This is a genomic window from Saccharicrinis sp. 156 (assembly GCF_050589685.1).
Classification (GTDB): domain Bacteria; phylum Bacteroidota; class Bacteroidia; order Bacteroidales; family Marinilabiliaceae; genus Saccharicrinis.
The window spans coordinates 34162-91832 of sequence record NZ_JBNGOS010000025.1; the positions used below are offsets into that span (position 1 = coordinate 34162).

39 protein-coding genes and 1 pseudogene (1 of these 40 running past the window's edge) are annotated in these 57671 nt (G+C 40.9%); 23 read left to right on the plus strand and 17 right to left on the minus strand.

The window, feature by feature from the left end:
* The first annotated feature begins 632 nt into the window (after positions 1-632).
* The 5 genes and pseudogenes from ACRD64_RS15785 to ACRD64_RS15805 all read left to right on the plus strand — a co-directional run bounded on the left by ACRD64_RS15785 (position 633) and on the right by ACRD64_RS15805 (position 5609).
* The gene (locus ACRD64_RS15785) at positions 633-779 is read left to right on the plus strand and encodes a hypothetical protein (RefSeq protein ID WP_430934418.1); all 147 of its coding nucleotides are present in this window, start codon (positions 633-635) and stop codon (positions 777-779) included.
* A gap of 229 nt (positions 780-1008) precedes the next feature.
* Positions 1009-2121 carry a C1 family peptidase gene (locus ACRD64_RS15790; protein WP_430934419.1) on the plus strand — a complete coding sequence of 371 codons (1113 nt, stop codon included), beginning with the start codon at positions 1009-1011 and terminating at the stop codon, positions 2119-2121.
* A 15-nt stretch (positions 2122-2136) separates the two neighbouring features.
* Entirely contained in the window at positions 2137-2811 is a 675-nt protein-coding gene (locus ACRD64_RS15795; protein ID WP_430934420.1) for an HD domain-containing protein, read from the plus strand.
* A gap of 251 nt (positions 2812-3062) precedes the next feature.
* A pseudogene (locus ACRD64_RS15800) lies at positions 3063-3143 on the plus strand (HepT-like ribonuclease domain-containing protein); the annotation flags it as partial.
* Between the two features lie 75 nt (positions 3144-3218).
* A complete protein-coding gene (locus ACRD64_RS15805) occupies positions 3219-5609 on the plus strand; it encodes a penicillin-binding protein 1A (RefSeq protein ID WP_430934421.1) in 2391 nt (796 codons plus the stop codon).
* A gap of 34 nt (positions 5610-5643) precedes the next feature.
* Here the strand turns inward: ACRD64_RS15805 and ACRD64_RS15810 are convergent, their stop codons facing one another.
* On the minus strand, positions 5644-7038 hold the full coding sequence (locus tag ACRD64_RS15810; RefSeq protein ID WP_430934422.1) for an aminopeptidase P family protein: 1395 nt from the start codon (positions 7036-7038) through the stop codon (positions 5644-5646).
* A gap of 136 nt (positions 7039-7174) precedes the next feature.
* Complete coding sequence (locus tag ACRD64_RS15815; RefSeq protein WP_430934423.1) at positions 7175-8026, minus strand: hypothetical protein; 852 nt, start codon at positions 8024-8026, stop codon at positions 7175-7177.
* A gap of 595 nt (positions 8027-8621) precedes the next feature.
* Here ACRD64_RS15815 and ACRD64_RS15820 point away from each other — a divergent pair.
* The 9 genes from ACRD64_RS15820 (at position 8622) to ACRD64_RS15860 (ending at position 25882) form a co-directional block, all read left to right on the plus strand.
* Positions 8622-11657: a SusC/RagA family TonB-linked outer membrane protein gene (locus ACRD64_RS15820; RefSeq protein WP_430934424.1), complete on the plus strand. Its 3036-nt coding sequence runs from the start codon at positions 8622-8624 to the stop codon at positions 11655-11657.
* Between the two features lie 13 nt (positions 11658-11670).
* The gene (locus tag ACRD64_RS15825) at positions 11671-13200 is read left to right on the plus strand and encodes a RagB/SusD family nutrient uptake outer membrane protein (RefSeq protein WP_430934425.1); all 1530 of its coding nucleotides are present in this window, start codon (positions 11671-11673) and stop codon (positions 13198-13200) included.
* A gap of 105 nt (positions 13201-13305) precedes the next feature.
* The gene (locus tag ACRD64_RS15830) at positions 13306-15024 is read left to right on the plus strand and encodes a LamG domain-containing protein (RefSeq protein ID WP_430934426.1); all 1719 of its coding nucleotides are present in this window, start codon (positions 13306-13308) and stop codon (positions 15022-15024) included.
* A 328-nt stretch (positions 15025-15352) separates the two neighbouring features.
* Positions 15353-17329, plus strand: a complete 1977-nt coding sequence (locus tag ACRD64_RS15835; RefSeq protein WP_430934427.1) for a glucoamylase family protein — start codon at positions 15353-15355, stop codon at positions 17327-17329.
* Between the two features lie 137 nt (positions 17330-17466).
* Complete coding sequence (locus ACRD64_RS15840) at positions 17467-18831, plus strand: glucoamylase family protein (RefSeq protein ID WP_430934428.1); 1365 nt, start codon at positions 17467-17469, stop codon at positions 18829-18831.
* A 79-nt stretch (positions 18832-18910) separates the two neighbouring features.
* A complete protein-coding gene (locus ACRD64_RS15845; RefSeq protein ID WP_430934429.1) occupies positions 18911-20716 on the plus strand; it encodes a family 43 glycosylhydrolase in 1806 nt (601 codons plus the stop codon).
* A gap of 79 nt (positions 20717-20795) precedes the next feature.
* Positions 20796-21581 (plus strand): alpha/beta hydrolase-fold protein, encoded by a 786-nt coding sequence (locus ACRD64_RS15850; protein ID WP_430934430.1) that lies wholly within the window; start codon positions 20796-20798, stop codon positions 21579-21581.
* 69 nt (positions 21582-21650) lie between these two features.
* Positions 21651-24008, plus strand: coding sequence for a beta-glucosidase BglX (gene bglX, locus ACRD64_RS15855; protein WP_430934431.1), 2358 nt, complete (start codon positions 21651-21653; stop codon positions 24006-24008).
* 278 nt (positions 24009-24286) lie between these two features.
* A complete protein-coding gene (locus ACRD64_RS15860) occupies positions 24287-25882 on the plus strand; it encodes a sulfatase family protein (protein ID WP_430934432.1) in 1596 nt (531 codons plus the stop codon).
* A gap of 60 nt (positions 25883-25942) precedes the next feature.
* Here the strand turns inward: ACRD64_RS15860 and ACRD64_RS15865 are convergent, their stop codons facing one another.
* Entirely contained in the window at positions 25943-28801 is a 2859-nt protein-coding gene (locus ACRD64_RS15865) for a triple tyrosine motif-containing protein (RefSeq protein ID WP_430934433.1), read from the minus strand.
* A gap of 419 nt (positions 28802-29220) precedes the next feature.
* Between ACRD64_RS15865 and ACRD64_RS15870 the strand changes: the two genes are divergently transcribed.
* The 3 genes from ACRD64_RS15870 (at position 29221) to ACRD64_RS15880 (ending at position 32588) form a co-directional block, all read left to right on the plus strand.
* Positions 29221-29802, plus strand: coding sequence for a GNAT family N-acetyltransferase (locus ACRD64_RS15870; RefSeq protein ID WP_430934434.1), 582 nt, complete (start codon positions 29221-29223; stop codon positions 29800-29802).
* Positions 29803-29920: 118 nt separating this feature from the next.
* Positions 29921-31405: a dihydrolipoyl dehydrogenase family protein gene (locus ACRD64_RS15875; RefSeq protein WP_430934435.1), complete on the plus strand. Its 1485-nt coding sequence runs from the start codon at positions 29921-29923 to the stop codon at positions 31403-31405.
* A 28-nt stretch (positions 31406-31433) separates the two neighbouring features.
* Positions 31434-32588: a serine hydrolase domain-containing protein gene (locus ACRD64_RS15880; protein ID WP_430934436.1), complete on the plus strand. Its 1155-nt coding sequence runs from the start codon at positions 31434-31436 to the stop codon at positions 32586-32588.
* Between the two features lie 210 nt (positions 32589-32798).
* Here ACRD64_RS15880 and ACRD64_RS15885 read toward each other — a convergent pair whose 3' ends face one another.
* The 4 genes from ACRD64_RS15885 to ACRD64_RS15900 form a co-directional block, all read right to left on the minus strand.
* A complete protein-coding gene (locus ACRD64_RS15885) occupies positions 32799-34700 on the minus strand; it encodes an amidophosphoribosyltransferase (protein WP_430934437.1) in 1902 nt (633 codons plus the stop codon).
* 182 nt (positions 34701-34882) lie between these two features.
* Positions 34883-35338 (minus strand): SPOR domain-containing protein, encoded by a 456-nt coding sequence (locus tag ACRD64_RS15890; RefSeq protein WP_430934438.1) that lies wholly within the window; start codon positions 35336-35338, stop codon positions 34883-34885.
* Between the two features lie 8 nt (positions 35339-35346).
* Complete coding sequence (locus tag ACRD64_RS15895) at positions 35347-36207, minus strand: universal stress protein (RefSeq protein ID WP_430934439.1); 861 nt, start codon at positions 36205-36207, stop codon at positions 35347-35349.
* A gap of 852 nt (positions 36208-37059) precedes the next feature.
* Complete coding sequence (locus ACRD64_RS15900; protein ID WP_430934440.1) at positions 37060-37404, minus strand: STAS domain-containing protein; 345 nt, start codon at positions 37402-37404, stop codon at positions 37060-37062.
* A 409-nt stretch (positions 37405-37813) separates the two neighbouring features.
* On the opposite strand from ACRD64_RS15900, the gene ACRD64_RS15905 reads away from it, so the two are divergent.
* Positions 37814-38947, plus strand: a complete 1134-nt coding sequence (locus ACRD64_RS15905; protein ID WP_430934441.1) for a 1-acyl-sn-glycerol-3-phosphate acyltransferase — start codon at positions 37814-37816, stop codon at positions 38945-38947.
* Between the two features lie 408 nt (positions 38948-39355).
* Here ACRD64_RS15905 and aspS read toward each other — a convergent pair whose 3' ends face one another.
* Positions 39356-41113 carry an aspartate--tRNA ligase gene (aspS, locus tag ACRD64_RS15910; RefSeq protein WP_430934442.1) on the minus strand — a complete coding sequence of 586 codons (1758 nt, stop codon included), beginning with the start codon at positions 41111-41113 and terminating at the stop codon, positions 39356-39358.
* A gap of 193 nt (positions 41114-41306) precedes the next feature.
* Here aspS and ACRD64_RS15915 point away from each other — a divergent pair, with 193 nt between their 5' ends.
* The 4 genes from ACRD64_RS15915 (at position 41307) to ACRD64_RS15930 (ending at position 47194) form a co-directional block, all read left to right on the plus strand.
* Positions 41307-41753 carry a nucleoside deaminase gene (locus ACRD64_RS15915; protein ID WP_430934443.1) on the plus strand — a complete coding sequence of 149 codons (447 nt, stop codon included), beginning with the start codon at positions 41307-41309 and terminating at the stop codon, positions 41751-41753.
* 38 nt (positions 41754-41791) lie between these two features.
* Positions 41792-42478 (plus strand): DNA alkylation repair protein, encoded by a 687-nt coding sequence (locus tag ACRD64_RS15920; RefSeq protein ID WP_430934444.1) that lies wholly within the window; start codon positions 41792-41794, stop codon positions 42476-42478.
* 327 nt (positions 42479-42805) lie between these two features.
* Entirely contained in the window at positions 42806-44137 is a 1332-nt protein-coding gene (locus ACRD64_RS15925; RefSeq protein WP_430934445.1) for a DEAD/DEAH box helicase, read from the plus strand.
* Positions 44138-44506: 369 nt separating this feature from the next.
* Positions 44507-47194, plus strand: a complete 2688-nt coding sequence (locus ACRD64_RS15930) for an MGH1-like glycoside hydrolase domain-containing protein (protein WP_430934446.1) — start codon at positions 44507-44509, stop codon at positions 47192-47194.
* 97 nt (positions 47195-47291) lie between these two features.
* On the opposite strand, the gene ACRD64_RS15935 is transcribed toward ACRD64_RS15930, so the two are convergent.
* From ACRD64_RS15935 to ACRD64_RS15945, 3 genes are all read right to left on the minus strand, one after another.
* The gene (locus ACRD64_RS15935; protein ID WP_430934447.1) at positions 47292-48845 is read right to left on the minus strand and encodes a M81 family metallopeptidase; all 1554 of its coding nucleotides are present in this window, start codon (positions 48843-48845) and stop codon (positions 47292-47294) included.
* A gap of 120 nt (positions 48846-48965) precedes the next feature.
* Positions 48966-49226: a hypothetical protein gene (locus ACRD64_RS15940; RefSeq protein WP_430934448.1), complete on the minus strand. Its 261-nt coding sequence runs from the start codon at positions 49224-49226 to the stop codon at positions 48966-48968.
* 37 nt (positions 49227-49263) lie between these two features.
* On the minus strand, positions 49264-49818 hold the full coding sequence (locus ACRD64_RS15945) for a sigma-70 family RNA polymerase sigma factor (protein WP_430934449.1): 555 nt from the start codon (positions 49816-49818) through the stop codon (positions 49264-49266).
* A 332-nt stretch (positions 49819-50150) separates the two neighbouring features.
* On the opposite strand from ACRD64_RS15945, the gene fabD reads away from it, so the two are divergent.
* Positions 50151-51035, plus strand: coding sequence for an ACP S-malonyltransferase (gene fabD / locus ACRD64_RS15950; protein WP_430934450.1), 885 nt, complete (start codon positions 50151-50153; stop codon positions 51033-51035).
* A gap of 217 nt (positions 51036-51252) precedes the next feature.
* Here the strand turns inward: fabD and ACRD64_RS15955 are convergent, their stop codons facing one another.
* The 6 genes from ACRD64_RS15955 to ACRD64_RS15980 form a co-directional block, all read right to left on the minus strand.
* Complete coding sequence (locus tag ACRD64_RS15955) at positions 51253-53898, minus strand: hypothetical protein (RefSeq protein WP_430934451.1); 2646 nt, start codon at positions 53896-53898, stop codon at positions 51253-51255.
* A gap of 423 nt (positions 53899-54321) precedes the next feature.
* The gene (locus ACRD64_RS15960) at positions 54322-55182 is read right to left on the minus strand and encodes a protoheme IX farnesyltransferase (RefSeq protein WP_430934452.1); all 861 of its coding nucleotides are present in this window, start codon (positions 55180-55182) and stop codon (positions 54322-54324) included.
* A gap of 117 nt (positions 55183-55299) precedes the next feature.
* The gene (gene coxB / locus ACRD64_RS15965; protein WP_430934453.1) at positions 55300-56253 is read right to left on the minus strand and encodes a cytochrome c oxidase subunit II; all 954 of its coding nucleotides are present in this window, start codon (positions 56251-56253) and stop codon (positions 55300-55302) included.
* Positions 56254-56255: 2 nt separating this feature from the next.
* A complete protein-coding gene (locus ACRD64_RS15970; RefSeq protein WP_430934454.1) occupies positions 56256-56543 on the minus strand; it encodes a cytochrome C oxidase subunit IV family protein in 288 nt (95 codons plus the stop codon).
* 11 nt (positions 56544-56554) lie between these two features.
* Positions 56555-57172, minus strand: coding sequence for a cytochrome c oxidase subunit 3 family protein (locus tag ACRD64_RS15975; protein ID WP_430934455.1), 618 nt, complete (start codon positions 57170-57172; stop codon positions 56555-56557).
* A gap of 10 nt (positions 57173-57182) precedes the next feature.
* Positions 57183-57671, minus strand: partial view of a cytochrome c oxidase subunit I gene (locus tag ACRD64_RS15980; protein ID WP_430934456.1) — the final stretch only. Its footprint extends 1122 nt past the window's final position; the window shows 489 of its 1611 coding nt (coding positions 1123-1611); its start codon lies beyond the right edge, outside the window — the gene reads right to left on this strand; the stop codon is at positions 57183-57185.

Sequence of the window (57671 nt, forward strand, 5' to 3'; positions counted from 1 at the left end):
TACAAAGTTCGTAAAGTTAGAAAGTACGAAGTTCGTAAAGTTAGAAAGTAAAAAGTTCGTAAAGTTAGAAAGTAAAAAGTTCGTAAAGTTAGAAAGTAAAAAGTTCGTAAAGTTAGAAAGTAAAAAGTTCATAAAGTTAGAAAGTAAAAAGTTCATAAAGTGTAATTACTTATCGAAGTTAGATGCTGACATTTACAGCCATTACTTTTGACTTAATGATATTAAACCCGCAATATGCATTAGAAAATCTATTACACATTGAAATTGTTTCAAAACAAGACACTTCGCTGCTTCACTTCAACTCACCAGAACGATGAAAACCTAGTAAGATTGCACTTTAAATGTTCACGACGAAGTGCTAATGCATAATCCGGGTTAATGCAATTTATTGAACGCGCTACTTGTTAGTGCATCTAAGAAAACGCTCTATTTAATAAATTCTCCTTGGTGATTACCCCTAACCCCTAAACGGGAATTCGCTGTCTCCGGGAGTTTCTGGTTCTCCCTTTAGGGAGTTAGAGGGTGTGGATGGACGAAATGAATACCCCTTGGTGATTACCCCTAACCCCTAAACGGGAATTCGCTGTCTCCGGGAGGTTCTGGTGCTCCCTATAGGGAGTTAGAGGGTGTGGATGGACAAAATGAATACCCCTTTGCGATTACCCCTAACCCCTAAAGGGAATTCGCGCTTTCCGGGAGGTTCTGGTGCTCCCTATAGGGAGTTAGAGGGTGTGGATGGACAAAATGAATACCCCTTTGTGATTACCCCTAACCCCTAAAGGGGAATTCGCGCTTTCCGGGAGGTTCTGGTGCTCCCTATAGGGAGTTAGAGGGTGTGGATGGACAAAATGAAGCGTTTTCTTATAGCCACTAATTAGCTATGAACGATTGAAGCCACAGGGAATTTTCACTGTGGCTTTGTTTTTACCCACGAATTACACTAATCGTCATGAATTGTTATTTAAAAAATTCTTATTTTCGTTGAGTTTGTTTTTAAAATAGTATTAAATGAGAATTATAAAGGTAAATATATTAATGGTAGTAGCATGTCTGCTTTTTTCAGGAATACATGCGCAAGATAATTTTGAGTTTGAATCCATCGCGGAAACTAAAACAACGGCAGTCAAAAGTCAGGGCAGTACAGGCACCTGCTGGGCCTTCAGTACAGTCTCGTTTATTGAATCGGAAATAATGCGAATGGGAGGTCCGGAACTTGATCTCTCGGAAATGTATATTGTAAAACATACTTATGAAGACAAAGCGCAACAATATGTATTGCTTCACGGCATGGGTAATTTTAGTCAGGGCGGCCAGGCACATGATGTAACCAATGTGATAGAGGAGCATGGTTTTGTGACCGAAAGTGATTTTTCGGGGATGCCGGATACACACATGATTCATAATCATTCGGAGATGGCAACTACGTTAAAAACCTTGTTGGATGCTTACATCAAACAAAAAGGAGCCTCACCTTCGGAGATGTGGTATAAAAATATTCACTCGGTACTGATCAATTATATGGGGGAAGTACCATCTCAGGTTCAGTTTAATAAAAGGACATACTCGCCTGTACAGTTTGCACAAGGTTTTGGGATAGACAAAAACAATTATGTGGAGCTTTCATCGTACACACATCATCCCTTTTATACGCCTTTCGATTTAGAGGTGCCGGATAACTGGTCGCACGACAGATATTACAATTTGCCCATTGATGAACTGATCAATACCATGAAGAATGCATTGGAAAAAGGTTATTCCATTGTATGGGACGGAGATGTTTCGGAAGATTTCTTTTCGCATAAGAAAGGGGTGGCATTGGTTCCGGAAGATGAATCCAAGGGTTTTGTTCCACAAACGGAGAAGTCAGTGACGCAAGAAGACCGACAAAAAGCTTTTTACTCCTGGAAGGCAACCGATGACCACTTAATGCATATTGTGGGAATGGCCAAAGACCAAAACGGAACGATATATTTTAAAACCAAAAACAGTTGGGGAACAAAAAGCAATCCTTACCAAGGCTATTTATATATGTCGGAACAATATGTTCGCATGAACACTGTTGCCGTGATGCTGCATAAACAAGCTTTGGGAAAGGAGCTTTCAAAGAAACTTTTTAAGTAAACATTTCTCTTCTGCATGAATGAGCTGCAATCCTCCATTCTAAAAAAAATAGAAAGTTACGTTTCGGATAAAATGAACTCGGTGGACGCGGGCCATGATATGCGCCATATTTACCGGGTACTGAAAAATGCCCAAAAGATTAACGAAACGGAGCAAGGTGATGGGTTTTTAATTAAAGCCGGGGTTCTACTTCATGATATAACCGACGAAAAACTTTTCGATAAAAATCAGGCAGAAATAGATTTAGAAATATTCCTGGAGAAAATAGGGCTGGGTGAGCCATTAATTAAAAATATATTTAAGATTATTAATGCCGTTTCTTTTGGTTCTGAGATAGATGGTTCGGGCGATTTGACTTTGGAGCAAAAGGTAGTGCGCGATGCCGACCGTTTAGATGCTATGGGCGCCATTGGCATCGCGCGTACATTTCATTACGGAGGAAGTAAAAACCGGGAAATATTTAATCCTGATTTCCCACCTCAAACATACCGAACTACGCAAGAATACCGAAAAAGTGTTTCTCCTACCATCAATCATTTTTACGAAAAATTGTTGTTGCTAAAGAATAAAATGGAAACTAATACAGGCAGACAAAGGGCAGAAGAGAGACATAACTATATGGTGGGTTTCTTAAGGCAATTTTATAAGGAAATGGATGAGGAAGGATTTTCTTTGGATGGCAATAATTAAACAATTGTGCTGTTATTATAAAACAATTAACTTTGATCTATGTCTAAACGTGAATTGAAACTTCTTCTTGAAGATAATTAAAAATCTGCCTTAAAGATTAAGAAGTATATGAATGGTTATACTTATGAGTCATTTGTAGATAATGATAGGATAGTTGATGCCGTAGCCCGAAACTTTTAAATAATTGGGGAGGCGGCAAACCACATCGATCCAAAGTATAGAAATGAAACCCGGAATTACATGGGCAAAGACTTAGCGGTTTCAGGAATAGGATCATTCATGAATACTTTGGTATAGATTATGAAATAATTATGGGACATAATGGAAAATGACCTTGATTTGTATATTAGTTTAATAGGTGATTTGCTTAAGAATGAGTAATAGCTTACGCAACAAACACACTCCAAATGACCAAGAAAAGAACCACAAAAAAAACGACCAGGCGAAAGTCGTCTGCAAAAAATAAAAAGCAGGCTTCAATTGGGAAAAAGGTTATCGTACTATCATTAAAGGCAGGCGTATTCTTTATTGGTGTTGCCTTTGTATTTCTGCTATTTGTTTATCTGGGCGTATTTGGCCGCTTGCCCAATACGGAAGATCTGGCCCGGATTGATAATGATATAGCTTCGGAAGTATATGCCGAAGATGGGGTGCTCATGGGCAAATACTACTATCAGAACCGAATGAGTATCGAGAACAAGGAGATTTCGCAACATGCCAAAAACGCCTTGGTCGCCACTGAGGATAAACGTTTCTTTCAGCATCAGGGGTTGGACTTGTTAAGTCTGGGGAGGGTAGCGGTCAAAACTATTTTGTTCAGGGATAAATCGCAGGGTGGAGGAAGTACCATCAGCCAGCAGTTGGCAAAGAACTTGTATCCGAGGAAAAAGTATGGGCCGTTTACCATGTTGGTCAATAAATCGAAAGAAGTTTTTGTGGCTTCAAGATTGGAAGAGGTATATAGCAAGGAGGAAATTCTGACACTATATTTAAATACGGTTCCTTTTGGTGAAGATGTTTATGGGATTGAGGCTGCATCACAACGCTTTTTCAGTAAACACTCATCGGATCTGGAACCAAAGGAAGCGGCGGTTTTAGTAGGTATGTTGGCGGCCAATACCGCGTATAACCCCCGGGTGAATCCGGAAAGGTCTGCTAAGCGCAGAAACATCGTGCTGGACCGGATGACCGAATTCGGTTTTTTGAATAAAGAGGAATCAAAACTGATAAAGGAGTCGGATCTGGGACTGGAATATCATAAAATTGACCATAACACGGGAATCGCACCTTATTTTCGTGAGATTATCCGTAAAGAGGTAACCCGGGTTCTGGAAGAAAAATATGGGGAGCAATATGATTTGTACAGAGATGGACTAAAGATTTATACCACCATTGATCCCACTTTGCAGAAATATGCCGACGAGGCGGTTCAGCAGCATATGGCTTCCTTGCAAAAGGAGTTTAAGTATCATTGGGAAAACCGCGACCCCTGGAAAAAGAAACCATCGGTTTTTTTGAGCGCATTGCATTCGTCTGACAGATATAAAACTTTAAAATCGTCGGGAAAAACGGAGGCTGAGATTCTTGCCGAGATGAAAAAACTCACCAGGATGAGCATATTCGCCTATCCTGATGAAAAAGAGGTGACCCTCTCTCCGTTGGACTCTGTAAAGCATTATCTGAAAATACTCAATACGGGATTTATGGTGATGGATCCGCATTCGGGTAAAATACTTTCCTGGGTAGGCGGTGTCAACCACAAGTATTTTCAGTACGACCATGTTACTTCGCGACGACAGGTGGGCTCCACGTTTAAGCCAATAGTTTACACGGCGGCATTAATGGAAGGAATGTCGCCCTGCGAATATATATCTAATGAGCGCAGGATTTACGAAGATTACGACGACTGGTCGCCAACCAACGCTGACGGTAACCATTTGGGCTTTTATTCATTGAAAGGAGGCCTGTCCAACTCGGTGAATACGATTACTGCTGAAATTATGATGAGAACGGGTGTGGATGAGGTATTGAACCTGGCAGAAAGAATGGGGGTTGAATCGAAGCTGCCGGCCGTTCCCTCCCTGAGTTTGGGTGCCGGGGAGATTTCGTTGCGGGAGATGCTTACGGTATACACTTGTTTTGCCAATAGAGGTTCCAGGACAGAACCATTTGGGTTACTCCGAATCGAAGACAAAACAGGAAAAGTATTGTATGAGTATAAACCTCAAATCAAAGGGTTTCCTGTGCTGGATAATCAGACGGTGAACCTGATGAACCACATGTTACGGGGGGTGGTGGAGAACGGTACAGGTAAAGGGTTGCGCACAACATATAGGCTAAGAAGTCAGATAGCCGGCAAAACAGGAACCACGCAAGACAATGCCGATGGCTGGTTTATTGGTTATACGCCAAATCTATTGGCGGGAGCCTGGGTTGGGGCCGAAAGTCCAGTCGTTCATTTTCGCACAACAACACTGGGCCAGGGAGCGCACATGGCCTTGCCGATTTATGGCTTGTTTATGAAAAAGGTAGAACAGAATCCTAGATACAGGAAGTATACCAATGCTTACTTCCCAAATTTGGACAGTAAATTAACTGCCATGGTGGATTGTGCAGATTATTCCGAAGACGATCCTGACCGTTCCTTCTTCGATATTTTTAAAAGAGGGAAGGAAAGGCCCGATTCACTTAGTTTAAAGGAATGGAGAGATATCCAGAAAGAAGAAAAAGAGCAGAGAAAAGAAAAGCGCAAAGGATTGCTCAATAGGATGAAAGACTTGTTTAAGAAGAAGAAATAGCTTGTAGCAGGTAGCCACAAGCTATTTGCTTAAATTAATACCCCGATCTCACCATCTGCTCCACATCTTCAGGGTCAATGGGAATTCTTTCCCCAAGTATCCTGCTGCCTGTTTCTGTTACGAGTACATCGTCTTCCAACCGAATACCGCCAAAAGATTTATACGACTCCAGCTTCTCATAGTTGATAAAATCGTTGAATTTACCTTCGGCTTTCCATTGGTCGATTAATGCAGGGATAAAGTAAATACCGGGTTCGTTGGTAACGACAAAGTTCGGTTCTAACCTGCGTCCCATTCTAAGCGCCGAAAGCCCAAATTGAGAACTTGGTTGAACTTCATCGTTGTATCCTACCAGGCGTTGGTCGTAATCTTCCATATCGTGCACATCCAGACCAATCATATGTCCCAAACCATGCGGCATAAACAGGGCATGTGCACCTTGGGCCACCGCTTCGTCCATGTCGCCTTTCATTAAACCTACTTCCTTTAATCCTGCAGCAATGGTTTTACAGGCTAATAGGTGTACATCTTTGTAGCGAACACCTGGTTTTGTAGCTGCTAATGCATTGTTATTAGTATCTACAACTATTTGATAAATTTCTCTTTGCTTTTGCGTAAACCTGCCGCCAACAGGTGATGTGCGTGTATGATCGGTGGCATAGTGCAGCGGAGATTCACTGCCGGCATCCACCAATAACAAGTCACCTTGCTTCAATGTGTTGCCATGATAGTGGTTGTGCAGGGTTTCGCCCCTGACCGAGCAGATTACGGGGAATGAGGTCATTCCACCACCCGACATGGAAACCCCTTCGATGATACCGGTTACTTCCTGTTCTGTTTTTCCGGGAAGAGCCATCTTCATGGCTGTGGTGTGCATCGCATAGGCAGTGGCCATATGGCGTTCCATTTCCTCAATTTCGCAAGGCTCTTTTACCGAACGAAGAGTAATGCATGCTTTGATTAATTCGGTGGATGCTTTTTCTTCTACCTTGGCAGGATGAACATCCAGCAATTCCCCCAAGGTTATCATATTTTTGCCGCGATAGGGGGGAGTAAAATGAACGGTACGGCCCGAGGAAACAGCTGCACGGACAATCTCTTTTAACTTAGAAAGTGGATAGGTGCGGAAAATCCCAACCTTTTCTGCATTTTCCGTTAGCTTGGCTTGTGGCCCCATCCAAATTATATCGTCCATGGTAAAGTCATCGCCAAAAATCATTTCTTCACCACGATCAAAATCGATCACACCTGCCAGTCCTTGATAATCTAACCCGAAAAAATATAAAAATGTACTGTCCTGCCTAAAATGATAGGTATTGTGCGGATAATTCATGCTGGCATCCACATTGCCCAATATCAATGCAATTCCCTTATTTAACTTGCTCTTTAACCGCTTGCGTCGGTTTATGTAGGTCTCTTTTGTAAACATAGCGTAAAAAATTTTACGGCAATATAAAAAATGACGGGGAAGAAAAATATGTGATAGGTCAGGGAATATCTAATAATAAAGGCAAAAAAATCCGGCTTAGTCATTCAAGCCGGATAAGATATTCTTATTGGTTAATTTATTCGCAATCAACATCATCAAAATTCGAATCCCAACAATGCCATCCAGTTTTATTATTAATCCAGTTGGTTGCTTTTATCCTTCCGGATAGGTCTGTTCTGTTCATTTCTATATTCAGGTCCTCAAATTGTTGGGTATTGTCGTCGTAAACATGCACATTGTAAAAATAAACATTGTCCGTGCTATTGACGCCATAACCCAGATAGCTGCCATAGCCCAATTCGGTTTCCCTGTCGTTATCCAGTTCCCTGACGTAAGTAATTCTGGTGTCGTTGATCAAATCATCGGTAGCTTCCCAGTCCAGGGTCAGCATGGGTTCATTAAAGTCATAGCTATGATTCATGGCCCATGAGCCTCCGGATCCATCAAGGTCGGAGGTGCCTTCAAACCAAAGGAAATCATTATAGGGCTCCGCGCCTGAGTAACTGACTCTCATTTCCCATTTAATATCGCTGGTTCTTATTTCACCTGTGAGCCGGGCAGAATAATCCGAGAAAAAACCACCGAGAGAATAAGACCATTGCCATTTTTTATTTCCAAGATACACAGGGCTTTGTGTGAAGGAGTGCCGGTAGGCTGCTACTGGAACTGCCAAAATAATATTAATGTAGGTGTTCCAGACTAAAACGTTAATGCGGGCAACGTTATAGTTGCTGATGAACTCGGCATTGGAACTTTTAAGCTGCTCTGCCATAGCAGGGTTGTCTGTAAATGCGCTGAAATCAGGAATTAGACTTTCTTCCGGTGGCAGAATGGGGGCGGTATCCTCCTTGTTTTCATCATCGGAACAAGCAGTGGCAATTAATAATGCAGCAATGGCAAGGATTGAAATAAATTTCCTCGTTTTCATCTGAATTTAATTTTAGTTAAAAGTAAAGATTACGATAGTTTGTAAATAACGTTGCCATGTTGCAAAAAATTGTTTGGCGTGAAGAAGTTGAATTTTACTCCAGGCAGTAGTAACCGCTGTATATCAATGTGCTAAATAAAGCATATTACTTATAATATGATAATACCGTTTTGACTATTCACCTCGAGTAAACATTTTACTCAGGGTGAGTTTTTTGGATTGGAATAGCAGGGGTAGCTGAGAAATGAAATGGGGTAATTTATGTCGGAAAACCAATGTTTTAAAAGAAAACTAGTGTGATGAATGTCCTGAGGGTAAGAACGGAATTTGTATTGGGAAAATGAAATATATGAGATATTTCCACAACATTATTGTTTTTTTATAATAGCCTCTTATATAATATTAACGAAGTGTTAAAAAATTTAATACAAATTAACATATGTAAAAAGCACAAAACCAAATAGATAATAAAAAATGTAGTGGTAAAGATGAGGTATAATAAATATTGTTGTGGTTTAATAGGTGTTCTTTATTAGGCAAAAGTACCTATATGTACCGATATTTGCACAGTATTAACAATCTAAAATCATATGGAATGAGGTTACTAATTTTAAATCTGATGCTTGTACTGTTTTCAGTTTCTGTATTGGCCCAGGACATTATTAATGTTTCCGGGAAAGTTACAGACCAAACAGGCGAGTCAGTTATAGGTGTTTCTATATCTATAAAAGGAACTATTCAAGGTACTATAACCGATATTGATGGTAACTATAATATTAGTGTACCATCCAATGGAATTCTTGTATTCAGTTTTATCGGTTTCGATACACAGGAAGTACCGGTAAATAATCAAGCTAGTATAAATATAACGTTAGTAGAATCGGTTACCGGGTTAGACGAAGTAGTCGTGGTTGGTTATGGTACTCAAAAGGTAAAGGATTTAACTTCCTCCATCGCTACGGTAAAAGCGGATGAAATTGTTAAAACTCCTGCGGGACAAACCATGCAGGCGCTGCAAGGAAAGGTGGCAGGTATGCAAATTGTTAGTGCCGGTGCACCGGGTGATGAGCCAACTGTTAGAATACGGGGTGTCGGTTCTTTTCCTAGCAGTAGTGATTCTAAGCCTCTTTATGTGGTGGATGGGATGTTTTTCGACAATATCGACTTTCTTAATCCGTCAGATATTGAAAGCTTATCAGTTCTTAAGGATGCTTCAGCTTCAGCAATATATGGTGTCAGGGCAGCAAACGGCGTGGTTTTAATAACGACAAAGAAGGGTAACCTAAAAACGAAATCCACTATCACCTATGATGGTTATGTCGGTGTTCAGGTGGCTCAAAATGTATTGAAAATGGCGAATGCCGAACAGTTTGTCGACTATGCCAACCAAACCGGATCGGCAGCGGATATAAGTTTCGTGGAGAGTGCCATGCAAAGGTTTGGTAGAAGTCGCATAAACCCGAATATACCTGCCGTAAACACCGACTGGTATAAAGAAATTATGCATTCTGCAGCCACACAACAAAATCATTCACTTTCCATTGTTGGAGGAAGTGAGAATACGGCTTATTCGTTTGGTGTGAGTTATTTTGAACAAGAAGGACTGCTTAAAACGAAAAACGCCTACAAGAGATTTAATTTTAGGGGAAAGCTGGATCAACAGGTTAATAATTGGTTGAAAGCCGGAATAAATGTGAATATGAGCAACGGCATAAAGTACTTGGCTGATGATGCTGCATGGTTTAAGGCTTACCATGCGGTTCCGATTTTGCCGGTATATGATGATGAAAATTTTGCTGAGATGGTAGCCCAGGGGCATGAGAATCCGAGTAACTATGCAAATGCTAAATTAATTGGTTATCGTGGGTCACAAAACCCATTTATAAACCTTAAATATAGAGATCACAGGCAGGATATCAGAAAAGCACTTACAGGAATATACTCGGAAATAAGTATTATCCCGGAGAAGTTAAATCTAAAAACGAGTTATAATTTGTCGGTTCTGCATATTAAAGACAGAAACGTAGGTTTACCTTATGATTTAAATGGCGATGAAGTAAGACCGCTATCTACACTCAGTACTTACCGGGCATTGGACGTAAATCAGTATTTGGATAATGTGTTAACATTTACGGATAGTTATGGAGGCCATAATGTTTCGGTAATGTTAGGGACTTCATACAGAGATGAATGGTACGATTATTTAAGTGGTTCGGCAGAAGATGTTCCCCAAAATGAAAACTCGTGGTATATCGGACAGTCCCAGTCAGAGACATCAAAACAAGTAGATGACAATGCGGAACGAATATATGGTCTTTCGTACTTTGGACGAGTAGCATATAATTATAACAGCAAGTATTTGGCATATTTTACCCTACGACGGGATGGAACATCCAAATACCAGGAAAAATGGGGTACCTTCCCTGCCTTTGGGCTGGGGTGGGTAGTTTCGGAAGAAGATTTCTTTACTGATAACGTTAATTTCATTAATTATTTAAAAGTACGCGGAGGTTGGGGAAAATTAGGAAATGATAAAATCAAAAGACAAGATGGTGCCAATACCACAAATCCTCAATTTCTTGCCATCAATGATACGCAGGTAACCGGAACAACAACTACCAGTACCTTTGGATATCTGGGTTGGGAAACCGTTAAAGGGACAAATATTGGGATCTCGGCTAAGTTTCTGAATAATCAACTTAGCTTAGAGTCGGATTATTATATCCGGGATACAGAAAATGCTGCTATACCCGTTAGTCTTAAACTGCAGTCAGGAAGCGTACTGAAAAATGTAGGAACGATCAGGAACTCTGGATTTGAATTGGCAGTGAGCTATAACGGAAAAATCACAGATGATCTTAAATATATGGTCGGTGCCAATATGGCGACCCTTAAAAATGAGGTGCGCGACTTGTTCGGACAAGCCTTTATTAACGGCGGACAGGCAGAATTCCGGCAAAGGTCGCAGGTTGGTGAACCATTATTATCTTTCTACGGATATGAAGTGGAAGGCGTTTACCAAAATCAAGCTGAAATAGATGCGGACCCTGTGGCTGTTGACAATGGATTGGTCCCTGGAGACTTCAAATTTAAAGACCAGGACAACAGCGATGTGATCGACGATGATGATAAAGTGTTTTTGGGGTCTTATATTCCGGACTTAACCTATGGAGGGGTTTTGGGGCTTACTTATAAAAATGCCGAGTTTTCAATGAATTTCACAGGTCAAAGCGGTAACAAAATCCTAAACCGGAAAAGAGGTGAAATTATCTGGACCAACGACACAAATATAGATGCGGATTTAGCCAACAATCTATGGAATGGCGAAGGAACGTCGAATAAATACCCGTCGGCATCAGGATTAAGAAGAGGCTGGAATCAAAACTTTAGTGATTATCTGGTAGAGGACGGCTCGTTCTTTAGAATTCAAAATATTCAGGTAGCCTACAATATTAAAGGAGAACGTTGGTTCGGCCAAGGTATGCCTGATGCACGAGTGTATTTTACTGCGGAAAGACCACTAACGGTATTTGATTATAACGGCTTTAATCCTGAGGTTCCCAACGGAATCGATCGCCAGTTTTATCCGGTACCATCCGTTTATACCGTAGGACTTAATCTTAAATTCTAAACTCTATATAAAGATGAAAAAGATATTAAAATATTATATGTCTGTGCTGCTTTGTGGATTACTTCTGTTATCTATGTTCAGTTGTGCCGACAAGTTAGATGAGCCTTTTGAGGATGAGGCTTTCACCAGTGATGTAGATTATTCGAACGGTGAGGATATGATCCTTCCTATGTTAGGGGCCTATTATGGATTATATACCCGGGGATGGGAAGAGCCAATTACGCTAGGACTGCGAGGGGATGATGTAAACGCGGCCGGCGACCAGGTGCCCATGCAGGAACAAGATCAGTTCAAATACCTGCCAAGCCATTGGAATTCGAATGCCATTTGGCAAGGGCATTACAATGATATCGTCAATGTGTTTACCGCCATGGATGAAATTGAGAAGTACAGGCCGGCAGCTGCCGATGATGCTTTGGCAGATCAGTATATTGCGGAATGCCGTGTAATTAGAGCGTACCTGTATCTGAATATATCCAGAACCTATGGAGGGTGTATTGTGATTGACCAGTTGGATAATATCCAAAATACGCCGGTAAGTAACAAGGCAAAAGTAATGCAATATATAGTAGATGAGATGACAGAGGTAATTCCTAATTTGATGGATTTACACCCCAATAAACGGGACGATATAAAGGGAGGAATAACCAGTTATACAGCATATGCAATCCAGGCATTAGCCTACCAGGAAATGGAAAATTATCAGGGAGTTGTAAACGCCACATCCCAAATCATTAGTTCAGGCGAATATGAACTGGCTGCAGATTTTTACCATTTATTCAAAAAAGCAGGCAAACTGGATGATGAAAATATTCTGGAATTTCAGTATTCAGACTTTGGTCAGGGAGAAGGAGATAGGTTCGCTTTCTTGTTTGCCCCGTTTGGCATTGGAGGCTGGACCCCTGTTGTGTCAGGAGCAGGTGCCGGATGGGGTTTCTATGAACCTACCATGAAATATATATCTTTTATGCTGGACCGTGGGGAAACAGTTCGCCTGGAAACAAGTGTTGTTTTTACACCGGATGGTATTACTGAAATTCAAGATGATTATAGTGGGACCATGCCCGCATGGATTTCCAATGTAAACAGGGAGGGCGATATTTTCAACAACAACGCCCGCTTAAATTTCGGTAGTGGCAAACATATACAACCTTCTACTGAACTAATACCGGGAAGAACAAATCCGGGAAGCAACAAAAATTTTATCGTGATCAGATATGCAGAGATGTTACTGATGTATGCGGAAGCTTTGACAAGAGGGGCTACAAGTAGTATTTCAATGAGCGCTGATCAAGCGGTCAATTTAGTGAGAGCGCGTGCTGGTATGAGTAATTTAAGCAATGTGACCACGGAAGATGTTTTGGACGAAAAATTTGCGGAACTGGCCATGGAATGGGGAACCCGGTTTTACGATATGGTTCGAACCGGCAACACTTCGGAGCTTAGCCACGAAGGTAAAACATTTACCATGGAGGACGCTTATTTGCCATTCCCCGCAGATCAGGTATCGGAGTTGCCGCAATTGGCTGAAGGAATCAACTAAAGATTTAGGAAAATGAAACGAGCCATAAGAAAAGGTTCTCGTATGAGGGTGATTATGTTTCAGGCGAGTTCCATCGAATACATTAGGAATTAAAACTATAATGAGATGAAAACATATTTTAAACTTATCATGTTCGCTTTGGCTATCTTGGTTTTGAATGCCTGCGAACAGGACTATATAGACGGTATAACTAAAGTAGATCCGGGGGCGGATGAAACGGCACCACAGGTAACCATCGTTTATCCGGCAGAAGGAACCAGTATTAAAGTATACGAAGCTATTACTTCTATCAATATTGAGTTTGTAGTGACCGACGATATTGAAATAAAGGATATTAAGATTATTCTGGATGGAACTGAGATCGCTGCTTTCAGCAGTTTTATGGATTATCGAAAGGCCATAGAAGAATATACCTACGATCAGTTGGCTACCGGTGTGCATGTATTGACAGTTACCGCTACCGATTTGGAAGGTAAAAGCACATCTGCCAGTGTTAACTTCGAAAAGGAACCGCCATACGTACCAATGTTCGATGGCGAGATTTTCTATATGCCATTCGATAACGATTATATGGAATTGGTCAATGTTGCACCTGCCACCGAGGTTGGTACACCTTCATTCGCAGGAGAAAGTCTGCTGGGCACCAATGCGTATATGGGAGCAACAGATTCGTATTTAACTTATCCCATCGGTCAGGCTTTGGGTAATGGGTTTACCGCGGGATTCTGGTATAAAGTAAACGGAACGCCGGGTAAGGCAGGAATACTCGTAGTAGGTGACGATGCAGATGATCGTAAACAGGGTTTCCGTTTGTTCAGAGAGGGTAACGGAGTAGAACAGCAAATTAAGCTAAACGTAGGAACAGGAACAGGTGAAATTTGGAATAATGGCGGCTTTATTGACGTTGCCGAGGGTGAATGGATTCATATTGCATTCTCTATCTCTGAAACTAAAAATACCATTTTCTTTAATGGAGTTGAAGTTAGGTCAAGTGATATGGCCGCCCCCGTAGATTGGACAGGCTGTACCGAGTTTACTATTGGTTCGGGAGGAGAAACATTCAGTTACTGGGACCATAAGTCAGATGCCAGTGCTATGGACGAGTTGCGTTTCTTTAACAAAGCAATGACCGCAGCAGAAATTCAAGAGATGATTAATGTAACCAATCCTTATGTGGCGAAATACGATGGGGAAACATTTTATATGCCATTTGAAGAAAGTTATACTGACTTATTGAGTTATGCCAACGCTACCGTTGTTGGAACTACCGGATTTGCCGGGGAAGGAAAGAGAGGTAATGATTCATTTATGGGAGCTGCCGACTCTTATTTGACTTTCCCGATTGACGGACTGTTTGGAACGGAGTTTAGCGCTGCGTTTTGGTACAAGGTAAATTCAGAACCTAACAGAGCAGGTATTTTGGTGGTGGGAGACGATGCCGACGATAGAAAGCAAGGATTTAGACTGTTCAGGGAAGGGGATGCGACTAGCCAACGGATAAAATCGAACGTTGGTACCGGCGAAAGTGATGTGTGGAATGATGGTGGATTGATTGATGTTGTGGCTGGAGAATGGGTGCACATTGCTATTTCGGTTTCAGAATCTAAAAGCATAATCTATTTCAACGGGGTTGAGCAGTTATCGTCAGATTTATCGGCAGGAGTGGACTGGACCGGATGTACTGAGGTTACCATTGGTTCAGGTGGCGAAACTTTTAGCTACTGGGATCACCTGTCCGATTTAAGTTATATGGATGAATTAAGACTGTTTAATAAAGCGTTGTCTCAAAGCGAAATTCAGACTATTTACGAGGACGAGAAGTAAGTGCCAAACCAAATGATTACAGTAGGAATTAGGGATGGTGTATCAAAAGTCTATTGTTCAATTAATTAACAATTTATAAGTAGTGTCACCCCCATCCCTGTACCTTTGGTACAGTACTTCGCCAGGCTCTATACCGAGGGAAGAGCTGATTTACATGGTGTAAAAAAATATTACTTGAAGGGACATGTCCCTCTCAAAGTAAGTTTCCGGTTCTTCCCCAGACTCTGAGGCGGGGGAAGTACCACACCGCAAGTGCGGGGATGGGGGATCATATATTTCAACTGTTAAACCAATCATCAACTATTCAATCATTCATTATTTGGATTCAATGCGTTATGTTCAATTGCTCATACTATCTTTTATCATTGTTGCAACCTCCTGTTCCGATGATGATTCCGGTCCTGAAAAGGCGCCGGAAAAATTAAGCGTTACCTATGTCTATATCGGCGAAACGGAAATTTTGGCTGCTGGCGATAATAAGAATGTTAAAACCGAGGAACGGATTGAAATACGGTTTGATAAATCTGTAGATATAGTTTCTGCTGAAAAGAACATTCGTCTGTTAGATGATTCCGGTCAGGCCATTCATCTGGAATTTACTTTCTTCAATGAAAACAAGTTGGTCAAGATGGATCATGAAGAACTAAGTGAAAATTCCACATATACCCTTTCCATTTCAGGTGGTCTGAAGGGAGGTAACGATGAAGTTTTTAAAGAACAATCATATACTTTTACAACTTTCACCCCACCGTTGCTGCTTGAGTCGATAGTGGTTAATGGGTTTCAGGTAAATCCTGCTGCGAGAATCAAAGATGTAAAAAGGAACGTGTCCATAGAATTTGGGTTTAATTCTTCGATTGAGGCTGAGGATCTCACTGTTTATTCTTCTTTTACCCAAAACGGAGCACCGGTGGGTTATACCTTAAAACAGGTGAATGAAAAGTCTGTCTCTTTTTCTGCAAACCAAGCATTGGAGGGATATAAGAAATTTCGATTCAGGATCTCTTCCAATATCGAAAACCGAATAGGTAAACCATTTGATGGCTTGGAACTAAATTTTTATACCGAACTGGATTCATCTTATAAATTCCCTGAGATATCCGACGATGAGCTCTTGACAAAAATTCAGGAGCAAACATTTAAATACTTCTGGGATTTTGGGCACCCTGTAAGTGGACTTGCACGAGAGCGTAATACCTCCGGTGAAAATGTAACCTCCGGGGGATCGGGTTTTGGGGTAATGGCCATTATTGTTGGTATTGAACGCGGTTTTATAACCCGTCAGCAGGGCGTGGAACGATTAAATACCATGGTTGATTTTCTGGGTAATGCAGAACGTTTTCATGGAGCCTGGTCGCATTGGCTCAACGGGACTACCGGTAAGGCAAACCCTTTCAGCCTGAAAGATGACGGTGGCGATTTAGTGGAGACCTCCTATATGGCAGCCGGATTGTTGGCAGCTCGCCAGTATTTGAATTCGGGCAATGCCATCGAAAACAGTCTGATCACTAAAATCAATGAATTATGGGAGGCCATTGAGTGGGATTGGTATACCCGGGGAGGGCAAAATGTTTTGTACTGGCACTGGTCGCCGAATTATGGTTGGGATATGAATATGAAGATCCAGGGGTATAATGAGGCATTGATTACCTATGTTATGGCTGCTTCCTCCCAAACACATTCTATTTCAGCCGATGTTTATCATCAGGGTTGGGCTAAAAACGGAAGCATACAAAACGGGAATGAATATTATGGCATTTCCTTGCCTCTGGGCAAGAATCTTGGTGGACCGTTGTTCTTTGCGCATTATTCCTTCTTAGGTATCGATCCCCGGAAATTATCCGATAATTATGCCAATTACTGGGATCAAAACAAGAACCATACTTTGATAAACCGGGCTTATTGCATCGAAAATTCAAAAGGTTATGTAAGCTATAGTGCCGATTGTTGGGGGCTTACAGCCAGCGATAATCACGAAGGGTATTCGGCTCATTCACCAACAAACGACTTAGGGGTGATTACCCCTACTGCTGCCATATCCTCCATACCGTATACGCCGGAAGAGTCATTGCAAGCCATTCGTTTCTTTTATTATTTAATGGGGGATCAACTTTGGGGTGAATATGGTTTTTACGATGCCTTTAACGTTACCGAAGACTGGACGGCCAGCTCGTACCTGGCCATCGACCAGGGGCCTGTTATTATAATGATTGAAAATTATCGTTCCGGACTGATATGGAACCTACTCATGTCGTGCCCCGAGGTACAGTCCGGGTTGAGCAAATTAGGCTTTACCTATGAGTAAGCAGTGGGGGCGATGCGACTTACACGCAACTGTGGATGATTTTTAAATGGCGATAAACATCTGGTAGATCCGTCACCCTGCATTGGTGGGACAGGTTTTATCCGGATAATTAAATCTTGATTCTAAATTTTAGATTGATGAAGAAGAAACAACTACACATATCGGTTATTGTATTGCTTATGGCATTGTTAGTATCAGCTTGTCAGCCTAAACAAGGACATAAACGTGGGGCAACGAACACTATGGCAGCCGTACAAAGTGATTCATTGCTCGACTTGATTCAGTACCAGACTTTCCAATATTTTTGGGATGGTGCCGAACCTAACTCAGGTATGGCTTGTGAGCGAATACATGTAGATGGGCAATACCCGCATAACGACCGGCATATAGTTACTTTAGGTGGTTCCGGCTTTGGTGTTATGGCCATCCTTGTAGGTGTCGAGCGTGGCTTTATCAAGCGTGAGGATGCTTTAATGCGTTTTCAAAAGATAGTGAATTTTCTGTCCGAGGCCGATCGTTTTCATGGTGCCTGGCCGCATTGGCTCAATGGCCGGACGGGTAAGGTGAAGCCTTTCAGTAAGAAAGATGATGGGGGCGATTTGGTGGAGACGGCCTTTATGGTCCAGGGGCTGCTGACCGTTGCCGAATATTTTAAAGGAGGCTCAGCGGAAGAACAACAGCTGGTCGCTGATATCAAGCGGTTGTGGCACGAGGTAGAATGGGATTGGTACACCAAAAATGGTGAAAATGTATTATACTGGCATTGGTCGCCCAACTTTGGGTGGGAGAAGAATTTCAAGGTAGGTGGATACAACGAGTGTTTGATCATGTATGTATTGGCCGCCTCCTCACCGACACACCCTATCAAACCGGAAGTATACCATGAAGGATGGGCGCACAGTGGTGCCATTGCCAACGATACGGTATATTATGGTTTGCCCACCGTTCTCAACTTTTACGAGCACAGCCCCGACCCTATCGGTCCCCTATTTTGGGCGCATTACTCTTATCTGGGACTCAACCCGAAGGGCTTAAGAGATCGTTACGCTGATTATTGGGAATTGAATACCAATCACGCTATAATCCATTACAAATATTGTGTTGATAATCCGAAAAATTATAAAGGATATGGAGCCAACCAATGGGGGCTAACATCAAGTTATTCCATGAGAGGCTATGTGGGTCACCATCCCGGCAAGTCAGATTTAGGGGTGATTTCGCCCACGGCGGCATTGTCGTCATTTCCTTATACACCAGATGAATCCATGCAATTTTTGAAATACTTGTACCTCGAAGCGGATTCTTTGGTGGGCAAATATGGCCCTTACGATGCTTATTCACATTCTGCCAACTGGTATTTGCCACGTTATCTGGCTATTGATCAGGGACCAATACCGGTGATGATAGAAAATTACCGGAGCGGACTGCTTTGGGATTTATTTATGCAAAACCAGGATGTTCAAAACGGCCTGCAACGGCTTGGTTTTTTTATATCCAACTAAAAGAAGATTAACGCACGAGCAGGGATTGGCAGAGAGATGCTGAAAAATAATGTTGAAGAATAGATAAAAACTTAGGTAAATGAAGGTGATAAAGAACATGATGGCACTTTTAATTTTCTGTGCAGCCATTCCCGGAAACGCCCAGGAAATTCTTCCGCAGACCTATTGCAACCCCCTGGATATCGACTATACTTACATGGTGTATAATTCCAGCAGGAATATTTCATACCGTTCAGGGGCCGACCCGGCCGTGGTGGAGTTTCGTGGCGAGTATTATATGTTTGTAACACGCTCGTTTGGCTACTGGCACTCCAACGATTTAATAGAATGGGACTTTATCAAACCCGGACAATGGTTTTTTGAGGGTTGCAATGCGCCAACGGCCTTTAATTACAAAGATTCCTTGTTGTATTTTGCGGGTGATCCGGCAGGGTATGGCAGTATTCTGTACACCGACGATCCGAAAAGCGGAAGATGGACACCAACAGCTTCTATCACCAACAATATACAGGACTCGGAACTATTTATCGATGACGATGGAAAGGCCTATTTGTATTGGGGTTCATCAAACGTACATCCTATCAGGGTGAAACAGTTGAATAAAGATGACCGCATGCTGGAAACAGGTGTCAAAAAAGATTTAATCAACCTGGTAGAGGAAGAACATGGCTGGGAGCGTTTTGGTGAAAATAACTTTCACCCAACCTTAAAGGAAGGGTATATGGAAGGCGCCTCCATGACCAAGCACAACGGTAAATATTATTTGCAATATGCAGCTCCCGGCACACAGTTTAACGTGTATGGCGATGGTGTTTACATTGGCGAAACACCGCTGGGGCCTTTTAAATATATGAAAAACAACCCGATGTGTTTTAAACCGGGCGGATTCACCAATGGTGCCGGCCATGGCATTACGGTTAAGCAAACCAATGGGCAGTATTGGCATTTTGCCACGATGGCGCTCGCTTCCAATTCGCATTGGGAACGCAGGCTTTGTATGTTTCCTACGTATTTTGACAAGAATGATTTGATGTACGCTGATACGCATTATGGCGATTATCCCAGGTTTGGGACCAATCATCCGACAAAAGCCGGCCAACATTGTGGCTGGATGTTGCTTTCGTACAAAGGAAAGACCACTGTTTCATCCTCGCTGATGCAAATTAAAAAGAGTACTTCCACCGATAATGATTACGAAATATCGGAAATGCCACTTCAAAAGAATGATAAAGGGGAGATTACTTCCGGCGTGTTAACCGATGAAAGCCCCAAATCGTATTGGGTGGCCAAGTCCAACGACGATCAACAATGGGTAAAAATAGAGATGCTGAAGCCTGGAATGGTTTATGCGTTTCAATTGAATTTCCATGATCACCAATCGGGTATCTATACACGCACAGAAGGCCTGCGCCACCGGTTTACAATTGAGGTGTCGGATGATGGTAAGAAATGGCGCACGGTAGTCAACCGCAGTCACAGCTATAAAGATGCCCCCAATGCATATATCGTTCTGAACCAACCGGTGAAGGCCAGGTTTGTCCGCTACAAAAACATTCGGGTGCCGGGCCGTAACCTGGCCATGTCGGAGATTAGGGTGTTTGGTAAAGGTTTTGGCAAACAACCATCGGGAGTGAAAGGCTTCACCATTAAGCGCGAAGCAGACAGGCGTGATGTTACGCTGAATTGGAACAAGGTCAAAGGGGCACAAGGGTATAACATACGCTGGGGCATTGCACCGGGCAAATTATACCAATCATGGTTGATTTATGACGATAATACGCATTTTATGCGCTGTCTCGATCGGGATACACCCTATTGTTTTTCCATTGAAGCATTCAATGAAAACGGTATCTCGGCAAAAAGCAAGATAATAAAAGTTGATTAACGGAAAGTACGGTTGGTAAGCTGCTTCCTTGAGGATAAGAGCTATGTTTCAACCTGTAAATAACGAAAAAATACATACCATGAAATTGATTAAACATTTATACCTACTTGTGTTTCTTCCTTTGCTTTCATTGCAAGGGCAGACTAAAAATGGATATGTTAAAAAGGAGTTTATACTAAAACAGGATACCTTAAAGTATTGTATTTTACACCCCCGGGAAATGAAATCAGGAAAAAAATATCCCTTGGTTTTATTCTTGCATGGAGCGGGAGAAAGAGGCAATGATAACCATAAGCAACTCACCCACGGATCTACACTTTTTTTAAATGAAAAAAACAGGAAAAAGTATCCCGCCATTGTTCTGTTTCCTCAATGTCCTAATGGAATTATGTGGACTCACCGCTTAAAAGAAAAATCGGACATAGGCGTATGGGAGTTTGAGTTTCCTTTAAAATCAGGGCCTACTAAACCTGCTTTTTTGGTCAACGAATTGGTGGAACAACTGTTGACTCCGGGAAAAGTGGATGAAAGAAGGGTGTATATTATGGGTTTGTCAATGGGAGGCATCGGAACGCTTGATTTCTTGTCGCGATGGCCCGATAAATATGCGGCAGCCCAGGTTATTTGCGGAGGTCACGATCCAGCCTTGGTAGATAAATATAAACATGTACCCATTTGGTTTTTTCATGGGGACAAGGACGATGTGGTGCCACCTAAATATGCGCAACAGGTTTATAAAGCACATAAACAGTTAAACCCCCAAACAAAATTCACTATGTATCCCCATGCCAACCACAACAGCTGGGATCCAGCTTTTGCGGAACCAGACTATTTAAAGTGGATTTTTAAACTGAAGAAGAGATAAGAATTGTTGAGTTTAGAGAGAAAATATAATGCCATTTAAATAATATGAATGGGTATAAAATAAAGAAAAATGAAGACGATAAAAAATAACAGTGATCCAGTATTCCCAACTATTTTGTTGTCTATGGCCATATTGGTAATGCATGGTTTGGCATTGATTTCGTGCCAGGCACAACCGGCTAAATTTAATAGTTATAGTGGTGACAAAGATATTGAGCAGAAGGTAGATTCTGTGTTGAGCCTAATGACCCTGGACGAAAAAATAGGGCAAATGAATCAATACTCAGGAAACTTTGCCACAACTGGAGTGGTTAGTGACAATAAGTCGGGGGAATACCTCAGGAAAGGGATGATAGGAAGTACCTTTAATGTTTTTGGGGCAAAGCATTTAAGGATGTTACAAGAACAGAACCTGAAGCATTCGCGTTTGAAGATTCCCATGCTATTTGCGGGTGATGTGGTTCACGGACTTGAAACGACCTTTCCCATTCCATTGGCCGAAGCCTGCTCATGGGACCTGGATTTGATGGAACAGACAGCACGCATAGCCGCAGAAGAAGCCACAGCGTCGGGAGTGGCATGGAACTTTGCTCCCATGATTGATGTGAGTCGCGACCCACGATGGGGACGTGTGATGGAGGGGGCCGGCGAGGATGCTTATTACGGTTCACTGGTGGCACGTGCACGAGTGCGCGGATTTCAGGGTGTTGAAGACTATACGGACCTGTCGAAACCGAATACAATGATTGCTTGTGCCAAACATTTTGTGGCCTACGGAGCCGGTCAGGCCGGGCGCGATTATCACTCGGTGGACATTTCAAACCGGAATTTGCACGAGAATTACTTACCTCCCTTTAAGGCGGCAGTGGATGAAGGGGTGGGGTCGTTTATGACCGCATTTAACGACTTGAACGGTGTTCCATGTACCGCCAATAAATACCTTTTTACCGATATTCTTCGCGATAGATGGGGTTTTGGAGGAATGGTAGTGACCGACTATACGGCCATCATGGAACTGATACATCATGGTGTTGCACAAGATCTTAAGCATGGTGCCCAATTATCTCTGGATGCCGGAATAGATATGGATATGATCAGTGAAGCTTTTGTTACCCACCTCAAAGATTTGGTGGAAGAAGGGGAAGTGGATGAAAGCCAAATAGATATTGCCGTATCTCGAATCCTGGAAATGAAATTCTTGCTGGGGCTATTTGACAATCCTTATCGTTACTTTGATGAGGAAAGAGAGCGGCAAGTGGTGATGAATCCTTATTTTCTTGAGGTGGCCCAAAAGGCAGCCCAACGATCCATTGTGCTCTTAAAAAACGAAAACAATATTTTACCGCTTAAAAAAGACATAAGAAAAAAGGTTGCACTTATTGGACCTTTTGTCGAAGAGCGAAATAGTTTAAATGGAGAATGGGCCATCAAAGGCAATAGGGATAAAACCGTTACCTTAAAAGAGGGCTTGGAGGAGAAATATGCCAATGGCGTTGTATTGTTTTCCTATGCACAGGGAACGACCTTACCGCTAATCGATCGTGCCACCAGACACATATCAACAACGATGGTTCCAAATGACAATGGTTTTGCAGAAGCTGTTGGTGTTGCAAAAAAGAGCGATATTATTCTGGTAGCCATGGGCGAAGAATATAATTGGTCGGGCGAAGCAGCATGTAGAACAGATATAACCTTGCCGGGCAATCAACGCAAATTGCTAAAGGAACTTAAAAATACAGGTAAGCCTATCGTTTTAGTCCTTTTTAACGGGCGACCGTTGGATTTATCGTGGGAAGCAGAAAACATGGATGCTATCGTAGAGGCCTGGTACCCGGGAATCATGTCGGGTCATGCGGTGGCCGATGTGCTCTCAGGTGATTATAACCCCTCAGCCAAATTGGTGATGACGTTTCCACGCAGTGTGGGGCAAATACCCATTTACTACAGTGTTAGAAACACGGGCCGTCCATTCAATGCAAATGCACCCAGCGATTATAAATCATCTTATATCGATGTGCCCAACTCCCCGCTATATCCGTTTGGTTATGGACTGAGCTATACTTCGTTTAGTATTTCGGATGTGAAGTTAAACCAAGAAGCGATAAGTCCGGGACAGCAACTGACCGTATCGGCCAAAGTCACCAACAATGGAAGTGTTTTCGGAGAAGAGGTGGTACAGTTGTATATTCAGGATGTGCAAGCAAGCGTAACCCGCCCCCTGAAGGAACTCAAAGGATTTGAGAAAATTGCACTGGAAGCAGGAGAAAGTAAAACGGTTACTTTAAGCATCTCCTGGGAAGACTTGAAATTCTATAACATCAATATGGATTTCGTAGCAGAAGAGGGTAAGTTTAAATTATGGGTAGGTAACAGTTCTGATGATGAATCAAATGAATTGCAATTTACACTAAATGCATTAGTGCCTTAATATTTCTTACCAAAAAGGGCAGAAATATTAAGGATATATTTTAGGTTAGTGGCAATGCGGTCAACGGATGGACATCGCCAAGTGTTATTAACACACGTAAATCTATGTTGCGCATAATCTTTTTATCTCTTATGGTATGGTTAGCCCAACTTGCTTTTGCTGTTCAAAACCAAAAGCAACATTGATCGCCCGATAGGGTATTTGAGTTTTGTTTCCCTAAAAGGAAAGACTATTGTAAGCGGCATTAAAATCAGAAGAATCCTATAAAAGAACGAATTATGTATTTAAAACTAATCGTATTATTTAGCGTTGCAGCGCTGGTTACAGGATGCAGCACAGGCACGCCAAAAGAGACTAAACGACCCAATATCTTGTTTATCATGTCCGACGACCACGCGTATCAGGCCATCAGTGCCTATGATAATACATTGACAACTACGCCCAATATCGACAGGATTGCCAAGGAAGGAATGTTGTTTACGAATGCCTGTGTCACCAATTCAATTTGTGCACCATCACGTGCTGTATTGTTAACGGGTAAGCACAGTCATATCAACGGAAAGGTAGATAACCGTTTCCCGTTCGATACTACACAGGTCACCTTTCCCCAAATTATGCAACAGGCAGGATATCAGACCGCCATGTTTGGGAAGCTTCATTTTGGAAATAACCCCAAGGGCTTCGACCAGTTCCGTATTTTGGATGATCAGGGGAGTTATTATGCCCCCGATTTTTTTACCAAAAACGAAGGCAAAATCAATGTTAAAGGCTACACAACGGATATCATCACAGATATGACCATCGATTGGTTAGATAAAGAAAGAAAATTGGATAAACCGTTTTTGTTGATGTACTTTCATAAAGCACCGCATCGCGAATGGTTTCCTGCTCCGCGACACCAAAAAGAATACATCTCAAAAACCTTTCCTGAACCGGCTACTCTGTTTGATCAATTCGAAACCAGGGGAACAGCGGCTAAAACAGCAGAGATGAACCTGGTTGATCATATGAATTGGGCCGGGGATTCTAAAATTTACCCCGACGTTATGGATAAGTTAGGGTTGAAACCCTATATGAAATGGGATATTTCAGCTTTTGAAAGGGAATATAACGGAATGACACAAGAAGAAAGAGAATCCTGGGATAGGCATTATCGGCCTATGAACGAGAAATTTGTTCAGGCCTATCCAAATATGTCTAGGGAAGATCTAATGCACTGGAGGTATCAGCGTTATATGCAGGATTATTTGGGTTGCATTGCCTCGGTTGACGAAGGTGTTGGCAGGGTATTGGATTATCTCGATGAAAGTAAGCTGGTCGATAATACCATCGTGGTTTATACTTCCGACCAGGGGTTTTATTTAGGTGAACATGGTTGGTTCGATAAAAGGTTTGCCTATAATGAGTCGTTTAAAACACCATTGCTGATCAGGTGGCCAAATGTGGTAAAGCCTGGAATCACCAACGACGAGATGGTTCAGAACTTGGATTTTGCGCAAACCATGCTAGAGGCAGCCGGAATAGTGCCCCCCGACGATATGCAAGGGGAAAGCCTGGTTCCGATCCTGAAAGGGGAAGTGGAAAAGGTAAGGGATGCGGCATACTATCATTATTACGAGTACCCTTCCATTCACATGGTTAAAAGGCATTATGCCATCATCACCAAAGCGTATAAATTAATTCATTTTTATTACGATGTGGATGAGTGGGAGTTTTACGACCGTAAAAAAGACCCTTATGAAATAAACAACGTTTATGATGATCCGGCTTATGCCGAAGTAGTCCAGGAATTAAAGTCTGCGCTGGAAGCACTCCGCATAAAATACGAAGATTCTGCCGAGCTGGACCAAAAGTATATTGAGGCCTATAAGTGATTTTTGACTAGGTCATATATTTTAGTCTTGGAGTTTCTTCGTACCGAAGTGGTTTTCTGTTTAAAACTCCATAATCTTTGAGGTTAAGTTTTCTTCAGGCTTAAGCCCCATTTTTTTTCTTAACCTATATCTGCTAACCTCAACGCTCCTAACCGTTATGCCAAGTAAAATAGATATTTCTTTAGAATTCATATTCATTTTAAGCAGCGAACACAAACGTAAATCACCAGGGGATAATTCCGGATATTCATGTTTAAGCTTATCGTAAAAACCACTTTGGGAAGCTGCAAAATGTTGTTCGAAATTCAGCATATCTCTTTTTTGCGTCATCTGGTTATCAATAACATTCACAATTTTGGAGTAGTCGCGTTGAGGGAATCTGCCTTCAAGCCTTTTGTAGATATGGTGCAGTTCGTCTTTGATAGTGTTGATTGATTTATCCTTCTCCACTAATGCATTGGCCGATACGGTAAGTTTACTCTGTAGGTTTTCCAGTTCTTTTCTTAGCACATCTTCCCGTAATTGTGCAATGGTAGATTTGTTCTGTTTGTGCTGGTTCTCATGTTTTTGTTCTATTTCGGAGGTTCGTTTTTTTATTATTCGATGGTTGAAAATGACCATAAACACAATGGAGCCAATAATAATAACAATAATGGTAAATATACCGGCTTTTGATGTATACCACGGATATAATACTTCAAATGGATATTCTACGATGTTGGAGGATTTTCCGTCGGAGTACACTGCCTTTGCGCGAAAGATATATTTGCCGGCAGGAATATCGTTTATCACAACGCTATTCTCGGAACGGTTATCCACCCAATCGTCCATCAGGTTTGTTATCGTGTACCGATAATTAACTTTATTGGGCCCGAAGTTGACAGCTGTTAAGCCAAATTCTATCGAATTATTTTTGTTTTTTAATTGTATCGGAATTTCATTGTGGAGAGGGAGTTGGGCTTCCTTGTTTTTTAACCCACTTCTCCCATTGTACACACCTGAAATTACCAAAGGTAAATGCATGGTAGAGTCTTTGTTGTATATAGGTAAAACAGCAATGCCATTTTCCAGACAAAGAACGCTTGTTTCCCCGATTATCGAAATATTTTGATATTTGTCAGGGAATGAATACGGGCTGTCGAGGGTTAGTGTGTGTTTTATGATGGTTGTGTCGGAATTATGTTGTATTAGGGCCGCCTCATTATCGGTTATCACCCAAAAATAGTTTTTGCCCGCATTTACAATCCTAACAGCTTCTTTAAACCTGCCTAATGCTTCGTTAAGTTTTTTATAGGGTAGCATTTTGTCGTTTAAATCATCGTAGGTGTATATTTCTTCACCGGTTGTTACTACAACCCTGTTGTTGAGCTTAAAAACGTTTAGGCCGTAATCTGTTGGAAGGCCATTTTTTACGCCAAACGAATGGTTGGAGACTATGGTTTTTAAATCACCTGAAAGCCGCAAGCGATTTAATCCTTTTATCTCGTGACTCATCCAGATGTATCCGGAGTGGTCCATCTCAATAAAACGGCACGAGCCCTGGAACCCCTGTACAAAGTGTGAAAATACCCATTGGTTGTTGATCCGCTTTTGCAATCTTATCTTGTAATAAGTGGATTCAATAAGCCACTCTTCTCCCTGGTGTTGGAATGTCATAAAATCGGTGCCGCCCGATGTTAGTGATAATGCTGTAGCTTTGCCATTATCAATTTTATAAATACCATCGTTGTTGCCGCATAGTAACTCGCCGTTTAATAAATCAAGCTTCCAAATATGCCCATAAACACCTGCCAAAGGTTTTAATTCTTTAAAATTAAGGTTGGCAAGGTTCTGGTTAAAGCGAGTATGGAAAACTCCGTTGTTTGTGCCGATATAAACATAGCCTTGGTGCTCTACGACCGAATAAATAGCGGATGGCGCATAGTCCAGGTCAATATTGTATTCCACCGGTGAGTTCAAGTCGATATAGGATATGCCATTGTCCATCGCTAACCATAAATCTCCCGATTGGTCAATATTCATTCCCAATACCGTGTTGTTTTCAAGTTTGGATTGCCTGTCCAGGTGTTTCAGAATGTTTCCGTTATCGTCAATAATATACAAACCGCCCTTTAGCGTTCCAATGGCATAAGTGGTACTATCGATAACCGCCGCCGAATTCACGTCGAGTGTCTTAAGCGATTTGTTGGCCTGGCAATCCCATGGTTTTAACGAGCCATTGTTTAACAAGTGTAATCCCGTTTTTCCCTCGCCAACAATGATTCCTCTTTTGCTGGGTAGGAAAAACCGTATTGTCGACCTTTGGGCAAAGTCGGTATTGTTTATGGTTTTAAATGTTCCGTTCGCGTAGGTTACAATTCCTTTTCCGCTAACACGTGCGTAAACCTTGTTGTTTACATGGTTCAAAAAAAGTATTTCACCTTTGGGATCAACGTGTTTTACTTCGTTTGTTATTGTATGATATGTAAAAACTGCCGGGAATGATTGAAATATTATTTCATTTTCATGTTTGACGATACTCCAAATTCGCTCTCCCGAAAAAGGGTAAGAATGGAGTTTGTCGGCTAGTGAGGTGTATGCTAAAATGCCCAGGCTGTCTCTTTCCCAATAGCCAAAATCCTCATAACATCCAGAGTATAATCGTTTGCTTTTGCTATCGAAAAATAAAGACCGCATGGCCGATTTAGATTTGTGCTGATGAAGTTGCCAGTTGTTCCCGTCAAATTCGAGCACTCCTCCAGAGTTGCCGAAATAGGCCCTTCCAATATCATCGAAGGCTACAGCCCAGTTTTGGCTCATGGCCTTATACACCGAACGGTTGTAGTTGATTACAAAAGGTCGGAGTGAACGACTATGACCCAATATTCCGCCACAAAAAAACATTAAAACGAATGCAGATATAAAATGTGTAATTTTCATTGGCTGCTGTAGAATTAAAAATAAAAATACTAAAACTGTTTGAGAAGTGGCTACGAATTACGTTTTTAATGCGTATTTCCTTGAATACCTAATGCATGTGTGTATTTAAATTTAAAGATTGCTATATTTGGAATTGACTTTAGGTATTATTAATGAAAAATAAGGCACTCTATTATTTTTATCCACTAATGGTTCTTGTCCCCTTGGCATTTTTGATGTTAAGGCCGGGTTCCTTTAACCTGATCCCTTATACGATATATCATTCGTTCGAAGTTAGCTCCATGTCCGAGTATCAATTTATTATGTGGTTCGATATTGTTTTCCTGCTCATCATGTATGGGTTAACGCTGAGGGTGGTCAACAGGATTATTTCCTGGAGGAAGTATAACAAACGCAACCCAAAATAATCAAAGTAGTTAATGCATAAAATAGATGATACCACTGTTAAAAGCATTCTGATAAATGGGAATATTAGTTTACGTCCTGTTTTAATTAGTGATGCTCAAAATATTTTTGACATTGTAGATGCCCAAAGAGCTTATTTGGGAGAATGGTTGCCCTTTGTTCGTTTTACGGTTAACACAGAGGATACTTTAAGTTTTGTTCGTAAGGTAATTAAAGCTGCGGAAAATGAAGAAGAATATGTGTATGTGATAGAATTTAAAGGTAAGTTGGCAGGATTAATAAATCTTAGAATAATGAGCCATGTTAATAGGATTGCGGATATTGGTTACTGGCTTTCGCTTCGGTTTCAAAAGAATGGTATTGTGAGTAATTGTGTTATCGCATTATGCAACCATGCTTTTAACCATCTACACTTAAACAGAATTCAAATTAGATGTGGTATGGGAAATATGCCCAGCAAAAAAGTGCCCCTGCGACTAGGGTTTACCTTCGAAGGTATTATTAGGGAAGGTGAACTTTTAAATGGAGGATATATTGATTTAGAAATTTATTCTTTACTAAAAAAGGAGCGCCATAAACTTCCTGTTTGGCTATAATACGCATTTTCAGGATTGACAGTATAAAATAAAACGTCATTTCATTGAATTAACTCCGGAAAACATCTATTTTCATACAGATTTATTTTTTGTTATGAACAATCTTCAAATGATATAGATGAACGAATACGATTTGATTGTTATTGGCTCGGGACCGGCAGGCTATTCAGCCGCGATGCGTGCGTTGGATTTTGGTTTGAAAATATGTATTGTGGAAGGGGCGCACCTGGGAGGGGCAGGTATCATGAACGGAGCTCTTACCTCAAAAACCATGTACGAGTTGAGTATGGACTATGCGGTTGCTGCCAGAACCGACCGGGGATACCGATCAGGCAGTTTAAGCGTGGATTTTAGCAAAGTGATAACTACGGTGATACACGCTGCCAAAGAAAAGCAATACCAAATGCTCAGTCAAATTGAAACTTTTTCCGAAGGAAAATCCAAGTATGGTTCAATCTGCCTTAAAAAAGGTTGGGCCAAATTTGTTGATCCATACACCATTACAGTGACGGCAGACGATTCAACAGAAACTCTGAAAGCTAAAAATTTTGTAATCGCAACAGGGGCTAAGCCAAGGCAAGCTCCCGGTTTGGAGATTGACCACGAGAGAATCATTAATTCCGATGACCTGTTAGATTTGAAGGAATTTCCGGAAAGGATGTTGATTGTTGGTTCGGGTATTATAGGTTGTGAGATTGCGACCATTTTTAGCAATTTCAAGCAAACCGAAGTGCATTTGTTAGACCGGGCTAACCGGGTTTTGCCCTACGAAGATGATGATGTGAGCCAGTTTGTGTCCAAAAACCTGGAAGATAACGGCGTGATTATTCATCATACGGCTCATTTAAGAACGATCAATAAATATCCGGATCACCTCGAAGTAATTTTAGATTATGATGCGGGAAACAGCAAGGTGATAGAGGTCGATGTTGCCCTGGTGGCAATTGGCAGGGTAGCGAATACCGAGAAACTGGGTCTGGAAAAAATCGGGGTTGAAACTACCGAAAGAGGAACACTGGAAATAGCCGATCATTGTGTATTGAGGGATGGCAACAATATCTGCCATATTTATGCGGCCGGAGATATTTCGGGGCATACGCAATTGTACAGTGTAGCCGAGTTTCAGGGAAGACTGGCCGCGGAACAAATTGCTGATACGCCTAGTTACCCCCTGGATTATTCACATATGTCGACCCTGATGTTTTTTAAGCCTGAACTGGCTTCGGTTGGGCTGAACGAGAAGCAATTGCGGGCAAAAAAAATACCTCATAAGGTGGCTTACTATTCCAATAAATTGGTGAACAGAGCAATAGCCATGAGAAGCACCAATGGTTTTATAAAAATTATTGTGAGTAACGAGGAGGAACCAAGAATATTGGGAATGCGCGCAGGAGGTCCCCAGGCATCCGCCTATATTGTTTCGGTAGCCCATCTTATAAATCAAGGGAATAGTCTGCAGGAGGTGCTGAAGATTTTTTATCCGCACCCAAGTCTAGCGGAGGGAATCCAGGAGTGTTTGAGAACCTTGAGTGGAAAATCCATATACAAGCAAGCGGCCTTCCCGGAATATATAAAATTTAAGGAATGGGTGCCTGAGGATTAATTCAACTATCCAATTTAAGTAGTAGTGTATGAAGATACGAAAAACAGTAATCTGGCCCGGTGCAATAATATGCGGGCTCGGTGTTGTATATGCGCTGTTACCCGGATATACTAAAAACTCTTTGGTTTATTTGTTTCCGGGAATTGAAGATTACAAAATTTTTGACAATAGAGCCGTGAAAACCGGGATAGCCCAACCTTGGGGTGTTGCTGTAGATTATATGAAGTGCGATTTGCTTCCCGCGGAACGTGATACGTTGGAGGCGTACAAATCGGTAGCTTATCTAGTTGTTCAAAATGATTCAATTGTATATGAGGAGTATTGGGAAGGCTACAGTGAAAAATCTTTATCAAACTCGTTTTCCGCAGCAAAAAGTATAGTAGGATTACTTATTGGTGCGGCCGTTCAGGATGGATATATTAAAAGTGTTGATCAGTGTGTGGGCGATTTTATTCGAGAGTATAAAGTGTCACCGAACAATCAGCTAAAGATAAAGGACCTGTTGACTATGAGTTCAGGTTTAAATTGGAACGAAAGTTATTCCAATCCGTTTTCCATCACCACAAAAGCTTATTATGGCGAAAATGTGAATCAGCTGGTAAAAGAATTAAAGGTTGTTGAAACGCCAGGCAAGGAGTTTAATTATAAAAGCGGAAATACGCAACTTCTTGCATTAATCTTAAAAAATGTAACAGGTAAAAGTTTGTCCAACTATGCTTCGGAGAAACTATGGAAACCTTTGGGAGCAGAAAATGAAGCGCTCTGGAGTTTAGATATGCCTAATGGCGACGAAAAAGCATATTGCTGCTTAAACAGTAATGCCAGGGATTTTGCACGTATTGGTAAAGTAATCCTAAACAATGGAAACATAAATGGTCAACAGTTGATTTCGGAAGAATACATTCAAGCGTCCATATCACCTGCTTCTTATCTGGTCGATCATAAAGACCGCAAAGAAGTGGATTTTTATGGTTATCATTGGTGGATACTGAATTATAAAGGTGAGCAAATACCGTATGCAAGAGGTATTTATGGACAATATATCATTGTGCTAAGAAAAGAGAATGCCATTGTGGTTCGTCTTGGGCATAAACGTAACAATGATAAAATCGACCATCATCCGGCTGAGATCTTTAGTTATGTTTCAACTGCAAAAAGGATGTTGTCGGAAAGAAAAAAATAAAAAAAGGCTGCGTTGGTTTTGTAGAAACTATTTAGATACATACTGTTCTACAGAAGTATTAATCAATTGATTTAATGATATTCCTTTATATATTCCTTTTCTTGATGCATCTTTATGAAGGTCAGGTGCGTTTATTATGTTTTAGTCTTTAAAAAAAGGCTGCTATGATACAATCAAAGCAGCCTCTTATTATTCTGTTATGTTATTTTATTAGTACGCTCTGGTATTACGTCCTTCCATAAAGTTGATAAACGAAGTGTTTACCACTTTGTTACCACCGGGTGTTGGGTAGTTGCCGGTGAAATACCAATCGCCTTTGTCGTTTGGACAAGCCACATGAAGGTTTTCGATTGATTGGTAAACAATGCTTACCTCCGCATCGATATCCTGAGGTTTAAGCATCACCGCAATCTTGTCCGAAACTTCCTGTGCGGTAAAAGGTTTATATATTTCCCTAACGTAGTTAACTATTTCTTCTTTTGGCAAATTTTGTTGCTCCTTACATTTCTTATACACATCATCAATAATATTCTTCATGCCTCGGTCCTTTAGTAATTCGATGGCAGCACGGAATGCACAGAAATCACCAAGTTTTGCCATGTCTATACCATAACAGTCAGGATATCTGATTTGAGGTGCGGAAGATACAATGATTATTTTCTTCGGGTGCAGCCTGTCTAATATTTTAAGGATGCTCTTTTTAAGTGTAGTTCCCCTAACAATAGAATCATCGATTACCACCAATGTGTCCTCTTGGTTTTTGACTACTCCATAAGTAACGTCGTATACGTGAGCAACCAAATCATCGCGGCTTTCGTCATCGGCGATAAAGGTTCTCATTTTAACGTCCTTGATGGCCATTTTCTCGACTCTTGGCTCCACCTTCATTATTTTTTCCAACTTTTCGTCGGTAATGTCGGCACCCAGATTCTTTATTTGTTCAATTTTTATTTTGTCCAGCTCGTCGCCAACACCTTCAACCATGCCATAAAAGGCTGTTTCGGCAGTATTGGGAATATAGGAGAAAACGGTTTTTTCAATATCGTAATCCACCATTTTCAGCAAGGTAGGAGCTAGCAATTTGCCTAACATCTTTCTTTCCTGGTAAATATATTTATCACTGCCACGCGAAAAATATATTCTTTCAAACGAACACGATCTGCGTTCCTGGGGTACTCTAACCAGTTCTTCCGATACCTCACCGTTCTTTTTTACCACAAGCGCATGTCCAGGCTTTAATTCCTGCACGTCGCGAATGGCTACGTTCATGGCGGTTTGAATTACTGCCCTTTCCGATGCCACCACAACCACTTCGTCATCCATGTAATAGGATGCAGGGCGAATGCCCCATGGATCGCGCGCCACAAAAGCATCGCCATGCCCAAACATACCAGCTATTACATAACCTCCGTCCCATCTGCGGCTCGATCGTTCGAGGATTTTTCTGACATCAAGGTCTGCCTCGATTTTATGGGAGATATCACGGTTTGTAAATCCTTCGTTTTTGTATTGTCGGAATAAAAATTGGTTTTCTTCGTCTAAAAAATGACCCACATTTTCTAACATGGTTACCGTGTCCGTGAAATCTTTCGGGTGCTGTCCCAGGTCTTCCAGGTTCTTAAAAATCTCATCAACATTGGTCAGGTTAAAGTTTCCGGCCAAAACTAAATTCCTCGATCGCCAGTTGTTTTCGCGCATCACCGGGTGCACGTAATCAATACTGCTTCTACCAAAAGTTCCATAGCGCAAGTGCCCAAGGTATAGTTCGCCACAGAATGGCATGTTTTTTTTAGCCCATTCCGGATCTTTCATCAATTCGGGAGTGCCTCCTTCAGCCTTGCCCATGGCATTGTTAATCCCCTTAAAAACATCCTGAATGGGGTTTTGCTTGTTGGAGCGTTTTCTCGACAAATATTTTGTTCCGGATTTTTGATCAAGTTTTAAGCTTACCACACCTGCTCCATCCTGCCCTCTGTTGTGTTGTTTTTCCATCAACAAATAGAGCTTATGGAGTCCATACATCCAAGTCCCGTACTTCTCTTTGTAATACTCCAAAGGTTTGCGTAACCTGATCAGTACGAAACCACATTCATGCTTAATTTGATCGCTCATAACATTAAGAGAATAACTATATTTTTAAGAAAGCGCAAATTTATTTTTTTTTTTCGGCATACCCAACAACATGGGGTCTTTAATAAACGTTAACCTTTTTTTAATTTCAACTACTAAATTAGTATATGTAGATTTGGATAATTGAAGTCGGAATTAAAAATGCCCTCAGCCGAGAGCATTTATCATTTTAAATTTTCAACCATTACATCGTTTACCGGAACGGGGTAGCAACTAGGGAACTCCTTTTTAAGTTCCCTATACAGCGCCAAAGCTTCGTTTTTGCTTCTGAAATCGCCTACCTGAACCCTCCAGAACGGAGCCTCGTACATAATGTATGGCTTTTCTTCGGGAAACAAGGATAAGAGTTTACCTTTAATTTGCGTAGCTTCTCTTTTTGCATTTTTGTTAGAGCCCAGATACAATTGAATCCGAAAACCATCGATACCTCTGGTTCTTTTATTGGCATCGATATGGATGCCAATTAAATCTTCTATCCCAGGCTCCTGAAAAACCATCAGGCTTCCGGAATCTTCCTGTACTTCGCAAATATTCTTAAAAAATTGAGTGCCTGTTTTTTCCTGTGATTTCAGGTTCATACAAAACAAACAAATAATAAATGCAATTGTTATCTTGAGCATATTTAATATTAATAGTTTGAGCTCAAAGATAACATTTCTTTTGTTGGAACAGCAAGTACCGGACAGTCGGATTCGTTAATAAGTTGATTGACAAAAGGTTTTATTATATTTTCGAAAGGTGTGCCAGAGTGGTGTATGCCAGTGGCCAAAACATCGGCATCTATTTCATTGGCATAATTCAATAAGGCTTCAGCCCTGTTGCCTTTGGTTATCAATTTTGATTCTACCTTGAGATCTGTGTTTTTTTCGATATATTTTAAGGTTTGCTTAACAAAAGCTTTAACTCGGCTATTGGCCAAACTATACCCTTTTTCCTTTACTCCGACAATATAAATTTTAGCATCGAACAAATTGGCCATTCCTAATACGGCAGGCACTTTTTGCCTACTGGACTTACGGTTGCTGATAGGAAGGACAATTTTATTGATACCACGCCATTTACGTTCCGGTCGAATGGCCAAAACAGGAACTTCAGAGGCGCTAACCAATCGGTATGCGTTGCTGCCAATGTATTTGTCTTCGAATCCGGAGGCGCCATGTGTACCCATCACTATTAAAGTGGTATCGTCGTATTTGGCCTGGTTGGATACTTCTTTAAAAACGTTCCCTTCTCTAACCTTATAGTCAAAACTTCCTCCCGGAACGAGATAACCGGACTTGTATTTGGCTACAATTTCATTTAGCCAACCTTCCAGGTCCTCGGTAATTAAAGAGCCCATGTTTTTTTGTAGATATTTTTGCGACAGTTTTCGGGTTCTGACATGAACAATGCGCAATTCTGCATCCAGTTTGTTTGCAATTTGTATTCCGTAATTCAACGCATTGAAAGCATTTTCGGAAAAATCAATGGGGACTAATATTCGCTTCATACAGATTTTGTTTTGTCAAAACACAACTTAGGTTTGTCTTTTATATGTTAGTACACAATTTACATAAAACTAATGTGTTAACCCGCAAAATTCATATGTTTTATGGAATATGAAAGTTCTTCGGGTTAATCCTTCGGTCGCCATGCACCTACGCTGAAGCTTCGAGCCCAAGCGTAAGGCTTACCGCAGGCGATGCCCAAATTTGATTGCCTCCGAAATGAATACGGAACGATCTGTTCCGAAGGATTTTGGGCGGTAGTCCCCAATTCAATTCAGGAAGGTCAATTTTGGGTTGTCAAAATATTTGTGACGCTTAATCGCTGCCGTAAGCAGTAATCATTCGTGAATAATTAGGTTTAATACGTAAATTCGCTGAAATAGTTATACTCTTCAATATATGTTTATGTGCAGCAAGCAAGAGTGTATTGATATTTAGGCAGTTGGGTGGTGCATTTGTGTGAAAAAATAGAGGACAGAATTTGCTCTGTTAATTGGAACGTTTGGTTTGTGCAGAGAAGAAAATACCGAGAAATGCCTGAATCACAACAATTTCAAACATCCTCGGTATCAATCAACACAACACATTTTTAGTGCTTTTAATGGCTTCTGCCAAATAGGCATAGCATTTATATCTTATTTGAAAAAACACCGAGAGTTACTTTTTTTGGGGACAAATCCAATGGCAACCCCCGGCATCAATCAACACAACACATATTTTAATTCCCGCTAAGGTAATGTTTATTAACCAACGTACAAAATACAAATATATTGTTGTTGAAAAGTATACCGGGAGTTACTCAAGTTTGGGGACAAGAAATGTAACTCCCGGCATTGATCAACACAACACAATCTTTAAGCCATTAATAGTTCCTGTGAAAATGGCTTAGGTTCATCACAAAAGAAGAATAAATGATCAACTTTTGCCAACCTTAATGCTTTATATACTTGTGCCTTCACATTAAAAAGACTTACTTGGCCCCGATTCATTTTTGAGAGCCGCTGTCCTGCTATTAGGGCATCTATTGTTTCTTTGTCTATTTCTTTAACCTCGTTAAAATCAACAATGATGTTCGAAAAAGGAAAAGTCAGTTTGGAAATTAGTTCGTTTTTGAACATGATTGAATTCTCTTGATTCAGTCGGGTGCTTTTTTCAAATGATACCAAAATGGTATTGCTGTATGTTTTTATTTTAATCATAACTTGCGTGTTTGTGTCTGAACCCACTGTTTCAATCTGTGTGCCAAAAAAATATAAGCGCTGATAATCAGATAGATAAAATTATGCCCAAATCAATATGTATTATATTATGGAAAAAAGTCCATAAAATGGAATTTGTAGGTGGTGATTTTTGTGATTTATATTTTTTTCGATGATCTCCGCAAAGAGATAGGAGACTTGTGTAAGAAGTAATGTGGTAAACGATTTTATTTGAATACGATACGAAAAGGAGTATTCTTTCTTGCCGCAATGCTCCAGGACTGCCCGATCCTCGGAATTGCGGCAGATCATCTTAAATTTTACAATCAAAGAACTAAAAAGTAGCTGATAGTTTCTTTTCTTTGACGATTGTAATACTTTTGCAAAGAACTTATTTATACAACCAAATATGGCAACGGATCAAGAATTCAACGAATTACGTCCATATCGCGACAATGAAATACATCAGGTTTTTGAGCAGTTATTAAAAGAGGAGTCTTTTATTGAATTGTTAAAATACTTGTTTCCACAAGTTCCGATAAAGGATTTCGTTAACCAACTTTTATCAATTACCACAATAAAAGAATTTCAAATAGGAGTAGTTTACCCTTATATAAAGGAGATAATTAGAAACACAACGAAGGGAGTGACTGCCGAGGGGCTCGATAATTTAGATCCGAATAAGAGTTATATCTTTATTTCTAATCATAGAGATATAGTGCTGGATTCAGCTTTTTTAAATATTCTTTTGCACGAGCATGGCCACGAAACTTCGGAAATAGCTATTGGCGATAATTTGCTCATTTATCCCTGGATTACACAGTTGGTAAAATTGAATAAATCATTTGTGGTTCGTCGTAATTTGCCGGCCAGACAGATGTTGCAGAGTTCAATTTTAATGTCAAAGTACATTAGGTATAACATAACAGAACGTAATCAAAGTGTGTGGATTGCCCAACGGGAAGGGCGTTCGAAAGACGGTGACGACCGCACGCAAACTAGCCTTCTGAAAATGATAAATATGAGTGGCGACGGTGATTTTGAGCGGAGTTTTAAAGAGGTGCAGATTGTCCCGCTTGCTATTTCCTACGAATATGATCCTTGCGATTATCTTAAGGCGCATGAGTTTTTGATGAAAAGCAATAATCCTGAATACACAAAAACGCAAGCCGACGATCTAAATCATATGGCTTCGGGAATTCAAGGGCGTAAAGGTCGGGTTCATTTTAAAGCTGGAGTTCCGCTGGATAAGGAACTGGACGGTTTGAATGAATTGGATAAAAACGAGCAGTTGAATAAGCTGGCCGAGATAATTGACGACCATATACATAATAATTACAAACTGTGGCCTGGTAATTTTATTGCCGCAGATGCAATAGAAGGTAACAGGAATTATGCGCATAAGTATACCGACGAAGATGTGAGAGTATTCAATGATTATATTAATGAACACATCTCAAGGTTGGATGCCGATAAGGAATTTATACACAGTAGCTTGATGGAAATGTATGCCAATCCAGTAAAGAACTTTTATAAGGAATAAAGGTGTCATTTGCTTGTAGGCCAATGGCTGATGAAAGATGAAATAGTTGAACCGGGAACTGTTGTTGGGGATTTGAAGGGTTCCTTAATATCGGCAGGCCGGTTTAACCCGGATTATGTATTGGAGGTTCGTCATGAGCATTGCAAGTGCAATAAAACAAGGCATTACTGAAACGAGGCATAGCATCGTTCTGGTGAGTTGAAGTGATGCAACAAAGTGTCTTGTTTAAAGTAATTTCAATGTGTAATAGAAATTCTAATGCATATTGCGGGTTTAAATAAATTCTGATGACAATTTTAGGAGTATATGATATACAAAGAGGGTTTCGATTTTCGAAACCCTCTTTTGTATTATATTGATAGACAATAGCTTTTCGTACATTCCAAAAAATGGAAAGGAGGAATGTGGTTATTGTTTTATTTCTTTCATCTTAATGCTTAGCTCGTCCAGTTGTGCTTCGGTTACCGGAGATGGTGAATCGATCATCACATCACGTCCCGAGTTGTTTTTAGGGAATGCAATTACGTCGCGGATAGAATCAATACCGGCAAACAAGGATACCAATCTGTCAAAACCGAATGCAACGCCGCCGTGAGGAGGGGCACCGTATTTAAACGCGTTCATCAGGAATCCGAACTGGCCCTCCGCTTCTTCTTCCGTAAATCCGAGTAACTGAAACATTTTATGCTGAAGTTCATCGTTATGAATCCTGATAGAGCCACCGCCAATCTCTACGCCGTTAATCACCAGGTCGTAAGCATTAGCCCTAACCCTGCCCGGATCGGAGTCTAATAGAGCCAGATCTTCTATTTTAGGCGAAGTAAAAGGATGGTGCATGGCATGGTATCTTTCGGTCTCCTTGTCCCATTCCAGCAAAGGAAAGTCAACAACCCAAAGTGGGGCAAATTTATTTTTATCTCTAAGGCCTAGGCGTTTTCCCATCTCCAAACGAAGTTCGCATAGCGCACTCTGAGTCCTGGCTTTTGGGCCAGCCAAAATCAAAAGCAAATCTCCAGGCTTCGCTCCGTATGCTTCTGCCCATTTTGTCAGTGCAGTTTCGTCGAAGAATTTGTCAACGGATGATTTAAATGAACCGTCGGTATTGTATTTCACATAAACCAAGCCTTGCGCACCAATTTGTGGTTTGCGAACAAAGTCGGTTAGTTTATCTAATTCTTTACGGCTATATCCGGCGCAGCCTTGGGCACATATTCCGCCCACGTATTCCGCATCTTCAAAAACCTTAAATCCGCAATTGGCTACCATGTCCTTCATTTCCACAAATTTCATTTCAAAGCGGATGTCTGGTTTGTCGGAGCCATAGTTTTTAATCGCTTCCTCAAAAGGCATCTGAGGGAACTCAAAATCGAAGTCTACGTTCTTGATAACCTTAAAAAGATGTTTGGTCATTCCTTCGAATGTTTCAAGGACATCCTGTTGCTCAACAAAAGCCATCTCGCAGTCTATTTGCGTGAACTCGGGCTGGCGGTCGGCTCTCAAATCTTCGTCGCGAAAACACTTTACAATTTGGAAATATCTGTCGAAGCCGGCCACCATCAACAGTTGTTTGAAAACTTGTGGAGACTGTGGCAAAGCATAGAATTCGCCCTGGTTCATTCGTGATGGGACAATAAAGTCACGCGCCCCTTCGGGAGTGGATTTAATCAAAACAGGAGTTTCTGTTTCGATAAAATTCTTTTGGTTTAAGTAGTTGCGAACCTCAAAACCTAACCTATGGCGTAACTCCAGATTTCTGCGAACAGGGTTACGACGTAAATCAAGGTAACGATATTTCATTCTTAACTCGTCGCCGCCGTCTGTTTCGTCTTCGATGGTGAACGGAGGAAGTTCCGACGGGTTCAGTAACTTTAGTTCGTCCACCAGTATTTCAATATCTCCGGTAGGAAGTTTATCGTTTTTATTGCTACGTTCTTCAACTTTACCCTTAACCTGAATCACATATTCGCGGCCAAGTTTACGTGCCTTCTCACTTAACTCTTTACTTGATTCAATATCCAGTACCAATTGGGTAATCCCGTACCTGTCTCTTAAATCGACAAAGGTCATTCCTCCCAAATTGCGGACCTTTTGCACCCATCCGCTCAACGTTACACTTTGGTTTACATCTGCAAGCCTGAGCTCACCACAAGTATGTGATCTGTACATTCTCTTATGCTATTAAAAGTTCAATGGATAAATGTGCTGTATCGATATTTTACTAATTTCGTTTCCATATCGGCAGCCTAACTTACTAACCTGAGTTCGATTAAAATTTTATGTTGCACTCAGGTTAATCAACATGCGAAAGTATAAAGAAATTAAATAAAAGAACAGGTATTGACCCATTTAAAGTTAAAAGATGACTAAAATCAATTTCTCAGATGAATATTTTATGAAGCAGGCACTAAAAGAAGCTCAGATTGCCGCTCGAAAAGATGAAATACCGGTGGGGGCCGTTGTGGTATGCAACAATCAAATTATCTCGAGGGCTCACAACCTTACGGAAGCACTTAACGATGTTACGGCGCACGCCGAAATGTTGGCCATTACGGCCGCTGCCGAATACCTAGGTGGAAAGTATCTGAATGAATGTGCGCTATATGTTACATTGGAGCCGTGTGCTATGTGTGCAGGTGCATTGGGCTGGTCGCAAATTGGAAAAATTGTATTTGGAGCTAAGGACGAAAAAAGAGGTTTTTTAAGGCATGAGCCCCTAATAAAACACCCTAAGACGGAAATTAAAACAGGAATTATGGAAGATGAGTGCTCTGAAATAGTAAAAAAGTTTTTAAAAAATAAAAGATAGATTTTTAAACAATTTCATTTTTTTGTAGTTTTGTTGGTATGGATTTCGAAGATATATATACCAAGTTAGAAAAATGTGGAGCCGAAGAAAACAGGAAGGTGTTTAAACGGCACGGAGCCAAAGGGGATTTATTTGGGGTAAGTTTGGCTGATCTCAAGAAGCTGAAAAATGAAGTGGTTTCGGCTACTGGGGAAAAAGGTGTTAATCATCGGATAGCACAGCAATTATGGAAAACAAGAAACATAGACGCTCGTGTTTTAGCCTGTATGGTCGCCAACCCCGAAATTATTTCCCGAAATGAAGCCAACCGGTGGGTGGCCAACATACAATATTATGCCCTGGCCGATTGTTTTGCCGAATTGATAGCCCAATCGCGTTTTGGAATGGATATTATGTATCTTTGGATTCAGTCGCCCAATGAATATACTAAAAGGGTAGGTTTTTCCATTTTAAATTACATTGCCAAAAACGATAAATCCAGAACCGATTTATTCTTTACCGGTTTTATTCAGAAAATTAAAAACGAAATACAAACTTCTCCCAATAGAGCCAAAGAGGGGATGTGTAATTGTTTGATTTCAATAGGTGCCAGAACAGAAGGTCTAAAAGAGAAGGTACTTCAGGCAGCAGAGGGTATAGGACCCGTTGAAATTGACCATGGTGGCACTTCGCCTAAAACTTTTGTCATAGAAGAATATGTTCGGAAATCCTGGGACAGGAAATAACTCGATTTTGACTTTTTACCCTTCGTAATATTTTTGCACGTATGAATTAGCGCTTGGCCTTTCCGGCATTCTGCAGAATAGCATCCCGCAATCCTGCAGAACGGGCTGTGCCGAAGGATTTCGGGAGGTAGTGCCGAACTTGTTATTCACTGGAAGTAAACTTATTGCTAATATTATTAACATATTGGTATAGGTGTTATTATTAGGCATTGAGAATATTAAAGGCTGGTTGTATTTGCAACTGGCCTTGTTTTTTATAAATACCGTATGCACATGAATTACAAATATCATTCTTATCTTTGGCTCAAATTTTAAAACTGTCGTACTTTGAAGTTTTCCGAATTCAATTTAAATACTGTTTTGCTTAATGCCCTTGGAGAAATGGGGCTTGAAGAAGCTACCCCAGTTCAAGAGCAAGTATTCCCGGTTGCCATGTCGGGCAGGGATGTGGTTGGTATTGCCCAAACCGGCACAGGTAAAACCATTTCGTATATATTGCCATTGTTGCGAAACTTAAAGTTTAGCAAACAAAAGCATCCAAGAGTCCTGATACTGGTACCTACGCGCGAACTGGTGGAACAGGTGGCCGATGAGTTTAAAAAACTGACAGAATATATGAATGTCAGGGTGGCAGGAGTGTATGGAGGCACCAATATCAATACCCAAAAGCAGATGGTTTATGATGGTTTGGATGTGTTGGTGGCTACCCCGGGTAGGTTGATTGATTTAACCCTTACAGGGATCTTACGATTAAAGTCTATTCAAAAATTAGTTATCGATGAGGTTGATGAAATGCTGAATCTAGGGTTTAAACCTCAGCTTGAACAGATTGTGGATTTACTGCCTGAAAGAAGACAAAACCTGATGTTTTCCGCTACATTGACCTATGATGTAGAGGCTGTTATTAAAGATTTCTTTTATGACCCAATAAAAATTGAGGTAGCTGCTTCGGGAACTCCTGTAGATAAAATTTTTCAGTCGGCTTACGAAGTTCCTAATTTTTACACCAAGATAAATTTGCTCCTATATCTTTTAGATACTTATCAGAACATGAAGAAGGTATTGTTGTTTGTGAAGAGCAGAGCCATGGCAGATTTGTTATTTGCGAACCTGGAAGATATTTTTACGGAAGAAGTGGGTGTTATTCACTCCAATAAATCCCAGAATTTTAGGTTTAGGATGCTCAAGGAATTTACCGAAGGTGATTTGCGTATACTCATTGCCACTGACCTTATTTCAAGAGGTTTGGATGTTTCTGAGGTGAGCCATGTCATAAACTTTGATATGCCCGAAGAACCTGAAGCATATATGCACAGGATAGGCCGTACCGGCAGAGCAGAAGCGGAGGGTAGTGCAGTTTCGTTTGTTGAAGAAAATGACTTGGGTATCTGGAATAAGATCCAGAAATTGATGGGTAAGAATGTGAATTTAGACCCGCTTCCCGGAGAAATTGAAGTTTCCGATTTGCAACTCGACAGTGAGACCCCTGAGATTGCGGGAAAATTAATGGTTAAAGCTCCTAAAATAAATGCGACCAAAGGGGCAGCTTTTCATGAGAAGAAGGAAAAGAACAAAAAAGTTAACCAAGGTGGTTCCTACAGGAGAAAACTTGCCGCAAAGTATAGGAAACCAAAAACAAGAGGACAGAAAAGAAAGTAATTTATATAATACTTTTAGATAAAGCTTGTGCGTCCGGGGTGTTTCGAATTGAAATTACAAGTGCTTGTGTTGACGCCAGAGGCACCAAATATTAATAAAATGTATTTAAAATGAAGATAACGACTCTGGCGAGTCGGATATCTGTAAATAATACATTTGATACGCGACGGTGCGGGAATCATTTTTCCAAATGGAGTTGTATTTCTAATGTTAAATATATGCGTCTTATGTCTTTAAAATAAGGGTGTTGTATTTAGAATATACCATAAAAAATGTTAAACCCTCCATTCACCTATTGCTTTTTAATTTAATGTAGTATTTTTCGCAGCCAACCCTAAGCAAAGGAAGAACTTAATATTAAGTAAGACAATGAAGACCCAGAGTGAAAAAGAGCGGTTAGAAGATTGTACAAACGGTCATGTGGATTGGAAGAAGTGGGGTCCCTACTTAAGTGAACGTCAATGGGGAACAGTCAGGGAAGATGACGGAAGACACGACAATCCCTGGATTTCATTCTCGCACGATCAATCCCGCTCGCGAGTATATAGATACGGTGAAGATGGAATAGCCGGAATTAGCGATGATAAGCAACAATTGTGTTTTGCATTGTCGTTATGGAATAAGAAAGATCCTATTTTAAAAGAACGCCTTTTCGGGTTGACCGGACCCAAAGGTAATCATGGCGAAGATGTTAAGGAATATTACTTTTATTTAGACTCTTCGCCAACGCACTCGTACATGAAATATTTGTACAAATACCCTTTAGAGGAATTTCCTTATCTAGATTTGGTAGATACCAACGCAGCTCGCACCAATAAGGACTTTGAATATGAGCTGCTGGATACGGATGCTTTCAAGGATAATAATTACCTGGACGTTTTTGTAGAATATGCTAAAAAATCTCCTGGTAATATACTGATAAAAATAACCGCACATAACCGAAGCAAGGAAGATGCCAGCGTGGTGCTGTTACCCACCTTGTGGTTTCGTAACACCTGGTGGAACTATAAAACTACGGAGCCGTTGATTTCGCTTTTGGATGATAATTCCATCATTGCCAAGAACGATACCTTGGGTGAGTATGTGTTAAGCTCCGAATTGTCGCCGCTTTGGTTGTTTGCCAATAATGAAGACAATAATGAGCGTCTTTATAACACACCCAACGAATCGCCATATGTTAAGGATGCATTTAACGAATTTATTGTAAACAACGTTAGCGAGGCCGTCAACCCGGAGCATAAAGGAACCAAGGCCGGCGCCATGTACGATGTAAATATTCCGGCAGGAGGTAGCGTGGAAATAAAGATGAGACTCAAGGCGGGAAACACGCCGAAGTATAGCTTTAGTAAGTTTGACGATAAGTTTGATCTCCGCAAGAAAGAAAACGAGGAATTCTATCAGGAAATATATCCACCAGACACATCTGATGACGAAAAAAGGATCATCAGGCAGGCATTGGCCGGAATGCTCTGGACCAAACAATATTACGAATTTGACGTATCAGAGTGGCTGAACGAATACCAGGGAGGGCCTCGACGTCATTTGCGTAACAACGATTGGGAACATCTTAAAAATAGTGACATTATTAGCATGCCCGACAAATGGGAATATCCGTGGTACGCGGTTTGGGATCTTGCATTTCATACTTTGCCATTAACCATGGTGGACCCGCAATTTGCAAAGAACCAGCTAACCCTGTTTTTGCAGAAAAATTATCAGCATCCTAATGGACAGATCCCCGCATATGAATGGAGTTTTAACGATGTTAATCCGCCGGTTCATGCTTTTGCCGTAATTACACTCTATAAAAACAGTAAGCAGATGCAGGGATTTATAGACAAGGAATTTCTGAAAAACTGCTTTGATGGACTGGATAGGAATTTCCATTGGTGGATCAATCACAAAGATCCTAGGTCTACTAATGCTTTTCAAGGAGGATTTTTGGGGCTCGATAATATAGGTGTTTTTGATCGAAGCCATACATTGCCTACGGGTGGGCATATAGAACAATCAGACGGTAATGCGTGGATGGCTCTTTATTCTCAGAATATGTTAGAGATCTGTCTTGAACTGGTACATTTAGGTTATAACGAGTACAGGGAGAAGGCGGTCGACTATTACAATCATTTTCTGGAGATTGCTTCTGCAATGGATAAAATTGGAGACAACAATGACGAGATGTGGGATGAGGAAGACCAGTTTTTTTATGATGTGTTGCGTTTCCCCGATGGAAGTGCTACAAGATTAAAGGTGCGCTCGCTGGTTGGATTACTGCCTATGTGCGCCGCAACGGTTCTGGAGCCCGATCATTTAGAGATGTTGCCGTCTATTGCAAAGGAACACAAGTATATGATTACCAGAACTAAAAGGCTGTCTAAAAACATAGCTAATCCGTTGCTAAAGGGTAAACATAACCGAAGGCTTCTAGGTGTATTAAATGAAGATAAATTAAGGAGTGTACTTAAGGTTATGCTCGACGAAAACGAATTTTTAAGTGACTATGGCATTCGTTCCTTATCGAAATACCATGAAGAAAACCCTTATGTGTTTACCTGGAACGATGAAGAATTTACGGTAAAATATGTGCCTGGAGAATCAGACAGTACCATGTTTGGTGGTAATTCCAATTGGCGCGGTCCCATCTGGTTTCCTGCAAACACTGTAATTATAAGGGCTTTGTATCAGCAATATGCTTTTTATGGCGACGAGTTTAAGGTAGAATGCCCAACCGGATCGGGAAATATGATGACCTTGATTGAGATAGCCCAGGAAATTATCAAACGTCTGGAACGTATCTTCTTAAAAGATGAAAAAGGATACCGTCCCGTTTACGGTTGGTACAAAGAGTTTCAGGAAGACGAACACTGGGAAAATAACTTGTTGTTTTATGAATATTTCCATGGTGATAATGGAGCAGGGATAGGTGCAAGCCATCAGACGGGTTGGACTGGAATGATTGCCTATTTGATGGTGATGTTTAGAACAACCAATTTTAGCAAATTAATGGAAAAATCGCACTGGGATAATGAAACCCAGTATAAAAAAGAGGTAGAATAATATATGAGGGTGTTCTCTAAAAACAACATAGAGGACACCCTTTTCTTTTAACCCGGATTATGTGTTTTCGAATGCAAAAAGGTTTGGTTGTTGAAATTTATGAACCTGAAACGGGGACTAACCTTGCGGACAAATCTGGGTCTTTCATATCCGGATCGAGCGGGAACATGGGGCGGTTAATTCGTTTATACCCCAATCTATCCAAATCCTGATCTACGCCACCGGGTGTTAGCGCCATCAACCAATCGCCTCTCATATTATAGAGTTCAGGGACCAGATAGCCAATTTTCACCACAACGATATCCGCTTCTCGGGGAGTAAGATCCAAGTTTGTGAAATCAGCTTCGTGGTGATATGGTTTACGCTTGTTGGTTACGATCACATATACATTGCCCACTTTTACAACCACTTCGGTTTGGGCATGCTTATCTCCTTGTCTGATAGCGGTTATTTCGCCAGAGAGTTTAATCGGCGGGCAATACCTATCGTCTACCATTGCTCCTACATTTGCAGTTATTTTTGCACCAACACCTAAACCTATAGCTTTCTCAGTTAATTCCGGCCCCGGAATAGAGGCGTAAATAAGAGATGGACCGTCTTTTTTCTTGAATTCAGGTCGGTTTAATATCTCGTTCAATGTCCAGGTAACATCACCGGCCCCTCCAGCAGTGGGGTTGTCGCCCATGTCGCTAATGATAAATGGTTTCTGGGTGCTCGTAACAGCTTGGTCCAGACACTGGTGCAATGGTGCCACAGGAGCCACAAAATCGAATTGTTTTCTGACTTCCCAAAAGCTTTCCGCTAGTTCCTCGGCACCTTTGGTAACGTTTTCTTTGTCGTCTCCAACCGTCATAACCACAGCTTGGTTTCGAGGTTCGTCGGCCCAGGCGTATCCTACCCAAACGGCTGCATCAACCACGCCTTTCTGATTTGCGATTGGGGCTACCTTGGCGTATAAACTTTTACCAGGTTCAATGCGCGTGCTTGTTTTTTCTCCCGGTAATAATATGGGAACGGGAATCCAGGCTTTGTAGGCTGGTTTCCCAAGCCCATTTTCTAATCTATATAGCAAATTATCAACGGCTCTTTTCTTCGATTCCATGGCATCTTCGTGCGGTGCCATGCGATAACAAGTCATTAAATCGGTGTTTTTAGCCAAGCGCCACGATACATTTCCATGTAAATCCATACAGGTAGATATTATGGTTTTGTAACCCACAACGCCTCTTATACGTTCAATAAAGTCGCCCTCGGGATCGTCTATTCCGACCACACTCATGGCGCCGTGAATATCTAAAAACAGGCCATCGTAGGGCATGTTTTCGCTCAGTATATTTAGGGTCCGGGATACCAGGGATTCATAGGCTTCTTTTGTGACAATGCCACCGGGTAGTGCTTTCCCCCTGAGTGTTGGAAACCAATGTGCCCTTTTGCGATTGGATGAATCCTGAGAGAAGAAAGGATAGTAGGCAAATATCTCATCTTTGATTTGTGCATGAAACGCCTCTTCTTGGGTCTGTGCAGGGGAAAACGTACTGGACTCTATGGCAATACCCGCAATAGCGATTCGAGGCAGTTGCTCAGCAGTTTTTTGGTGGCAGGAAACTATTGTAAAAGCTAACGCTAATAGTGTAAAATAATTTTTAATCATGGGCTGAAATTTCATTTCCTGCCAATATATAAAAGTCTTAATAAAGGATAAGTCTATGTGGAGTCAGATATCGTTTCAGCACAAAATTTTCATCTTTTGGCGTAAAAGTAATTATATGAATCATCCCTCGTTTAGTGTAGCAATAATATCGGCCTTGAATTTATCCAGGTCAATCATCACCACTTCTTTGTTTAATGGCTGTTTGAGTGCACTATCTAAAATCTGACTTTGTTTTCCGTATGCAGAGCATCCCTTGCACATAGATGTATGCATGGCCAGCTGCAAATTCTCCATAAAACTTAATGGATGATCTAACTTCTTCTCAACCAATACTGTTGCCTTTAGGCACGACAACATTATTAAATGCATTAATTTTTTCATTTCGTCTGTCTGTATATATTCCCAACAATAGGCAGTTTTATTCTGCTATAAACCAATTTTTTTCGATACATGCGCGGAGTTGAAGCTTTGCCCTGTGAATCATTTGCCAATAATTGGACGATGTAATCCCTAACTCCTTACAAATCTCTACCCCTTTTTTTTGAATCAGGTATTTAAGCTTGACCGTAGCGCTCCATTTTTCGGGTAAAGCGTCCATGCATTTTTTCAATACTCCCAAAAACTCCTGGTTATCCAATAAATGACCTTCATCCTGGTTCCATTCTTTAGGTCTGCTCTCGTTTTTCCAAGTCCCATCTTTGTTAAAAAAGTTGGATAAGAATGAACCATCGAAGGGAATATGGGCCTTCGATTTTTTTCGATAAAAGTCAACTATTTTATTGTTTAAGATGGAGAAAAGCCATGTCTTTACGGAGCTTTTGCGTTGAAAGGAATCTATTTTTTCAACTGCTACCACAAAGGTGTCCTGTACAAGATCTTGAGCCATTTCGGCATTTGATGTTTTGTGGTATGCCCAATCATATAAATCGGAAGTGTACTTTTCAACCCATTCAATTATCTCAGAATTTGCCATATGGAATTAAAATATTAATTGCTAACAATATAATAATAAGCTGTCATATTTTTTATGTTGTGCGCATGAAAAAAAATAATGAAGTGGATACTTTGGTTTATACAGGGTACAACTAACTATCTATCAGACAACCAAACGAGCAATGTGGCCTAAGGTTCGCGAGTGTTGCTTTTTTACTATATTTGCGCAAATTATCATGTGAGATAAATTTTACAACTTAATTCCCCTGCCTTACAGAATGACTAGGGAAACAAGCAATTAAGTTAAAACAATAACCAGAATTAATCGAACGCAACTATATGCAACATGCATATAGAAATAACGTAAATTGTATGAAGGCATTTGTATTTCCTGGGCAAGGTGCCCAGTTTGTTGGTATGGGAAAAGACCTATACGAAAATTCAGAAGAAGCTAAAGCGCTTTTTGAGAAGGCGAACGAAATCTTGGGTTTCAGAATTACTGATTTAATGTTTGAAGGTACCGACGAAGACCTGAAACAAACCAAAGTTACTCAGCCTGCTATATTTTTACACTCTGTTTTGCTAGCTAAAACAATGGGTAGCGATTTTAAACCGGAAATGACTGCAGGTCACTCACTGGGTGAGTTTAGCGCGCTTGTAGCTGCGGGCGCCATGTCGTTTGAGGATGGTTTAAAATTGGTTTCTCAGCGTGCACTGGCTATGCAAAAAGCTTGCGAAGCAGAGCCTTCAACAATGGCTGCTATTGTAGGATTGGAAGATGCTATTGTTGAGGAGGTGTGCGGAAGCATCGATGAGATTGTTGTTGCTGCCAATTACAACTGTCCGGGTCAATTGGTTATTTCCGGTTCGTTTGCAGGAATTGACAAGGCCTGTGAGGTGTTGACAGAAAAAGGAGCCAAAAGAGCTATCAAACTTCCGGTGGGGGGCGCTTTTCACTCTCCATTGATGGAGCCTGCGCGCACTGAGTTAGCCGCCGCTATTGAAGCAACAGAGTTCAACGCTCCTGTTTGCCCGGTTTATCAAAATGTAAGCGCAACGCCGTTTACCGACCCTGCCCAAATTAAAGAAAACCTGGTGGCTCAGTTGACAGCCCCGGTTAAATGGACGCAAACGGTTCAGAACATGATTGCCGACGGAGCTACATCGTTTACTGAAGTTGGTCCTGGTAAAGTATTGCAAGGATTGGTTAAAAAGGTGGACCGAAAAATGGAGGTTGCAGGAGTCAGCAGCTTATAAGAGATTAAACGGATAACCTTATAAAATTAAAAAACCGAAAGTACAGATGTGCTTTCGGTTTTTTTTACTGGATAATTAAACCCGCCATATGCATTAGGAAATCCCAGCCTGCAGGCTGGCACGCATTATACCCTGAAATTGCTTCAAAACAAGATGTTGTGCTGCTTTTGGACCGTGTTCTATTTTATGGTTTGGATAATGGAACAAATACTAAGCACTAATTCACAATCTCGTCAATACTCACCTTCTTTTTGGTGTGGTCGTCATCGTAATCAAATAACATATTGCCATTAGTGCTGAGAGTTAAGGAATTGAGGTTATACCAAACGATTGCTTTTCCTACGGATACACCATTTAAAAATTTAAGTTGGTATTCATCCGTATCGGTCTCCACAATTTGCATATTGCTATTGTTCTTGATACGCATGGAGAAAAGAGAAACGTTTTTACCTTTATAAGTTTCCACTTGTACTATACCACCTTTATTGCCAACAAACTGCATACTCAATAAACCTTTGTACACATCAGGGTTTTCTTTTCTGAAACCGGGGTTGTTTTTCTGAAGCAGGTTACGAACTGTTAATCCTGACATACTCCCACCGTTTTGAGATAGCAGTTTAATGGCGGCAAACAAGCTGGCCATATGTCGGTTTACATTAGCAATTTTATAATTATTAAGGTACGACTCTAATTGATCTTCGGCGCTGTATGTGGCACTCGATAGGGTGATAGGTACATCTTTGGTAAGTCCTTCCACCTCTCCGACGATACCCCGAACAACTACTTCGTTTTTGGAATCTACCGTGATTTTTGAGGCAAAACGAACCTTATCGGTGGGGAAAGATAGCAAATCAATCTTAGTGCCATCAGGACGATATTTGCCGTAAAAAGCCAGCTTTTTGCCTTCCGGCACTTCAAAGTTGATGTTCTCGGTTAGGATGGGTTGCCCACGGGTTGATAATCCAAGAATCAGGTGTGCAGGTGTTTCGCTTGCGCACAGTCTGCGCTGATTCATATTAAGGGAGCCGGCATAGTTTATTAAAGCATAAACGTTGCCTTGCTTACCTACATTAAAAGCCTGGGTAAAACCATAATCGGAGCATTGAAGGGGCTGGAACCACTCCAATTTCCCTTTTTCACTATAGGTCGCAAACCATAAATCCCGGGTTTCCGAAGCTGCACGATAGCTTCTGTCTCCAATGTTCACTTGGTCAGAAAACCATCCTGAGACAATATATTTCCCATTATCCGACATTTTACGGTCGCTAATAAAAATTTTGCCCTCGTTGTTTTTTTCGACCGATTTAGCAATCATCTGCCAGATATTTCCCATCTGGTTATTGTTGTTGATTTTAATAGCCAACGGTTTGTAGCCTTCATATTCAGGCATTACGGAACCTATAGGAGCATTGATGTAGGTGGGGTCGCAAATGGTATAGGTTTGACCCGCAACGTCAAAATTGTAACCTTCAACGGGGTGGGTAAATGAAACGGCCGCTGCCATATGACTAAAATAAGTTAAGGCCACCACATCTAATCCCAACAAATCATTGACCAACCGGGTAAACAATACAGTTCTGTCTTCGCAATCGGAATACGGATAATAGAAAATCTCATCGGGGAAAAACATTTTTTCTTTCCCAAACTGGTCGCGGTCGGTTTTGTATTCAAACGAATTGTGCAGATAGTTTAATAGATAAGTCACTGCTTCAGTTTCAGTCAGCCCATTGATGCGAGGTTGGATGTATTCGTACAAGTCATCCTTCACAGAACCCGACATGGCGGCATTTAAATAAACGATATTGTCCGTTTGCGGATAACTGGCCAAAAATGCCATTGTGGTTTTATCCATTTGAAGTTTTAGAGATTCATTCTCTTTGGGTAATTTGGTGGTTTTGGTAACGGTATTTGAATTTTCTGTAAAATTTAAGCTGTAAGGCAAGTGCAGGTCAATTTTTTTAGCGGCACCGTCAAAGTTATCCTCGTAGGTAAAAATATTTTTCTTGCCCAACTTATCGTCTATCAGGTAGTAGTTGGTTCCTGCAATGCTGTAATAAGGTTTCTCGAATACTTGCTGCATAAAAGGTAACATCAAACATACGGTGCTACCGCTGTAGCCAATTTTGGCCTGGTAGCCTGCCTGGTTGAGCATAGCCCACTTCCACATATCCTGGTTGTTGGCCGAAGTAAACAGTTTTTTTGAAGATTTGTCTATCAGTTGATAAATACCCCAGTCGTTTAGGTTGGTTTTCTGGGCATAGTTTACCAAGGATTCAATGTAGATTTGATAGTGAGTGGCAGTAAAGTCGTCCCAATAACTCGCAAAGTCCTTGGGTTTAACGGAGGAAAGGTTGAGGTTCCGGGTTCTTTTGTCCACATATAAATTTACCATGCTTCCGAAAAAATCCACCGTCAAAGCTTGTTTATATTCGTCCATCCCTTCCGGGGTGGCAACGATGGGGGCAATGGAATAGGCTGGGGCATCTTCTAAAACTACTTTTGGTGCAACAGGCGCTGGCACTTTTTTGAATGGGGTGGGTGTTTTTACTGTGCTGGTTGGTTCAAACTTTGGTTGATCAACAGGTTTAGGGACCTCAACGGGTTTTACTTCCTTTTCTGTTTGTTCTACTTCCTTAAACCCTCGTTTCAAGTAGCTCTCAAAGGCCGTATTCATCCTCTTTATTTTGGATTCGTACTCCTTTTGCATGCGTTCCATTTTCCGTGCATAATCCTGCTCCATACGCTGCATCCTGGCCTCGTATGCTTTGTTCATGCGCTCAAAAGGATCTTTTTCTGTAGTTTGTGCATAGGTGCATGTGGCTATAAATATTGCTGCAATAGTTAAGATAAGAAAACTCTTCATTGTCTTATTTTTTAGTTTGTAGCTTTAGTTTTATTTTTTGCATAAAGATATCGGGAAAATGCATAAAACAAAAAGTGTTCCGTAAATCTAATCCTAATTTTACGGACATATTGTGATATGCTCCAAATCGAAGAAAAGTATAATGTTTTTCGATTGTAATCGAATAGACACTTAAATGAAGTCTAATGACAATTTTAGGATAATACTTTCGGAATGAAATCGGGAATGATAATCTATTTGAAATAGATGAAAGTATAGGCTATGATATCTCGAAGGATACAAAAGAAGGTTTCGGCTGACATCTTTAAAAGGAAACCATCGTTGTGAATCCTGATCATTATTATGAGTATTGGATGCAACAGGTAGAAGCGTACAAATAAACTCTATTATATTGGAGATATGGACGTTTTTTGCAAAGACTAATCAAATTTTGTCCACATAAATCAATATCATCACCCAAAGATAAAAGGAATTAAAGTAAACAAACATCTTTCTAAGGTGAGATGAATGCCCCTCTTTGTTGGCTTTTAAAGTGATGTGCAATGACCAAACCATCATAGCGATGCATGATACGGTCAGCGGCCAAACAATACCTTGGTGGCCTACCAGTTCGAAGACAGGAAGAAACAGAGCTGAAATATAAGTGGCCAGAAACCAGATTAAGTTAATTCTGACCACCTGCTTTTTAGATAAGACATCAGTAATTACCGGAAAGCCCGCCTTTTTATATTGTTCTTTATATTTAAGCACCAATAGCCAAAAGTGAGGCATCTGTCCAAGAAAAAAGAAAAAGGCCACGAAGTGAATTCGGGCATCAATTATTGAGCCACCTGCCGCAACCCATCCTGCAATAGGAGGAATAGCGCCAACAATAGCCCCCGGAAATACCGAGAAAGCACTGCGTGTTTTCATAGGGGTATAAATGACATTATACCAGAACAGCCCAATCCATCCCCAAAGTACGGCTTGCCACCCAAAAAAATACAAACACCATGTGCCGGCTGCCGTAAACAGAAGGATGATGGCGATGGCAAGGTTCTTGGTCATTGTTCCAGCGGGCAAAGGTCTATTCTGAGTGCGGGCCATCTTGGCATCCCGCGGAATTTCTTGCAATTGATTAATGGCTGATGCTCCGGCAGAAAGGAAAAATATCCCCAATGCTGCCAAAAGTCCGTCCCACGAAAGTCGCTCGTCAAATAAAACATATCCGGCATAGGCAGTAAGCGCTATGGGAACGGATATGGAGAATTTCCCAAATGTTCGTATTGCTTTAAAATTAACCATGATTCAAGAATTAATTGAACTGCCATGCAAATCAGCCATGCCACTTTTTTAAAGGAAGTGCTATGCGCAATGCATAGGCCAGGGCTCTTTATGTATTTCTTTTTTAACCGATCACTATTAATTACTCGATAATGACTCAAAGTATTGGATGAGTTGCTTTATCTCATCTTCCGATACCTGGTCTTTATAGGATATCATCAAACCTTTGTCATACCCTTTTACGACTTCGACATTGGGATCATAAATTGAACGCCGGATGTAATCTTCGTCGGCTTGTATCTCTATCTCCTGCCCATCTTTTATTACAATTCTGGATCTGCCCAATATGTTTTTATAGGATGGTCCAACCAACTTAGAACCGTCGGATGTGTGGCAAGCATTACAACCATATTTTCTTAAAATACCTTGTGCGGCTATACGCATGGCGGTTTCTGGATTTATGTTAGCAATTGCAGCTGAATCTACCTTATTCCATTCCTCAAATTCCTTTTGTGGCATCACTATGACCACCGATTTCATATATGAATGTCTTAGTCCGCAATATTCGGCACAAAATATTTCATACTCACCCTCCTTTCCTGATTCAAACCAAACTATGTCTTCTTTACCCGGAACCATATCTTGCTTTAGCCTGAAAGCCGGGATGTATAAGCTGTGAAGTACGTCTTGTGCGATTAAATCCAGCTTAACGGCCTTGTTTTTTGGTACAAATAGTGTATCCGTAATCTTTCCGTTTTCATACTGGAAAGAAAAGCTCCACATGCGGGCGATTGTTTTAATAGGTATCGCATCTTCTGGTGCATCCTTCTGGAAACGCCAACCCGACCAGCCATAATAAAACATAATCACAACTAGAATAGTTGGGATCACAGTCCATACGACCTCTAGCGTGTTGTTTCCCTCAATCTGGGTAGCTACGGCATTTTTACTTTTTCTGTACCGGATAATATAATATACCATCACGATAGTAATACCCAACAGAAAAAACAACGAGATACCAAAAATAAAAACAAAGGTAGAATCTACCTGTTCAACAAAGTTAGAGGCGTTATTTGTATTCGTTTCAATCATAGCTAGCGGAAATTATAGTCCAGGAATGTGATTAAAATGACCAGTCCCACCAATATAAAAATGGCAGGAACAAAAATTTGCAATATTTTATTGTCAAATTTCAGGTGCATAAAATATATCAATACCAATATTGATTTAATAGATGCCAATAGTAACGCAACAAATACTGTTAATTTGCCGAATTCTATTTGTGTTACGGCAACGGAAATTAACGTGAGGGTAATTAATGCCGCAAGTACCTTAAGGTATACTTTATATGGGACGATATGTGAATCACTATGTTTATCCATGCCTTAAAAATTTATGTGAGGAGGTAAAATAATGGGAAAAGGAAAATCCATATCAAGTCAACCAGGTGCCAGTATAAGCCCGAGTTGTCAAGTAAAACCGGGTTGTCATCCGTTAAGGTATTGTTATTTACTCTAACAAAAACAATGGTGATAAGAATAATCCCAACCAGGATGTGTAATGCGTGAAGTCCGGTCATAAAAAAGTATAAACCGAAAAATAAAGTATCACCATTACCCAGCCCTTGAAGCGTCTCGCTGCTGGGGAAAAAACCATGTTCAAATTTACCTTTCCACTCAAAGTACTTGTTGACCATAAAAAAAAGAGCCATCAGTAGTGTAACCATCAATAATCCTAATGTGAGCTTTTTGTTTTTCAGACGTATGGCCGAGCTGGCCATAGCAATGGTGGCACTACTCACCAGCAGGATAATGGTATTAATGCTTCCAACGGTAATGCTTAATTGTTGGGCTGCCAAATGGAAGGCCTGTGGATTTAAATAACGGTACACCCCGTAAACGATAAATAAACCTGCAAAAAGTAGTAGTTCGGTAAAAATAAATAACCACATCCCAAGTTTGGAGGCCTCGTCGTCGCGGTGAACATGCTGAATTGTTGCGCTTGTATCCATAGTTTAGTTTTTAGCTGTAATCGTAAGGGCCTTTTTTTACCACTGGTATTTCTTCAAAATTCTCTAGTGTAGGGGGAGATTCAACAGTCCATTCCAGGGTCCGCCCTCCCCAAGGATTTTTTGTGGCAATAGCACCATTTTTAGCGGAACGAACTAAATTGTAGAGAATAATCATCAATCCGATAAAAAGCACCCAGGACCCAATGGTAGAAACAATGTTAGGCCCATGAAAGCGTTCTACATAGTCGTAATAACGACGTGGCATACCAGTCATCCCTAAAAAGAACATGGGGAGATAGAGTGTGCAAAATCCAATAAAGAAGAATAACCATCCTGTTGTGGCCAGCCGGTTGTTATACATGCGTCCCCAAATTTTGGGAAACCAGTAATGGATAGCGCCCATGAAAGCGAAACCAACACCCCCAAATACGATAAAGTGGAAATGAGCTACTACAAAGGCTGTATCGTGCAAGTGAACGTTTAGCGAAAGAGCTCCCAA

Bases quoted from the DNA above. Each gene is read 5' to 3' on its own strand.
- ACRD64_RS15825 (WP_430934425.1), top strand. From the start codon at position 11,671: ATGAAAAAGATATTAAAATATTATATGTCTGTGCTGCTTTGTGGATTA.
- ACRD64_RS15850 (WP_430934430.1), top strand. From the start codon at position 20,796: ATGAAATTGATTAAACATTTATACCTACTTGTGTTTCTTCCTTTGCTT.
- ACRD64_RS15845 (WP_430934429.1), top strand. From the start codon at position 18,911: ATGAAGGTGATAAAGAACATGATGGCACTTTTAATTTTCTGTGCAGCC.
- ACRD64_RS15955 (WP_430934451.1), bottom strand. From the start codon at position 53,898: ATGAAGAGTTTTCTTATCTTAACTATTGCAGCAATATTTATAGCCACA.
- ACRD64_RS15805 (WP_430934421.1), top strand. From the start codon at position 3,219: ATGACCAAGAAAAGAACCACAAAAAAAACGACCAGGCGAAAGTCGTCT.
- ACRD64_RS15830 (WP_430934426.1), top strand. From the start codon at position 13,306: ATGAAAACATATTTTAAACTTATCATGTTCGCTTTGGCTATCTTGGTT.
- ACRD64_RS15905 (WP_430934441.1), top strand. From the start codon at position 37,814: ATGGCAACGGATCAAGAATTCAACGAATTACGTCCATATCGCGACAAT.
- ACRD64_RS15890 (WP_430934438.1), bottom strand. From the start codon at position 35,338: ATGCTCAAGATAACAATTGCATTTATTATTTGTTTGTTTTGTATGAAC.
- ACRD64_RS15810 (WP_430934422.1), bottom strand. From the start codon at position 7,038: ATGTTTACAAAAGAGACCTACATAAACCGACGCAAGCGGTTAAAGAGC.
- ACRD64_RS15840 (WP_430934428.1), top strand. From the start codon at position 17,467: ATGAAGAAGAAACAACTACACATATCGGTTATTGTATTGCTTATGGCA.
- ACRD64_RS15835 (WP_430934427.1), top strand. From the start codon at position 15,353: ATGCGTTATGTTCAATTGCTCATACTATCTTTTATCATTGTTGCAACC.
- bglX (WP_430934431.1), top strand. From the start codon at position 21,651: ATGAAGACGATAAAAAATAACAGTGATCCAGTATTCCCAACTATTTTG.
- ACRD64_RS15945 (WP_430934449.1), bottom strand. From the start codon at position 49,818: ATGGCAAATTCTGAGATAATTGAATGGGTTGAAAAGTACACTTCCGAT.
- coxB (WP_430934453.1), bottom strand. From the start codon at position 56,253: ATGATTGAAACGAATACAAATAACGCCTCTAACTTTGTTGAACAGGTA.
- ACRD64_RS15870 (WP_430934434.1), top strand. From the start codon at position 29,221: ATGCATAAAATAGATGATACCACTGTTAAAAGCATTCTGATAAATGGG.
- ACRD64_RS15935 (WP_430934447.1), bottom strand. From the start codon at position 48,845: ATGATTAAAAATTATTTTACACTATTAGCGTTAGCTTTTACAATAGTT.
- ACRD64_RS15900 (WP_430934440.1), bottom strand. From the start codon at position 37,404: ATGATTAAAATAAAAACATACAGCAATACCATTTTGGTATCATTTGAA.
- ACRD64_RS15915 (WP_430934443.1), top strand. From the start codon at position 41,307: ATGACTAAAATCAATTTCTCAGATGAATATTTTATGAAGCAGGCACTA.
- ACRD64_RS15880 (WP_430934436.1), top strand. From the start codon at position 31,434: ATGAAGATACGAAAAACAGTAATCTGGCCCGGTGCAATAATATGCGGG.
- ACRD64_RS15940 (WP_430934448.1), bottom strand. From the start codon at position 49,226: ATGAAAAAATTAATGCATTTAATAATGTTGTCGTGCCTAAAGGCAACA.
- ACRD64_RS15885 (WP_430934437.1), bottom strand. From the start codon at position 34,700: ATGAGCGATCAAATTAAGCATGAATGTGGTTTCGTACTGATCAGGTTA.
- ACRD64_RS15970 (WP_430934454.1), bottom strand. From the start codon at position 56,543: ATGGATAAACATAGTGATTCACATATCGTCCCATATAAAGTATACCTT.
- ACRD64_RS15875 (WP_430934435.1), top strand. From the start codon at position 29,921: ATGAACGAATACGATTTGATTGTTATTGGCTCGGGACCGGCAGGCTAT.
- ACRD64_RS15795 (WP_430934420.1), top strand. From the start codon at position 2,137: ATGAATGAGCTGCAATCCTCCATTCTAAAAAAAATAGAAAGTTACGTT.
- ACRD64_RS15820 (WP_430934424.1), top strand. From the start codon at position 8,622: ATGAGGTTACTAATTTTAAATCTGATGCTTGTACTGTTTTCAGTTTCT.
- ACRD64_RS15860 (WP_430934432.1), top strand. From the start codon at position 24,287: ATGTATTTAAAACTAATCGTATTATTTAGCGTTGCAGCGCTGGTTACA.
- ACRD64_RS15975 (WP_430934455.1), bottom strand. From the start codon at position 57,172: ATGGATACAAGCGCAACAATTCAGCATGTTCACCGCGACGACGAGGCC.
- fabD (WP_430934450.1), top strand. From the start codon at position 50,151: ATGAAGGCATTTGTATTTCCTGGGCAAGGTGCCCAGTTTGTTGGTATG.
- ACRD64_RS15785 (WP_430934418.1), top strand. From the start codon at position 633: ATGGACAAAATGAATACCCCTTTGCGATTACCCCTAACCCCTAAAGGG.
- aspS (WP_430934442.1), bottom strand. From the start codon at position 41,113: ATGTACAGATCACATACTTGTGGTGAGCTCAGGCTTGCAGATGTAAAC.
- ACRD64_RS15865 (WP_430934433.1), bottom strand. From the start codon at position 28,801: ATGAAAATTACACATTTTATATCTGCATTCGTTTTAATGTTTTTTTGT.
- ACRD64_RS15895 (WP_430934439.1), bottom strand. From the start codon at position 36,207: ATGAAGCGAATATTAGTCCCCATTGATTTTTCCGAAAATGCTTTCAAT.
- ACRD64_RS15930 (WP_430934446.1), top strand. From the start codon at position 44,507: ATGAAGACCCAGAGTGAAAAAGAGCGGTTAGAAGATTGTACAAACGGT.
- ACRD64_RS15960 (WP_430934452.1), bottom strand. From the start codon at position 55,182: ATGGTTAATTTTAAAGCAATACGAACATTTGGGAAATTCTCCATATCC.
- ACRD64_RS15815 (WP_430934423.1), bottom strand. From the start codon at position 8,026: ATGAAAACGAGGAAATTTATTTCAATCCTTGCCATTGCTGCATTATTA.
- ACRD64_RS15790 (WP_430934419.1), top strand. From the start codon at position 1,009: ATGAGAATTATAAAGGTAAATATATTAATGGTAGTAGCATGTCTGCTT.
- ACRD64_RS15920 (WP_430934444.1), top strand. From the start codon at position 41,792: ATGGATTTCGAAGATATATATACCAAGTTAGAAAAATGTGGAGCCGAA.